The sequence below is a fragment of the Streptomyces sp. TLI_053 genome, from assembly GCF_900105395.1.
GTDB lineage: Bacteria > Actinomycetota > Actinomycetes > Streptomycetales > Streptomycetaceae > Kitasatospora.
This window is the reverse complement of the sequence record NZ_LT629775.1, coordinates 6,262,692-6,319,572: the sequence shown is the minus strand read 5'-3', so window position 1 is coordinate 6,319,572 and position 56,881 is coordinate 6,262,692. Positions and strand designations below refer to the sequence as shown.

Annotated in this window: 51 protein-coding genes and 1 tRNA gene (2 of these 52 only partly in view); 20 read left to right on the top strand and 32 right to left on the bottom strand. The window is 73.5% G+C overall.

What is annotated here, in order from left to right; genetic code table 11:
* The 4 genes in view from BLU95_RS26130 to BLU95_RS26115 are tightly spaced (at most 35 nt apart) and all read left to right on the top strand, a layout consistent with a single transcriptional unit that may run on beyond the window.
* On the top strand, positions 1 to 743 hold the 3' portion of the coding sequence (locus BLU95_RS26130; RefSeq protein WP_093862121.1) for a metal ABC transporter substrate-binding protein. It extends 316 nt beyond the left edge of the window; the window shows 743 of its 1,059 coding nt (coding positions 317-1,059); its start codon lies off the left edge, out of view; it ends in the stop codon at positions 741 to 743.
* A 13-nt stretch (positions 744 to 756) separates the two neighbouring features.
* Positions 757 to 1,563 (top strand): metal ABC transporter ATP-binding protein, encoded by an 807-nt coding sequence (locus BLU95_RS26125; RefSeq protein ID WP_093862120.1) that lies wholly within the window; start codon positions 757 to 759, stop codon positions 1,561 to 1,563.
* Entirely contained in the window at positions 1,560 to 2,480 is a 921-nt protein-coding gene (locus BLU95_RS26120; protein WP_093862119.1) for a metal ABC transporter permease, read from the top strand. The genes BLU95_RS26125 and BLU95_RS26120 overlap by 4 nt, the downstream gene beginning before the upstream one ends.
* 35 nt (positions 2,481 to 2,515) lie before the next feature.
* Positions 2,516 to 2,926, top strand: coding sequence for a Fur family transcriptional regulator (locus BLU95_RS26115; RefSeq protein WP_045938470.1), 411 nt, complete (start codon positions 2,516 to 2,518; stop codon positions 2,924 to 2,926).
* Between the two features lie 188 nt (positions 2,927 to 3,114).
* Here the strand turns inward: BLU95_RS26115 and BLU95_RS26110 are convergent, their stop codons facing one another.
* The 4 genes from BLU95_RS26110 to leuA all read right to left on the bottom strand — a co-directional run bounded on the left by BLU95_RS26110 (position 3,115) and on the right by leuA (position 7,798).
* Positions 3,115 to 3,960 carry an isoprenyl transferase gene (locus BLU95_RS26110; protein ID WP_093862118.1) on the bottom strand — a complete coding sequence of 282 codons (846 nt, stop codon included), beginning with the start codon at positions 3,958 to 3,960 and terminating at the stop codon, positions 3,115 to 3,117.
* Between the two features lie 4 nt (positions 3,961 to 3,964).
* Positions 3,965 to 4,711 (bottom strand): DNA repair protein RecO, encoded by a 747-nt coding sequence (gene recO, locus BLU95_RS26105; RefSeq protein WP_030395788.1) that lies wholly within the window; start codon positions 4,709 to 4,711, stop codon positions 3,965 to 3,967.
* Positions 4,712 to 5,067: 356 nt separating this feature from the next.
* On the bottom strand, positions 5,068 to 5,577 hold the full coding sequence (locus BLU95_RS26100; protein ID WP_231977784.1) for a TerB family tellurite resistance protein: 510 nt from the start codon (positions 5,575 to 5,577) through the stop codon (positions 5,068 to 5,070).
* Between the two features lie 424 nt (positions 5,578 to 6,001).
* Positions 6,002 to 7,798: a 2-isopropylmalate synthase gene (leuA, locus tag BLU95_RS26095; protein ID WP_093862116.1), complete on the bottom strand. Its 1,797-nt coding sequence runs from the start codon at positions 7,796 to 7,798 to the stop codon at positions 6,002 to 6,004.
* A gap of 371 nt (positions 7,799 to 8,169) precedes the next feature.
* Here leuA and BLU95_RS26085 point away from each other — a divergent pair, with 371 nt between their 5' ends.
* Together BLU95_RS26085 and BLU95_RS26080 are read left to right on the top strand one after the other, a co-directional pair.
* Positions 8,170 to 9,192, top strand: a complete 1,023-nt coding sequence (locus tag BLU95_RS26085) for a M4 family metallopeptidase (RefSeq protein WP_093862114.1) — start codon at positions 8,170 to 8,172, stop codon at positions 9,190 to 9,192.
* Between the two features lie 67 nt (positions 9,193 to 9,259).
* Positions 9,260 to 9,526: a protealysin inhibitor emfourin gene (locus BLU95_RS26080; RefSeq protein ID WP_093865133.1), complete on the top strand. Its 267-nt coding sequence runs from the start codon at positions 9,260 to 9,262 to the stop codon at positions 9,524 to 9,526.
* Positions 9,527 to 9,616: 90 nt separating this feature from the next.
* Here the strand turns inward: BLU95_RS26080 and BLU95_RS26075 are convergent, their stop codons facing one another.
* The 15 genes from BLU95_RS26075 to hrcA form a co-directional block, all read right to left on the bottom strand.
* Positions 9,617 to 10,330: an alpha/beta fold hydrolase gene (locus BLU95_RS26075; RefSeq protein WP_093862113.1), complete on the bottom strand. Its 714-nt coding sequence runs from the start codon at positions 10,328 to 10,330 to the stop codon at positions 9,617 to 9,619.
* A 96-nt stretch (positions 10,331 to 10,426) separates the two neighbouring features.
* Positions 10,427 to 11,356 carry a GTPase Era gene (era, locus tag BLU95_RS26070; protein ID WP_045938463.1) on the bottom strand — a complete coding sequence of 310 codons (930 nt, stop codon included), beginning with the start codon at positions 11,354 to 11,356 and terminating at the stop codon, positions 10,427 to 10,429.
* A gap of 55 nt (positions 11,357 to 11,411) precedes the next feature.
* Complete coding sequence (locus BLU95_RS42460) at positions 11,412 to 11,570, bottom strand: hypothetical protein (protein WP_159424997.1); 159 nt, start codon at positions 11,568 to 11,570, stop codon at positions 11,412 to 11,414.
* Between the two features lie 126 nt (positions 11,571 to 11,696).
* The gene (locus BLU95_RS26065) at positions 11,697 to 12,050 is read right to left on the bottom strand and encodes a cytidine deaminase-like protein (protein ID WP_093865132.1); all 354 of its coding nucleotides are present in this window, start codon (positions 12,048 to 12,050) and stop codon (positions 11,697 to 11,699) included.
* Positions 12,051 to 12,083: 33 nt separating this feature from the next.
* Positions 12,084 to 12,623 (bottom strand): DUF4383 domain-containing protein, encoded by a 540-nt coding sequence (locus BLU95_RS26060; protein ID WP_093862112.1) that lies wholly within the window; start codon positions 12,621 to 12,623, stop codon positions 12,084 to 12,086.
* A 57-nt stretch (positions 12,624 to 12,680) separates the two neighbouring features.
* Entirely contained in the window at positions 12,681 to 12,917 is a 237-nt protein-coding gene (locus tag BLU95_RS26055; protein ID WP_093862111.1) for a hypothetical protein, read from the bottom strand.
* Between the two features lie 32 nt (positions 12,918 to 12,949).
* Positions 12,950 to 14,275, bottom strand: a complete 1,326-nt coding sequence (locus tag BLU95_RS26050) for a hemolysin family protein (RefSeq protein ID WP_045938460.1) — start codon at positions 14,273 to 14,275, stop codon at positions 12,950 to 12,952.
* Positions 14,276 to 14,294: 19 nt separating this feature from the next.
* On the bottom strand, positions 14,295 to 14,789 hold the full coding sequence (gene ybeY, locus BLU95_RS26045; RefSeq protein ID WP_030395777.1) for an rRNA maturation RNase YbeY: 495 nt from the start codon (positions 14,787 to 14,789) through the stop codon (positions 14,295 to 14,297).
* A gap of 14 nt (positions 14,790 to 14,803) precedes the next feature.
* Positions 14,804 to 15,928 carry a PhoH family protein gene (locus BLU95_RS26040; RefSeq protein WP_093862110.1) on the bottom strand — a complete coding sequence of 375 codons (1,125 nt, stop codon included), beginning with the start codon at positions 15,926 to 15,928 and terminating at the stop codon, positions 14,804 to 14,806.
* Positions 15,929 to 16,121: 193 nt separating this feature from the next.
* Entirely contained in the window at positions 16,122 to 17,042 is a 921-nt protein-coding gene (locus BLU95_RS26035) for a ribonuclease Z (RefSeq protein ID WP_093862109.1), read from the bottom strand.
* Positions 17,043 to 17,045: 3 nt separating this feature from the next.
* Positions 17,046 to 17,399, bottom strand: a complete 354-nt coding sequence (locus tag BLU95_RS26030) for a histidine triad nucleotide-binding protein (RefSeq protein WP_093862108.1) — start codon at positions 17,397 to 17,399, stop codon at positions 17,046 to 17,048.
* Between the two features lie 217 nt (positions 17,400 to 17,616).
* Positions 17,617 to 20,859: a S41 family peptidase gene (locus tag BLU95_RS26025; RefSeq protein ID WP_093862107.1), complete on the bottom strand. Its 3,243-nt coding sequence runs from the start codon at positions 20,857 to 20,859 to the stop codon at positions 17,617 to 17,619.
* A gap of 132 nt (positions 20,860 to 20,991) precedes the next feature.
* Entirely contained in the window at positions 20,992 to 21,741 is a 750-nt protein-coding gene (locus BLU95_RS26020; protein WP_093862106.1) for a 16S rRNA (uracil(1498)-N(3))-methyltransferase, read from the bottom strand.
* Between the two features lie 81 nt (positions 21,742 to 21,822).
* A complete protein-coding gene (gene dnaJ, locus BLU95_RS26015; RefSeq protein WP_093862105.1) occupies positions 21,823 to 22,965 on the bottom strand; it encodes a molecular chaperone DnaJ in 1,143 nt (380 codons plus the stop codon).
* A gap of 75 nt (positions 22,966 to 23,040) precedes the next feature.
* Positions 23,041 to 24,075 carry a heat-inducible transcriptional repressor HrcA gene (gene hrcA / locus BLU95_RS26010; RefSeq protein ID WP_030395770.1) on the bottom strand — a complete coding sequence of 345 codons (1,035 nt, stop codon included), beginning with the start codon at positions 24,073 to 24,075 and terminating at the stop codon, positions 23,041 to 23,043.
* A gap of 273 nt (positions 24,076 to 24,348) precedes the next feature.
* On the opposite strand from hrcA, the gene htpX reads away from it, so the two are divergent.
* The 6 genes from htpX (at position 24,349) to BLU95_RS25980 (ending at position 28,352) form a co-directional block, all read left to right on the top strand.
* Positions 24,349 to 25,269, top strand: coding sequence for a zinc metalloprotease HtpX (htpX, locus tag BLU95_RS26005; RefSeq protein ID WP_093862104.1), 921 nt, complete (start codon positions 24,349 to 24,351; stop codon positions 25,267 to 25,269).
* Positions 25,270 to 25,347: 78 nt separating this feature from the next.
* Positions 25,348 to 25,935 (top strand): PspA-associated protein PspAB, encoded by a 588-nt coding sequence (gene pspAB / locus BLU95_RS26000; RefSeq protein ID WP_093862103.1) that lies wholly within the window; start codon positions 25,348 to 25,350, stop codon positions 25,933 to 25,935.
* An 84-nt stretch (positions 25,936 to 26,019) separates the two neighbouring features.
* Positions 26,020 to 26,799, top strand: coding sequence for a DUF2785 domain-containing protein (locus BLU95_RS25995; RefSeq protein WP_093862102.1), 780 nt, complete (start codon positions 26,020 to 26,022; stop codon positions 26,797 to 26,799).
* 34 nt (positions 26,800 to 26,833) lie between these two features.
* Entirely contained in the window at positions 26,834 to 27,661 is an 828-nt protein-coding gene (locus tag BLU95_RS25990; protein ID WP_093862101.1) for a DUF3097 domain-containing protein, read from the top strand.
* Positions 27,662 to 27,714: 53 nt separating this feature from the next.
* On the top strand, positions 27,715 to 27,951 hold the full coding sequence (locus tag BLU95_RS25985) for a type II toxin-antitoxin system VapB family antitoxin (protein WP_093862100.1): 237 nt from the start codon (positions 27,715 to 27,717) through the stop codon (positions 27,949 to 27,951).
* Positions 27,948 to 28,352, top strand: a complete 405-nt coding sequence (locus BLU95_RS25980; protein ID WP_093862099.1) for a PIN domain nuclease — start codon at positions 27,948 to 27,950, stop codon at positions 28,350 to 28,352. The genes BLU95_RS25985 and BLU95_RS25980 overlap by 4 nt, the downstream gene beginning before the upstream one ends.
* A gap of 18 nt (positions 28,353 to 28,370) precedes the next feature.
* On the opposite strand, the gene BLU95_RS25975 is transcribed toward BLU95_RS25980, so the two are convergent.
* From BLU95_RS25975 to BLU95_RS25965, 3 genes are all read right to left on the bottom strand, one after another.
* The gene (locus BLU95_RS25975; protein ID WP_093862098.1) at positions 28,371 to 28,928 is read right to left on the bottom strand and encodes a Uma2 family endonuclease; all 558 of its coding nucleotides are present in this window, start codon (positions 28,926 to 28,928) and stop codon (positions 28,371 to 28,373) included.
* A gap of 40 nt (positions 28,929 to 28,968) precedes the next feature.
* Positions 28,969 to 30,198, bottom strand: a complete 1,230-nt coding sequence (gene hemW, locus BLU95_RS25970; protein ID WP_093862097.1) for a radical SAM family heme chaperone HemW — start codon at positions 30,196 to 30,198, stop codon at positions 28,969 to 28,971.
* 81 nt (positions 30,199 to 30,279) lie between these two features.
* Positions 30,280 to 32,202, bottom strand: coding sequence for an AMP-dependent synthetase/ligase (locus tag BLU95_RS25965; protein ID WP_093862096.1), 1,923 nt, complete (start codon positions 32,200 to 32,202; stop codon positions 30,280 to 30,282).
* Positions 32,203 to 32,573: 371 nt separating this feature from the next.
* Here BLU95_RS25965 and BLU95_RS25960 point away from each other — a divergent pair, with 371 nt between their 5' ends.
* The 4 genes from BLU95_RS25960 to BLU95_RS25940 all read left to right on the top strand — a co-directional run bounded on the left by BLU95_RS25960 (position 32,574) and on the right by BLU95_RS25940 (position 38,859).
* The gene (locus BLU95_RS25960; RefSeq protein ID WP_093862095.1) at positions 32,574 to 34,307 is read left to right on the top strand and encodes an ABC transporter ATP-binding protein; all 1,734 of its coding nucleotides are present in this window, start codon (positions 32,574 to 32,576) and stop codon (positions 34,305 to 34,307) included.
* Positions 34,308 to 34,555: 248 nt separating this feature from the next.
* Positions 34,556 to 36,454 (top strand): ABC transporter ATP-binding protein, encoded by a 1,899-nt coding sequence (locus tag BLU95_RS25950; protein ID WP_093862093.1) that lies wholly within the window; start codon positions 34,556 to 34,558, stop codon positions 36,452 to 36,454.
* Positions 36,455 to 36,614: 160 nt separating this feature from the next.
* Positions 36,615 to 37,664, top strand: a complete 1,050-nt coding sequence (gene sigJ, locus BLU95_RS25945; protein WP_093862092.1) for an RNA polymerase sigma factor SigJ — start codon at positions 36,615 to 36,617, stop codon at positions 37,662 to 37,664.
* A gap of 127 nt (positions 37,665 to 37,791) precedes the next feature.
* A complete protein-coding gene (locus BLU95_RS25940; RefSeq protein ID WP_093862091.1) occupies positions 37,792 to 38,859 on the top strand; it encodes an NAD(P)/FAD-dependent oxidoreductase in 1,068 nt (355 codons plus the stop codon).
* A gap of 166 nt (positions 38,860 to 39,025) precedes the next feature.
* On the opposite strand, the gene lepA is transcribed toward BLU95_RS25940, so the two are convergent.
* A complete protein-coding gene (lepA, locus tag BLU95_RS25935; RefSeq protein WP_093862090.1) occupies positions 39,026 to 40,897 on the bottom strand; it encodes a translation elongation factor 4 in 1,872 nt (623 codons plus the stop codon).
* A gap of 292 nt (positions 40,898 to 41,189) precedes the next feature.
* On the opposite strand from lepA, the gene BLU95_RS25930 reads away from it, so the two are divergent.
* From BLU95_RS25930 to BLU95_RS25920, 3 genes are all read left to right on the top strand, one after another.
* Complete coding sequence (locus BLU95_RS25930; RefSeq protein WP_093862089.1) at positions 41,190 to 41,495, top strand: antibiotic biosynthesis monooxygenase family protein; 306 nt, start codon at positions 41,190 to 41,192, stop codon at positions 41,493 to 41,495.
* A gap of 215 nt (positions 41,496 to 41,710) precedes the next feature.
* Positions 41,711 to 41,980 (top strand): 30S ribosomal protein S20, encoded by a 270-nt coding sequence (gene rpsT / locus BLU95_RS25925; protein WP_030309778.1) that lies wholly within the window; start codon positions 41,711 to 41,713, stop codon positions 41,978 to 41,980.
* 536 nt (positions 41,981 to 42,516) lie between these two features.
* The gene (locus tag BLU95_RS25920; RefSeq protein ID WP_093862088.1) at positions 42,517 to 43,215 is read left to right on the top strand and encodes a hypothetical protein; all 699 of its coding nucleotides are present in this window, start codon (positions 42,517 to 42,519) and stop codon (positions 43,213 to 43,215) included.
* Between the two features lie 54 nt (positions 43,216 to 43,269).
* Here BLU95_RS25920 and holA read toward each other — a convergent pair whose 3' ends face one another.
* Positions 43,270 to 44,271, bottom strand: a complete 1,002-nt coding sequence (gene holA / locus BLU95_RS25915; protein ID WP_093862087.1) for a DNA polymerase III subunit delta — start codon at positions 44,269 to 44,271, stop codon at positions 43,270 to 43,272.
* A 186-nt stretch (positions 44,272 to 44,457) separates the two neighbouring features.
* On the opposite strand from holA, the gene BLU95_RS25910 reads away from it, so the two are divergent.
* Complete coding sequence (locus BLU95_RS25910) at positions 44,458 to 44,694, top strand: hypothetical protein (protein WP_093865131.1); 237 nt, start codon at positions 44,458 to 44,460, stop codon at positions 44,692 to 44,694.
* 371 nt (positions 44,695 to 45,065) lie between these two features.
* Here the strand turns inward: BLU95_RS25910 and BLU95_RS25905 are convergent, their stop codons facing one another.
* The 8 genes from BLU95_RS25905 to BLU95_RS25870 all read right to left on the bottom strand — a co-directional run.
* Positions 45,066 to 47,765, bottom strand: coding sequence for a ComEC/Rec2 family competence protein (locus tag BLU95_RS25905; protein ID WP_093862086.1), 2,700 nt, complete (start codon positions 47,763 to 47,765; stop codon positions 45,066 to 45,068).
* A 133-nt stretch (positions 47,766 to 47,898) separates the two neighbouring features.
* Positions 47,899 to 48,939 carry a ComEA family DNA-binding protein gene (locus tag BLU95_RS44360; RefSeq protein ID WP_231977783.1) on the bottom strand — a complete coding sequence of 347 codons (1,041 nt, stop codon included), beginning with the start codon at positions 48,937 to 48,939 and terminating at the stop codon, positions 47,899 to 47,901.
* 167 nt (positions 48,940 to 49,106) lie between these two features.
* Positions 49,107 to 49,952 (bottom strand): DegV family protein, encoded by an 846-nt coding sequence (locus BLU95_RS25895; protein ID WP_093862085.1) that lies wholly within the window; start codon positions 49,950 to 49,952, stop codon positions 49,107 to 49,109.
* A gap of 51 nt (positions 49,953 to 50,003) precedes the next feature.
* Entirely contained in the window at positions 50,004 to 50,834 is an 831-nt protein-coding gene (locus tag BLU95_RS25890) for a hypothetical protein (protein ID WP_093862084.1), read from the bottom strand.
* A 364-nt stretch (positions 50,835 to 51,198) separates the two neighbouring features.
* On the bottom strand, positions 51,199 to 54,093 hold the full coding sequence (leuS, locus tag BLU95_RS25885) for a leucine--tRNA ligase (RefSeq protein WP_093862083.1): 2,895 nt from the start codon (positions 54,091 to 54,093) through the stop codon (positions 51,199 to 51,201).
* A 279-nt stretch (positions 54,094 to 54,372) separates the two neighbouring features.
* Entirely contained in the window at positions 54,373 to 55,815 is a 1,443-nt protein-coding gene (locus tag BLU95_RS25880) for an NsdA family TPR-like regulatory protein (RefSeq protein ID WP_093862082.1), read from the bottom strand.
* 216 nt (positions 55,816 to 56,031) lie between these two features.
* A tRNA-Ala gene (locus BLU95_RS25875) sits at positions 56,032 to 56,104 on the bottom strand.
* Between the two features lie 151 nt (positions 56,105 to 56,255).
* Positions 56,256 to 56,881 carry the end of an MFS transporter gene (locus BLU95_RS25870; RefSeq protein ID WP_093862081.1) on the bottom strand. The gene runs 931 nt beyond the window's last position, so 626 of the gene's 1,557 nt are visible here — the last part of the coding sequence; its start codon lies beyond the right edge, outside the window — the gene reads right to left on this strand; its stop codon occupies positions 56,256 to 56,258.

Genomic DNA, 56,881 nt, shown 5'->3' with positions numbered 1-56,881 from the left:
TCGCCGGCTCCGGCGCCAAGCACAAGATCGACGCCACCGCGGCCGCCCCGCTGGAGGACCACCACCTCGCCGAGGGCCACACCGAGGGCGACGGGCACGACCACGGCGGCGACGGGCACAGCGGCGACCGGCACGACGGCCACGACCACGACGGGGCCGCCGGCGACCCGCACATCTGGCTCGACCCGACCCGCTACGCGGCCGTGGCCAGGAGCGTCGGCGCCGAGTTCGCCAAGGCCGACCCGGCCCACGCCGAGGACTACCGGAAGAACACCGACGAGCTGGTCGGCCGGCTCACCGCCCTGGACCAGGAGTTCAAGGACGGCCTGAAGGACGTCCGGAGCCGCACCTTCGTCACCAGCCACGCCGCCTTCGGCTACCTCGCCGGGGCTTACGGCCTCACCCAGGTCGCCATCAACGGCGTCGACCCCGAGTCCGAGCCCACCCCGGCCCGCCTCGCCGACGTCCAGAAGGCCGCCAAGGAGAACGGCGTCACCACGATCTTCTTCGAGACCCTGGTCAGCCCCAAGCTCGCCGACACCGTAGCCAAGGACCTCGGCCTCAGGACCGCCGTCCTCGACCCGCTGGAGGGCGTCAAGGACCCGGCCAAGGACGACTACCTCTCGGTCATGCGGCAGAACCTCGCCAACCTGCGGACCGCCCTCGGCGCCGACGCACCGGCCGCCCCCGCCCCCGCCGACGCGTCGACCGCACCGACCGCCCCCGCCGCACCCACCAGCTGACGGGACCACCGACATGACCTCCTCGGCACCCCCGGTACCCCCGGCCCACCCGGCGCCCCCGGCCGTCCGCCTCCACGACGCCGTCGCCTCGCGCGGCGGACGGCCGGTGCTGCGCGGCGTCGACCTCACCGTCCGCCCCGGCGAGGTGGTCGCCCTGCTCGGCGCCAACGGCTCCGGCAAGTCCACCACCGTCAAGGCCGTGACCGGGGCCGTCCCGCTGGAGCGCGGCACGCTCGAACTGTTCGGCACCCCGCTCGCCCGGTTCCGCGCCTGGCACCGGATCGGCTACGTGCCGCAGCGCACCACCGCCGCCTCCGGCGTCCCGGCCACCGTCCGGGAGGTCGTCTCCACCGGCCGGCTGCCGCTGCACCGGCTGCTGCCCTTCCGCCGCGCGGACCGCGCCGCCGTGGACCGCGCGCTGGCCGCCGTCGGCATGCTCGACCGGGCCCGGGACGGGGTCGCCGACCTCTCCGGCGGCCAGCAGCAGCGGGTGCTGATCGCCCGCGCGCTGGCCGGCGCCCCCGATCTGCTGATCATGGACGAGCCGATGGCCGGGGTGGACGCCGCCAGCCAGCAGGTGCTCGCCGACACCCTGCGCGCCGAGGTCGCGCGCGGCGCCGCCGTCCTGCTGGTGCTGCACGAGCTCGGGCCGCTGGAGCCGTTGATCGACCGGGCCGTGGTGCTGCGCGACGGCTGCGTCGCGCACGACGGCCCGCCCGTTCCCAACACCGGTCTGCACGCCCTGCCGGGCCACGACCACGTCCATCCGCACGCCGACCACGGCCACGAACACGACCGACCCCGGGGACTGCTGTCATGACCGAGATGCTCAGCTACGACTTCATGCAGCGGGCACTGATCGCCGCCGTGCTGGTCGGCATCACCGCCCCGGCCGTCGGCATCTACCTGGTGCAGCGGCGCCAGGCGCTGATGGGCGACGGCATGGGCCATGTCGCGATGACCGGTGTCGGCCTCGGCTTCATCTTCCAGACCAGCCCGGTCTGGATGGCCGTGGCGGTCTGCGTGCTCGGCGCCGTCACCATGGAGCTGGTCCGCGCGCGCGGCAACCAGCGCGGCGACATCGCCCTCGCGATGCTCTTCTACGGCGGCATGGCCTGCGGCAAGCTGCTCGTCTCCAAGTCCGCCCAGGCCGGCGCCGGTTCGCTGGAGAGCTACCTCTGGGGCTCCATCCTGACCGTCTCCCCCGCCGACCTTGCCACCATCGGCGCGCTCGGCGCCGTCGTCGTCGCCGTCACCCTGGGCCTGCGCCGCCAGCTGTTCGCGATCTGCCAGGACGAGGACTTCGCCCGGGTCACCGGCGTCCCGGTGCGGCTGCTCAACCTGCTGCTCGCGGTGATGGCCGCGGTCACCGTCACCGTCGCCATGCGGGTGGTCGGACTGCTGCTGGTCAGCGCCCTGATGGTGGTTCCGGTCGCGGCCGCCCAGCAGCTCACCCGCTCCTTCGCCGCCACCCAGGCCGGCTCGATCGCGGTCGGCGTGCTGGTCGCCCTGGCCGGCGTCACCGGCTCCTACCAGCTGGACGTGCCCTCCGGCCCGGCCATCGTGCTGCTGGCCATCGTCGTGTTCGCGGTGTTCGGCGCGATCGCCGCCCCCCTCGCCCGCCGCCGCCACCGCGACACCGCGGAGAACGGACCGCAGGTCTGCGACGTCCGGCTGCCCGGCCCGGAGCGGGTCGAGGCGAGCACTCCGGCGCCCAGTGCGGGGCTGGCACAATGAGGTGCCATTCGCCCACACCAGCAGGAGGACCCACGGTGACCACCGCAGGCCCGTCGCCGCGAGCCCGATCGACCCGGCAGCGCGCCGCCGTCTCGGCGGTCCTGGACGAGATCGAGGACTTCCGCAGTGCCCAGGAGCTCCACGACATGCTGAAGCACCGGGGGGACTCGGTCGGTCTGACCACCGTCTACCGGACGCTCCAGTCGCTCGCCGACGCCGGCGAGGTGGACGTCCTGCGCACCGCCGACGGTGAGGCCGTCTACCGCCGGTGCAGCAGCGGGCACCACCACCACCTGGTCTGCCGCCAGTGCGGCGCCACCGTCGAGGTCGAGGGTCCGGCCGTCGAGCGCTGGGCCAACTCGGTCGCCGCCGAACACGGGTTCAGCGACATCGCGCACACCCTGGAGATCTTCGGCACCTGCGCGGAGTGCGCCGCGAAGGTCTGAGCACCGGTACGCCGAAGGGCCCGTGGGGATCAACCCCCGCGGGCCCTTCTCCGCACGCGGACACCACGCCGGACCGACGCAACACCGCACCGCAGCGACGCCACACCGCACCAACGCCACACCGCACGGACACCGCGCCGACCCGTCGCCACGCCGAACGCCGCCGCTCCGGCGCCGAACGCGGCGGCTCAGCGCTGCGCCGGCACCTCGGTGACCAGCTCCGCCGGCGCCTCGTTCGGGATCGCCCCGCCGAACCGGCGGTCGCGCATCGCGTACTGCTCGCAGGCCCGCCACAGGTCACGGCGGTCGAAGTCCGGCCAGAGCACGTCCTGGAACACGAACTCGGCGTAGGCCGACTGCCAGAGCAGGAAGTTCGACGTCCGCTGCTCGCCACTGGGGCGCAGGAACAGGTCCACGTCCGGCATGTCCGGGTGGTACAGGTACTTGGTGAGGGTCTTCTCGTTGACCTTCTTCGGGTCCAGCCGGCCCGCCGCGACATCGGCCGCGATCGCCGCCGCGGCGTCCGCGATCTCGGCCCGGCCGCCGTAGTTGACGCACATGTACAGCGTGACGGCGTCGTTGTCCTTGGTCTGCTCCTCGGCGACCTGGAGCTCCTGGACGACGCTCTTCCACAGCTTGGGCATCCGGCCGGCCCAGCGCACCCGCACGCCCATCGCGTCCATCTCGTCGCGGCGGCGGTGGATGACGTCGCGGTTGAAGTTCATCAGGAACTTCACCTCGTCGGGTGAGCGCTTCCAGTTCTCGGTGGAGAACGCGTACAGCGAGATGTTCTTCACTCCGAGCTCGATCGCGCCCTTGAGCACGTCCAGCACGACGGACTCGCCGACCTTGTGGCCCTCGGTGCGGGGCAGCCCGCGCTCCTTGGCCCAGCGGCCGTTTCCGTCCATGACGATCGCGACGTGGCCCGGGACGAGCTCTCCGGGGATCTTCGGGGGCCGGGCGCCGCTGGGGTGCGGGGTCGGGGGGAGGTACTCCCTCTGCTTGCCGCCGCCGAAGAGCCGTCGCGCTGCCATGTGCTCACTTCTCCACGTATCTCATCGAGCGGATACCCCGCTCCAGGTGCCACTGCAGATAGGCCGCGACCAGTCCGCTGCCTTCCCGCCAGTACCTCGGCTCGCAGGCGTCCGCCGTCTGCCAGTCCCCTGACAACAACGCGCCGAGCAGTACCAGTGTCTCAGGGGAGGGTACGGCACATCCGGGCACGCGGCAGTCCGGGCAGAGCACGCCGCCGGCCTGGAGCGAGAAGAACCGGTTGGGTCCCTCCATCCCGCACTTGGCGCAGTCGTCGAAGGTCGCGCCGTACCCGTTGACCGCGAGCGACCGCAGCAGGAAGGCGTCCAGCACCAGGTGGGACTCGTGCAGCCCGGCGGCCAGTGTGCGCAGACCGCCGACCAGCAGCAGGTACTGCTGGACGGCCGGCTGGCCCTCGTTCTCGGCGAACCGTTCCGCCGTCTCCAGCATGGCCGTCCCCGCGGTGTACCGGCCGTAGTCGGTGACGATCGAGCCGCCGTACGGGGCGATCGTCTCCACCTGGGTGCAGAGCGGCAGGCCGCGGCCGATCAGTTCGCTGTTGCGGCTGAAGAACTGCACGTCCACGTGCGAGAACGGCTCCAGGCGCGCGCCGAACTTCGACTTGGTCTTGCGCACCCCGCGCGCCACCGCGCGCACCTTGCCGTGGTGGCGGGTGAGGAGGGTGATGATCCGGTCCGCCTCGCCGAGCTTCTGCGCCCGGAGCACCACGCCGTCGTCGCGGAAGAGACTCATGCGCCCGCCTCACCGCCGCGGCGGCCCTGGAACAGTGTGGACATCCCACCATTGTCCCCCAGCCTCGGACAGCCGTGTGCCCGCACCGGGGCCGTGGGGGCCTGCCGAGCGGTGCGGGTCACGGCGGGCCCCGGCCGTGGGGACGCCACCGGCCGGGAGCCGGGGGCGGAAGGGCCCGGTTGTGGGGGTCTGGGGGGAGAGGTTCCGACGGAGGAGCGGGGGTCGGGTGTCCGGCGGGAGGCTCCGTCGGAGGACCGGGAGACCGAAGAGCGATGGAGAAGGACCGGGAGAACAGGAAGAACACCGGGAGAACAGGAGGAACAGCAGAACCGGGGAGACCGGGCAGGAGCGGAGCGCTAGTACGGCGCCCGGGTCGCCGCCTCCAGCAGCGCCCCGACCCGCGCGTGCGGCAGGTCCAGACATCGCCCGATCGCGGCCAGCGCCTCCCGCTCCTGCGGCCGGTAACGGCCGTCGGCCAGGGCGATCGCCGCCCCCTGCAGCAGCAGCCGCTCCCGGCCGGGCCGGGCCAGGTGCGGGGCCAGCGGCTCCAGGGCCGCGTGCAGTTCCACGGCCAGCCCGCCCGACATGCCGTGCGCGTCGTACAGTTCGCCGCCGAGGCCGGACATCGCGGCCAGTGCCGCCAGCACCTGCGCCTCGCCGCAGTCCTCGAAGCCGGCGTCCCGGACCGCCCCGCAGGCCGCCTCGCGGGCCGCCCGGTGGGCGGTGCCACCGGCCGCCAGCATCGCCAGCGCGACGGTGTACTGCGCGTCGCGCAGCATCCCGCCCAGGCGCACGCAGGTGGGCTGCTCCAGGCTCTCCACCCCGAACCGGCCGTGGCAGCTGGTGCACTGCACGCTGCCGATCACCGGTCCGAGCGGAAGCACCGGGGTCCCCAGCAGCCGCAGCCACCGCCGGCCGTGTTGCCGGCGGTAGTTGCGGTCCCCGCCGCAGCCCGGGCAGAAGAAGTCACCGAGAACATCAGTCCGCCACCGCGGGCGAACACCCCACATCCCTGTCACGGCGCCACTCCCCAGACATGGCAGGCGGCCTGCACAACAATGGGCAGGTCACGCGACCGGCCACCGGGCCGTCCCACCGACCCGGCTTACCGGTGGGACGATGTTGCCACGGTTGCCGACACGTGTCAGTACCTCGAACGGCCCGATCCGGCAAAAAATGTGGCGCAGGACACAGCCGGGGCACCTCCGGCCGGACGGCCGCCCCGCGACGTCCGGGAACGCCGCCGGGCCGCCCCGCAGGGGACGGCCCGACCACTTTTACCCGTACGAACTAACCGCGCTGCGCCCGGTTGACAGCGCTGATCATCGCCTTCAGCGAGGCCAGCACGGTGTTGCTGTCGATCCCGACGCCCCACAGCACCCGGCCGTCCACCGCGCACTCCACGTACGCGGCGGCCTGGGCGTCGCCGCCCTCGCTCAGCGCGTGCTCCGCGTAGTCCAGCACCCGGACGTCCACGCCGATCTGCGCCAGCGCGTCCGCGAACGCCGAGACCGGGCCGTTGCCGGTACCGGCCAGGCTGACCGTCGCCCCGTCCACCACCGCGTGGGCGGTCAGCGCGTCCCGGCCGTCCTCGGTGGTCAGGGTGCGCGAACCGGTCAGCGAGATCCGGCCCCACGGGTTGCCCGTGGTGGGCAGGTACTCGTCCTCGAACACCCGCCAGATCTCCGCCGGGGTGACCTCGCCGCCCTCGGCGTCGGTCTTGGCCTGGATGATCCGGGAGAACTCGATCTGCATCCGGCGCGGCAGGTCCAGCTTGTGGTCGTTCTTCAGGACGTACGCCACACCGCCCTTGCCGGACTGGCTGTTGACCCGGATGACCGCCTCGTAGGTGCGGCCGACGTCCTTCGGGTCGATCGGCAGGTACGGCACGCCCCAGGTGTGCTGCTCCACCGGCACGCCCGCGGCGGCGGCGTCCGCCTCCAGGGCGTCGAAGCCCTTCTTGATGGCGTCCTGGTGGGAGCCGGAGAAGGAGGTGTACACCAGGTCACCGGCGTACGGGTGGCGCGGGTGCACCTCCATCTGGTTGCAGTACTCGGCGGTGCGGCGGACCTCGTCGATGTCGGAGAAGTCGATCTGCGGGTCGACGCCCTGCGAGAACAGGTTCATGCCCAGGGTCACCAGGTCGACGTTGCCGGTCCGCTCGCCCTGCCCGAACAGGCAGCCCTCGATCCGGTCGGCGCCGGCCATGTAGGCCAGCTCGGCGGAGGCCACGGCGGTGCCCCGGTCGTTGTGCGGGTGCACCGACAGACAGACGAACTCCCGACGGGACAGGTTGCGCGACATCCACTCGAACTGGTCGGCCTGGACGTTGGGGGTGGCCCGCTCGATGGTGGCCGGCAGGTTCAGGATGATCTCGCGGCCCTCGCCCGGCTGCCAGACGTCCATCACCGCCTCGCAGACCTCCAGCGCGAAGTCCAGCTCGGTGTCGACGAAGATCTCCGGCGAGTACTGGTAGCCGAAGGCGGTGTCGTCGCCCAGCAGCTTCTCCGCGTACTCCATCACCAGCCGGGTGCCGTCGACGGCGATCGCCTTCGTGGCCGCCCGGTCGTTGCGGAACACCACCCGGCGGAACAGCGGCGCGGTCGCGTTGTACAGGTGCACGGTCGCCCGCGGCGCCCCGACCAGCGACTCGACGGTCTTCTCGATCAGTTCCTCGCGCGCCTGGGTCAGCACCGAGATGGTGACGTCCTCCGGGATCGCCCCCTCCTCGATCAGCGAGCGCACGAAGGCGTGGTCGGTGGCCCCGGACGACGGGAAGCCGACCTCGATCTCCTTGTAGCCCATCGCCACCAGCAGGTCGAACATCTTGCGCTTGCGGGCCGGCGACATCGGGTCGATCAGCGCCTGGTTGCCGTCCCGCAGGTCGGTGGACAGCCAGCGCGGCGCCTTGGTGATCACCTGGTTCGGCCAGGTGCGGTCCGGCAGGTCGACGGTGCCGAACGGCAGGTAGCGGCCGTGCCGCATCCCGGACGCCTGCTGGCGTACCGAGGCGGCGGTGATCGGGGTCGCACGGTCGACGAAGGCGCGGGCGGCGTGGATGGGCGCGGCGGAACTCTGCTCGGTCATGGAGGTGAGTCTCGGCTTCCTGTGATGCGTGGTGCGGGCGGGTCGGGGTGAGGTGTCACCCGACTCGGCCGGCCTGCTGCCGCTCACGACCCGCTCACGGATCGCCCGAAATTCAGCGCGCAGCACAGTCCCCGCGGCGAGGGAAGCCGGCCCTTGACGGACTACAGGCCCTCGACGCGGCAGCTAAGAAGAAGCAGCCCGATGCGCATGATGCGGTCCAGCCTAACCCAGCGCCGCGCGACCCCGAAGCGGCCCGGGCGGTCTTCCCACCCCTTGAGACGGCCCTCCGGCGGCGCGCGGCCCGGCCCGGGCGGCGCGCAATCCTGTCCGCGCCGGTGACAACACGTCATCAATGCCTCACCCTGGGCCACATGACAGCCGAACCGACGCTCTGCGCGATCGTTCCGCCGTACGTCCTGGACCGCCTCGCCGAGGACGGTCACGAGCCCGCCGCCCGCTCCCTCGCCCTCGACGCCGCGCACCGGGCCGCGCGGCTCACCGCCGCCCTGCCGGACCGGGCCTCCGCCGACCGGCTGGAGCGGGTGGTCTCCGACGCCGCGCACCGCGAGCGCCTGCCCGGCCGCACCGTCCGCCGGGAGGGCGAGGGCGCCGTCCCGGACCAGTCCGTCAACCACGCCTACGACGGCCTCGGCGCGACCTGGACCCTGTTCTCCGCCGTCTACGGCCGGCACTCCATCGACGACCAGGGGCTGCGCCTGGACGCCACCGTCCACTACGGCCAGGACTACGACAACGCCTTCTGGGACGGCCGGCGGATGGTCTTCGGCGACGGCGACGGCGAGGTGTTCGGCGACTTCACCGCCTGCATCGACGTCATCGGCCACGAGCTCGCGCACGGCGTCACCCAGTTCACCGCGGGCCTGGAGTACCGGGACCAGCCGGGCGCGCTCAACGAGTCCGTCTCCGACGTCTTCGGCTCCCTGGTCAAGCAGTACGCGCTGCTCCAGGACGCCGCCGAGGCGGACTGGCTGATCGGCGCCGGACTGCTCGCCCCCGGTGTGCAGGGCGTGGCGCTGCGCTCGATGAAGGAGCCCGGCACCGCGTACGACGACCCGAGGCTCGGCAAGGACCCGCAGCCCGCACACATGCGCGACTACGTGCGGACCGGCCAGGACAACGGCGGCGTGCACATCAACTCGGGCATCCCCAACCACGCGTTCTACCTGCTCGCCACCGCGCTCGGCGGCCCGTCCTGGGAGCGCGCGGGCCGGATCTGGTACGACGCGCTGACCGGCCGGCGGCTGCCCGCCGACGCCGACTTCACGGCCTTCGCCCGGGCCACCGTGGCGGCCGCGAAGGCCCGCTACCCGGAACCGGAGGTCGCGGACACGGTGACCGCGTCCTGGGCGAAGGTGGGCATCAGCCCGACCTGAGTGCGGATTGGGTCAAGGTCCGGAAAAACACCGGCAAACGCCATCCCTGGGTAGCACCATGGACACCATGCGTATCCAGGTGACCCGGACCGGCGGCCTCGCGGGACACGTCCGCCGCGCTGAGCTCGACACCACCGAGCGGGTGGACGCCCCGCACGTGCACGCGCTCGCCCGCGAGGCCGTCGCGGGCGGGTTGCGCGCGCCCTCCTACGGGGTGCCGGACGGCTACCACTACACGATCACCGTCGACGGGCGCACGGTGCACTGCGCGGACCCCAAGCTCACCGAGTCCCAGCGGGAGCTGGTCTCGCTGGTCCTGCGCGAGGGCGCCTGACCGGCCGCGGCACCCGCCGTCGCCGACCGCCACTGCCCACCACCCGCCGCCGACCACCGCTGCCCACCACCGCCGGGGCGGGGCGGGGCGTCAGAGCCAGCCGTCGAGCGAGGCCAGGAAGCCCGGGAGGTCGTCCCGGTGGATGGTGTGCCCGGCGCCGGGCACCGTCCGGACCTCGTAACCCAGGCCGCGCAGCGTCGCGGCGTCCTCGGGCCCGATCAGCCAGCTGTTGTCGGCCAGTTGCACCAGGGACGGCACCACCGGGGCGCCGGGCAGCGCGGCCAGGTCCGCGAGGGCGGAGAGCGCGAGCGCGGTGTCCGGGTCCCAGGCGGCGAGGGTGGCCAGCTCGACCTCGACGTCGGCCGCGTCCCAGCGCGGGCTGAGCGCGCCGATCTGCTCCCGGGTGGCCGCCTTGAACTGGGTGAACACGGCGGGGTCGAAGAGACCGGGCCGGACGAACCGCCAGGCCGGGTCGGAGTAGACGGCCCGGGCCGGCCGGAGCCGGTCCACCGCGTGCAGCAGGGTCAGCGCGCCCAGGGAGTGGCCGATCGCGAGGTCCGCGCCCGCCGGCAGGGTGTCCACCAGGTCCTGGGCGTAGTGCTCGGGCCCGTAGCGGTCCTCCGGGGCGGCGCCCTCCCCGCGCGGGCTGGCGCCGTGGCCGCGCAGGTCGACCGCGATCACCCGGTAGCCGCGTCCGGCCAGCGCCGGGCCGACCGACCGCCAGCTGCGGTGGTCGGACATGATCCCGTGGACCAGCAGCGCCACCCGGTCGCCGGTGCCCCACTCGCGCGTGTTCAGCTTCATCGCCGCCCCCTCGCCGCCCCGCTGTCGATCAGAACCCGCGGCCGGTCAGAACCCGCCGCCGACGAGAACCCTCCGCCGGCCGGAACCCGCCGCCGGTCAGAACCCGAGCTTGCGCAGCTGCTTCGGGTCCCGCTGCCAGTCCTTGGCCACCTTGACGTGCAGGTCCAGGTAGACCGGGGTGCCGAGCAGCGCCTCGATGTGCTTGCGGGCGGTGGTGCCGACGTGCTTGAGCCGGGCGCCCTTGGCGCCGATGACGATCGCCTTCTGGCTCTGCCGCTCGATGTACACATTGGCGTGGATGTCGAGCAGCGGCCGGTCGGCCGGGCGGCCCTCGCGCGGCAGCATCTCCTCGACCACGACGGCCAGCGAGTGCGGCAGCTCGTCGCGGACGCCCTCCAGGGCGGCCTCGCGGATCAGCTCGGCCACCATGATCTGCTCGGGCTCGTCGGTCAGGTCGCCGTCCGGGTAGAGCGGCATGCCCTCCGGGAGCAGCTTGGTGATCAGCTCGGCGACCAGGTCGACCTGCTTCTCGCCGACCGCCGAGACCGGGATGATCTCGGCCCACTCGATGCCCAGCTCGGCGCCGAGCTGGTGGACGGCGATCAGCTGCTCGGCGAGCCGCTTGGAGTCGACCAGGTCGGTCTTGGTGACGATGGCGACCTTGGGGGTCTTCTTGATCTCGGCCAGTTCCTTGACGATGAACTTGTCGCCGGGGCCGAGCTTCTGGTCGGCGGGCAGGCAGAACCCGATCACGTCGACCTCTGCCCAGGTGCTGCGGACCAGGTCGTTGAGGCGCTCGCCGAGCAGGGTGCGCGGCTTGTGCAGGCCGGGGGTGTCGACCAGCACCAGCTGGGCGTCCGGGCGGTGCACGATGCCGCGGACGGTGTGCCGGGTGGTCTGCGGACGGTCGGAGGTGATCGCGACCTTCGTCCCCACCAGAGCGTTGGTCAGGGTCGACTTGCCCGCGTTGGGCCGGCCGACGAAACACGCGAAGCCGGAGCGGTACGAGGAGGAAGGGGCACTCATGGACCCCATTCTCCCTGATCACCCGGGAGGGGGCCGCCACCGGCGTCCGGGCCGGTCATTTCTTCCCGCCGAACAGCGCGCCCAGCCCCCAGCCGAGGACGATCAGCAGGAAGGTGACCGAGCCCCAGAGCCAGAACGGCGAGCCGGTCTCCTGCCACTTGCCCATGCCCATCACGCCCAGCAGCAGTCCCGCGAAGAACGCGTACGGCCCCATCGCCCAGCCCCCTCACCGTGCGGATTCCCCGCCCGTCCCCGGTGAGATTATCCGCCGAATCTGGGGTCCCGGACGCACGGGTGCCCGGGGCGCGAACCCCGGGCACCCGGCCACGCCCCCGAGCGGTCAGCGGGCCTCGACCGAGACCCGCAGCACCCCGTCCGGCCCGGCCAGCAGCAGCGGGGTGCCCGCGCCGCCGAGGTCCCGCACGGCCGCCAGATCGGCCTCGGCGGGCTGCTCGGCCTCCGACACCACGGCCGCCGCCTCCAGCGACTTCGCGCCGCTGGCCACCGCCATCGCCACCGCCGTCTGCACCGCGCTCAGCCGCAGCGAGTCCAGCGCGACCGTCCCGGCCACGTACGTCCGGCCGGTCTCGTCACGCACCGCGGCCCCCTCCGCGACGCCGTTGCGGGCGCGGGCGGAGCGGGCCAGGGTGATGATCTTCTTGTCTTCGGGGTCCAGCTCCACGATGTCACTCATGCCCTGGAGCATAGGCCCCGCCGGCCGGGGCCCTCAGTGGCCGACCGGGTTGGGCGGACCGGGCCGGATCACCTTCACGAAGGTCTTGGGACCGTTGGGCATCGCCACCTCGTCCGCCGCCCGCTTGCGCCAGTAGGGGTTGTCGTGCGGCAGGTGGCTGCTGACCCGTCCGTACATCCCGAAGGTGGTGATCACCACGCCGAAGGCGAAGGCGAAGATCACGTTGTGGATGCCGAAGTTCAGGATGTTGGCGTCCGTGCGGCCGAGCACGGTCAGCCCGTAGAACCCGGACAGCACGAACAGCACGCCGACCGCCATGTTCACGTTGGCGGCGACATTGCCGCCGATGACCGCGGCGACCACCAGTACCCCGCCCATCACGATGGACAGCACGCTCAGCGCGCCGTTGGTGGACATGCCGGCGATGTCGTTGCCCTCGGTGGACAGGAATCCCGGGTGGTCGGCCAGCCCCAGGCAGCCGAACACGATCAGGAACACCCCACCGAGACCCGCCCCGATCCGCCACACCAGCACCAGTTTGTGGTCGACGGGCAATTCGTCCTGCAGCTTCATGGCGACCTCCGACTCGGTCGTAGCGCCTGGCTGTTCTGTCGTCGGGCCCGGGCCCGCCTAGCTGTAGGGGTGGCTCCCCTGCATGTGCGGCACCTCGTGCATGTACAGCGAACCGCACTGCTGGCAGCACCGGAGCCCGGTCCCCCACTCCTGGTCCGACCGGGTCTCCACGTCGGCGGGCATGCTCCGGCCGCACAACGCCGTGGCCGGATCCCCCTCCCGCACGACGTGCCAGACCTTCACCCCGCCCGCCGCCCCCTGCGGGCCGTACTCCGCGCGAAGTTGGTGACTCATGCCCCCATCGTCGCTCCGGACGTACCCGAACGCTACTCGTCGGCCCCGGGGGCCGGATCCTCGGCCGCACGGACCGGGGCGGCGACGACGGAGCCGATGCGGTTGCGGCGGCCGGCCGAGCTCTCGGCGGTCAGGCGGATCGCGGTCAGGCCGCCCGGGACCTCCTCGGGGAGCGGGATCGCGCAGGAGGAGCCGGGGATCGGCACCCGGCCCAGGTGCTTGGCCAGCAGACCGCCCACCGTCTCGACGTCCTCGTCCTCCAGCTCGATCCCGAACAGCTCGCCCAGGTCCTCGACCAGCAGCCGGGCGGTGATCCGGTAGGAGCCGTCCCCGAGGTCCTCCACCGGGGCGATCTCCCGGTCGTACTCGTCGGTGATCTCGCCGACGATCTCCTCCAGGATGTCCTCGATGGTGACCAGGCCGGCCGTGCCGCCGTACTCGTCGATCACGATCGCCACGTGCGAGCGCATCTGCTGCATCTCGCGCAGCAGGTCCGTGGCGGGCTTGGAGTCCGGGACGAACACCGCCGGGCGCATCACGGCGCCGACCTCGTCCGACTCGGAGTCCCGGTTGATGTGGGTGCGGCGCACCAGGTCCTTGAGGTAGACGATGCCGACCACGTCGTCCTCGTTGTCGCCGACCACCGGGATCCGGGAGAAGCCCGAGCGCAGCGCCAGGGTCAGCGCCTGCCGGACGGTCTTGTGCCGCTCGATCATCACCAGGTCGGTGCGCGGCACCATCACCTCGCGGACGATGGTGTCGCCCAGCTCGAAGACGGAGTGCACCATCCGGCGCTCCTCGTCCTCGATGACGTCGTTCTTCTCGGCCAGGTCGACCAGGGCCCGCAGCTCCGCCTCGGAGGCGAACGGTCCCTCCCGGTAGCCCTTGCCGGGCGTGAGGGCGTTGCCGAGCAGGATCAGCAGCCTCGGGATCGGGCCGAGGATCCGGGCCAGCGGCAGCAGCACGAAGGAGGCCGCGGTGGCGGTGGTGAGGGGGTGCTGGCGGCCGATCGTGCGCGGGGAGACCCCGACCGCCACGAAGGACACCAGCACCATCACGCCGAACGCCAGCAGTACGGCCTGCCAGGTCGTGTCGATGTTGCGCACGCACACCACGGTGACCAGCACCGCCGCCGCCATCTCGCTGGCCACCCGGATCAGGGTGGCCAGGTTGAGGTAGCGGATCGGGTCGGAGGCCAGGGCCAGCAGCCGGGCCGAGCCCCTGCGCCCGGACCGGACCGCTTCCTCGGCCCGGAACCGGGACACCCGGGAGATGCCCGCCTCGGCGCACGCCGCCAGCCAGCCGAGCACGACCAGCGCGACCGCGCCCAGGATGAAGCTCGTACTTTCACCACTCACAGGGGTTCGGGCTCCGCGCTCAGTGGGTGGTGGGGGCCGGGGAGATGCCGCCGAGGCCCCGCTCGGCCCGCCAGCCGTCGAGGATCGCCTTCTGGAGACCGAACATCTCCTCCTCCTCGTCCGGCTCCTCGTGGTCGTAGCCGAGCACGTGCAGCACGCCGTGCACGGTGAGCAGCTGCAGCTCCTCGTCCATCGAGTGCTTGGACGGGGCCGCCTTGCCCTGCTGCTCGGCGACCTCGGGGCAGAGCACGATGTCGCCGAGCAGCCCCTGCGGCAGCTCCTCGCCCTCCTTGCCGGGGCGCAGCTCGTCCATGGGGAAGGACATCACGTCCGTGGGGCCCGGGAGGTCCATCCACTGGATGTGCAGCTCCTCCATCGCCGCCCCGTCCACGAGGATCACGGACAGTTCGGACTGCGGGTGGATCCGCATCTTGTCCAGGGCGTAGCGGGCGACGGCGAGGACGGACTCCTCGTCGACGTCCCAGCCGGACTCATTGGCGATGTCGATCGACATGACGGGCTGGTTACTCAGCTTTCGGTGCGATGGGACTGTCGGGGTGCGCGCGAGCCGCGCCGCTGGGCGGGCTTGACCGGGAGACGGCGCTCGTCGGTCTCCTGGGCCTCCTGGAGGGCGTCCCAGCGCTCGTACGCGTCCACGATCCGGCCGACCAGCTTGTGGCGGACCACGTCGGTGCTGGTGAGGACGGAGAAGTGGATGTCGGGCACGTCGACCAGGATCTCCTGGACGACCTTCAGGCCGCTGCGGGTGCCGCCGGGGAGGTCGATCTGGCTGGTGTCGCCGGTGACGACCACCCGGGAGTTGAACCCGAGGCGGGTGAGGAACATCTTCATCTGCTCGGGCGAGGTGTTCTGGGCCTCGTCGAGGATGATGAAGGCGTCGTTGAGGGTGCGGCCGCGCATGTAGGCGAGCGGCGCGACCTCGATCGTCCCGGCGGCCATCAGCCGCGGGATGGAGTCGGGGTCCATCATGTCGTGCAGCGCGTCGTACAGCGGCCGCAGGTACGGGTCGATCTTCTCGTAGAGGGTCCCGGGCAGGAAGCCGAGCCGCTCGCCCGCCTCGACGGCCGGGCGGGTCAGGATGATCCGGTTGACCTCCTTGGCCTGGAGGGCCTGGACGGCCTTGGCCATCGCGAGGTAGGTCTTGCCGGTGCCGGCCGGGCCGAGGCCGAAGACGATCGTGTGCTTGTCGATGGCGTCGACGTAGCGCTGCTGGTTGAGGGTCTTCGGACGGATGGTCCGGCCCCGGTTGGACAGGATGTTCGCGGTGAAGACCTTCGACGGCGCCGGGCTGTCCGGGTCGTCGACGCCGCTGCGGATCATGGCGATGGAACGCTCCACGGAGTCCTCCGTGAGGGGTTGGCCGGTGCGCAGCACCAGCATCATCTCGCTGAACAGCTGCTTGACGAGGGCGACCTCGGCGCGCTCGCCGGTCGCGGTCACCTCGTTGCCCCGGACGTGGATGTCGGCGGCGGGGAAGCCCTGCTCGATCACTCGCAGCAACGAGTCGGCGGCGCCGAGCAGGGTGACCATCGGATGCTTCTCGGGGATGACGATCCGGGCGCTGACGCGGCCGTCCTCGGCCGGTTCGGGGCGCGGCTGTCCGTTGGAACGGGTCTGCGATGTGTCACTCATAGGTCGGCGCTGGGGCCTGCCTCATCCCATCCGTGTCTCGTGTGCCGCTCGGTCCTTCCGGGGCACCAGGGTACGCCGCACACGTGATCGCTGCGGCGGGCGGCGGGGCCGCACCCGACGATGCTGCGGCAGATCGCCGGGCGGCGCGAGCGGTTTTCCACGCTGTTCACCACGGCTCCGACGGGTGGGCGCCTCACTTGTGCCGGGGCGGTACTGGTACCCGGGCGAGGTCCTCGGCAAGCACGATCGGCCCGTCGAAGTGCTTGCGGGCGTCGGCGAGGTGCTGGCCGAGGTCGGGGTAGCGCTGCGAGAAGTGGGTGAGCACCAGGGTGCGGACGCCCGCCTCGGCGGCGACCTTGGCGGCCTGCCCGGCGGTGAGGTGGCCGTGGTCCTCGGCCAGCCCGGCGTCCGCGTCGGAGAAGGTGGCCTCGACGACCAGCAGGTCGGCGCGCTCGGCGAGCTCGTACACGCCCTCGCAGAGCCGGGTGTCCATGACGAAGGCGAACCGCTGCCCGGGCCGGGGCTCGCTGACCTCCTCCAGGGTGACCCGCCGGCCGTCCGCCTCGATCTCGCCCCGGTGCTGGAGCCGGCCGGTGTCGGGGCCGGCGATGCCCAGGGCGGCCAGCCGTTCGGGCACCAGCCGGCGGCCGTCCGGCTCGCTCAGCCGGTAGCCGAAGGACTCGACCGGGTGCGAGAGCCGGACCGCCTCCAGCGCGAAGCGGGCGCCCGGCACGGGCAGCGGGCCCGGTTCCTCGATCGGGCGGGGCCGCAGCACCGCCGTCTCGTGGAAGGCGGTGGCGTGCCGCAGCCGCTCGAAGTACACCTCGCCGGAGGCCGGGAAGTAGATGTCCACCGGGTGCGGGACCCGGTCCAGGTTGATCCGCTGGATCACCCCGGCCAGGCCCAGGCTGTGGTCGCCGTGGAAGTGCGTGACGGCGATCCGGGTGAGCTGGGTGGCCGAGACCCCGGCGCGCAGCATCTGCCGCTGGGTCCCCTCGCCGGGGTCGAACAGCAGGCCCTCGCCGTCCCAGCGCAGCAGGTAGCCGTTGTGGTTGCGGTGCCGGGTCGGGACCTGGCTGGCGGTCCCGAGGACGACGAGTTCGCGCTGGGACACCGACTAGACCATGCGCTCGGTCATCGACGTGCCGCCGAGCACGTGGACGTGGGCGTGGAAGACGGTCTGGCCCGCGCCCGCGCCGGTGTTGAAGATCAGCCGGTAGTCCTCGAGGCCCTCGTCCGCGGCGACCCGGCCCGCCTCGGCGAGCAGCTCGCCGGCGACATCGGGCTCCGCGTCGGCCAACGCGGCCGCGTTCGGGTAGTGGGCGTGCGGGATCACCAGGACGTGCACCGGGGCCTTAGGGGCGATGTCGCGGAAGGCCAGGGTCCGGTCGGTCCTGCGGACCACGGTGGCCGGGATCTCGCCCGCCACGATCTTGCAGAACAGGCAGTCGGGCTGCGCCTCGCCGGCCATCGGGATCTCCTCGCGGGATGCTGGTGCTGGTCTGGTGGGAGCGTACGGCGGCATGCTAGCCGAGCCCCGCCGCCGCCCGCCGGTACTCGCGCGGGCGCTGCCCCCGCGGTACGCGCGGCGACGGCCGCCCCGGCCCCGCGGGACGCGCACGGCGACGGCCGCCCCGGCGGTGGGAGGACGGACCGCGGTCCGTCCTCCCACCGGCGCCGGACCGCCGCTACCGCTCCCAGGGCAGCGCCGGCGGGGTCCTGGCCGGCTGCTCGGCGAGCGCCGCCAGCGCGATCCGCACCCCCTCGGCGAGCTGCGGGTCCTCGCCCGCCGCCCAGGCGTGCGGCGGGAACGGCACCTCCACGTCCGGGTCCACCCCGTGGTTCTCCAGGCCCCAGCCGAGCCGCTCCGACCAGAACGCGTACTTGGGCTGGGTCACCAGGGTCCCGTCCACCAGCGAGTAGCGACTGTCGATGCCGATCACCCCGCCCCAGGTGCGGGTGCCGACGACCGGGCCGATGCCCAGCGCCTGGATCGCCGCGTTGACGATGTCGCCGTCCGAGCCCGAGTACTCGTCCGCCAGGGCGACGACCGGACCGCGCGGCGCGTACTCCGGGTACGGCGCGGGATTGGCGACGTCCCTGCCCACGCCCCAGCCGACGATCCGCCGCGCCAGCTTCTCCACCACCAGCTGCGAGGTGTGCCCGCCCCGGTTGCCCCGGATGTCGACGACCACGCCCTCCCTGGCCATCTCCGAGCGCAGGTCGCGGTGGATCTGCGCCCAGCCGGTGGTCTGCATGTCGGGGATGTGCAGATAGCCGAGCCGGCCGTCGGACAGCTCCCGGACGACGGCCCGCCGCCCGGCCACCCAGTCGTGGTAGCGCAGCGCCTCGTCGTCGGCGAGCGGGACGACCACCGGGTACCGCTGGTCGGTGCCGTCCTTGCCGGCCACCGTCAGCTCGACCGGCTGCCCGGCGGTGCCGGCCAGCAGGGGCGCCGGGCCGGTCACCGGGTCCACCGGACGGCCGTTGACCGCAAGCAGCGCGTCCCCGGGCCGGACCGCCGCGCCCGGGGCGGCCAGCGGCGAGTGCGCCCGGGGGTCGGAGGACTCCCCCGGCAGGATCCGCGCGACCCGCCACACCTCGCCGTCCCTGACCAGGTCCGCGCCGAGCAGGCCCTGCCGGCGGGCCGGCTCGGTGTGCACCCCGTGCGCCACCACGTACGCGTGGGAGGTGCCCAGCTCGCCGTGCACCTCCCAGAGCAGGTCCACCAGGTCGTCGTGCGAGCCGAGCCGCTCCACCAGCGGCCGGTAGCGGGCCAGCACCCCGGCCCAGTCCACCCCGCCGAGGTCGGGACGCCAGAAGTTGTCCCGCATCAGCCGGCCGTTCTCGTCGTACATCTGCCGCCACTCGGCCGCCGGGTCGACCGTCACTCGCAGCCGGTCCAGGTCGACGTCGATCTCGTCGTCCTCGCCGGACGCCTTGTGGTCGGCGGGCACGATCCGCAGCTCGCCCTCGTCCAGCACGGCGAGCCGGGTGCCGTCGCCGCTCACCGCGAACGCGTCCAGGCCGTCCACCAGCTGCTCCGCCCGGCGCTTGCGGAAGTCGAACCGCTCCAGGGTCGGCCGCGGGCGCTCGTCCTCCAGCGAGGCGGCCTCGTCGCCCAGCTCGCCGACCAGCGGCAGCCTGGTCCACAGCACGCCGTCCTTGGCCGCCCGCAGGACGCCGAAGCGGCCGCCCTCCACCGGGAACGGCACGATCCGGTCGGCGATGCCGTCCAGGTCGACCCGGGTCGCCGGCGGCACGTCGGCCGCGCCCTCGTCGCCGTCCGCCCGGCGGCCCTTCGGCTCGTCCTCCTCCCCGCCGGCCGTCCGGCCCGCCCGGCGCGGCCCGAACGGCGACGGCGTGTCGGCGGCCAGCGTGATCAGGTACGGGCGGCAGCCGTTGGGGAACGACAGGTCGAAGACGTGCGAGTCGTACACCGGGTCGAAGCTGCGCACCGACAGGAACGCCAGGTGCCGGCCGTCCGCGGTGAACGCCGGGGAGGTGTCGACGAACCGCTCCGGGGTCGCCTCGGAGACCGTCCGGGTGGCCAGGTTGGCCAGCACGATCCGGCGCAGCGACCACGCCCCGAGGGTCGGCTGCGACCAGGCCAGCCAGGCCGAGTCCGGGCTGAACGCCAGCCCGGAGACCTCGCCGTCGGTGCTGTGCGCCAGCTCGTGCACGGCGCCGTCGGCCAGGCCGACCAGCAGGACCCGGCCGTCGTGCGCGCCGACCGCGAGCTGCTTGCCGTCCGGGGAGACCAGCAGCGAGCGGACCCGGCCCAGCTGCCCGGCGGCGAGCCGGCGGCGCTCGGCGCCGAGCACCGCGGGGGCGTACTCGATCGCGTCCTCGCCCTCGGCGTCGGTCACCCAGACCACGCCCTGGGCGGCGTCCTCACCGGCCGGTCCCGGCACCACCCGGGCCAGCCGGCCGCGGACGCCCGGCGTCTCGTCCAGCACCCGGGCCGGTCCCTCCCGGTGGGTCAGCCAGTGCACGGAGCCGCGCACCACCACGGCCCCGGCCCGCCCGGTGCGGTCCGGGGCGGCACCCTCCAGCCAGTGCGCGGCGGACACCGGGCGGGGGCGGCGGCCGGTGCGCGGGCCGGCCGGGCGGACGTCCAGGCGGCGCGGCTCGGCGCCGTCGAGGTCCTCCAGCAGCCACAGGTCGCCGGCGCTGTGCCAGACCACCCGGCTCCCGTCGGTGGTGGCGGTGCGGGCGTAGAAGCCCTCCGGGGAGATGCCGTGCCGGCGCAGGTCGGAGCCGTCCGGGAGGCTGGAGTACAGCGCGCCGACACCCTCGTGGTCGGAGAGGAAGGCGATCCGCCCGCCCACCCACAGCGGCGACTCGATGTGCCCGGCCAGGTCCTCGTGGACGCGCTCGAAGCGGTCGGTGCCGATCCACAGCCGGCCGGTCCGGCCGCCCCGGTAGCGCTTCCACCAGGCCGGCTCGGTGGCGTAGGCGGAGACCAGCAGCACCCGGTCGCCGCCGGGCTCGAAGGCCAGCCCGCCGACCGGGCCGTACGGCAGCCGGGCCGCCTCGCCGCCGTCCAGCGGCACCGCCCGCGCCCAGGTGCGGCGCAGCGAGGCCTGCCCGGTGGCGGTGGTGGCGATCGGCCGGCCGTCGGCGGTCCAGCCGCGCAGCTGGGTCTGCGCGTCGCCCCAGTGGGTCAGTCGCCGGGACGGCCCGCCGTCCACCGGGGCCACGTGCACCTCCGGGGCGCCGTCCCGGGCGGAGGTGAAGGCGACGTGGCGGCCGTCCGGGGAGAACATCGGTCTGCGGACCGGACGGTGGTCGGCGGTCAGCCGCCAGGCCCGGCCGCCGTCCAGCGGGGCGAGCCACACGTCGTTCTCGGCCACGAAGGTGATCAGGTCGCCGTGCAGGTGCGGGTGGCGCAGGTAGGCGCCCTCGGGGGTGCTCTCGGGTTCGCTCACGCTCGCCACCCTAGGCAGGCGGGAGCGCGGCGCGCCCGCAGTTCGCGGTCCGCGAACCCCCACGGGGGACGCCGGTCCCGGGCCCGGCCGCCGGTGCCGGGCCCGGCGGCCCGTACGGCCCGGCGGCGGCCGTCAGGCCCAGCGGCCGGTGCGGCCCAGCAGCAGCGCGCCGGCCGCGACCCCGGCCGTGGAGGTGCGCAGCACCGAGGGGCCCAGCCGGAACGGCTTCGCGCCGTCCTCGGCGAAGGCGGCCAGCTCCTCCGGGGAGACGCCGCCCTCCGGGCCGACCACCAGCACCAGGTCCCCGGTGTCCGGCAGGACCGCCCCGGCCAGCGGCTCGGAGCCCTCCTCGTGCAGCACCGCGGCGAACGCGGCGCCGAGCAGCACCGGGGCCAGCTGCCGGGTCGTCATCACGTCGCGGACGACGGGGAAGCGCAGCCGCCGGGACTGCTTGCCGGCCTCGCGCGCGGTGGCCCGCCACTTGGCGAGCGCCTTGGCGCCGCGCTCGCCCTTCCACTGGGTGATGCAGCGCGAGGCCGCCCAGGGGATCACCACGTCCACGCCGACCTCGGTCATGGTCTCCACCGCCAGCTCGCCCCGGTCGCCCTTGGGCAGCGCCTGGACGACGACGATCCGCGGCGACGGCTCCGGCTCCCGGCGCACGGCCGTCACCGCCACGTCGATCGCGTCCTTGCCGTGCACCGCCGCGACGGTGCCGTCCGCGCCGAGGCCGAGGCCGTCCGTCAGGGTGACCGCCTCGCCCGGCTCCAGCCGCTTCACCGCGGCCGCGTGCCGGCCCTCCGGCCCGTCCAGGCGCACCGTCGCGCCCGGCGCGGCGGCGGCGATCCGCTCGGGGTCGGCGAAGAACACGGGCGCGGTCATGCGGGGAACCTCCGGGGTGGGAACGGGAACGGGAACGCGAAAGGGGTGCCGAGGAAGCCTCGGCACCCCCGCGCGGGACGGCTACCGGCCGTTGAAGGCGTCCTTCAGCCGGGAGAACAGCCCCTGCTGCCCGGGCGCGAACTGGCCGGACGGCCGCTCCTCGCCGCGCAGCACCGCCAGGCGGCGCAGCAGCTCCTCCTGCTCGGCGTCGAGCTTGGTGGGCGTCTGCACCTCGACATGCACTATCAGGTCACCGCGGCCGCCGCCGCGCAGGTGGGTGATGCCGCGGCCGTGCAGCGGGATCGACTGGCCGGACTGGGTGCCGGGCCGGATGTCGACCTCCTCGATCCCGTCCAGGGTCTGCAGCGGCACCTGGGTGCCGAGCGAGGCCGCCGTCATCGGGATGGTGACCGTGCAGTGCAGGTCGTCGCCGCGCCGCTGGAAGGTCGGGTGGCTGGTCTCGGCGATCTCGACGTAGAGGTCGCCGGCCGGGCCGCCGCCGGGGCCGACCTCGCCCTCGCCGGCCAGCTGGATCCGGGTGCCGTTGTCGACCCCGGCCGGGATCTTGACGGTCAGGGTGCGCCGGGCGCGGACCCGGCCGTCGCCGGCGCACTCCGGGCACGGGGTCGGCACGACGGTGCCGAAGCCCTGGCACTGCGGGCAGGGGCGCGAGGTCATGACCTGGCCCAGGAAGGACCGGGTGACCTGGGAGACCTCGCCCTTGCCGCGGCACATGTCGCAGGTCTGCGCGGAGGTGCCGGGCGCGGCGCCCTCGCCGCTGCAGGTGGTGCAGGTGACGGCGGTGTCGACCTGGAGTTCCTTGGTGGTGCCGAACGCGGCCTCCTCCAGGGTGATCTCCAGCCGGATCATGGCGTCCTGGCCGCGCCTGGTCCGGGAGCGCGGTCCGCGCTGGCCGGAGGCGGCGCCGAAGAAGGCGTCCATGATGTCGGAGAAGCCGAAGCCCGCCGCGCCCGCGCCGAAGCCGCCCGCGCCGCCCCCGCCGTTCGGCGAGAGCGGGTCGCCGCCGAGGTCGTAGACCTGGCGCTTCTGCGGGTCGGAGAGCACCTCGTAGGCGGCGTTGATCTCCTTGAACCGCTCCTGCGTCTTCGGGTCCGGGTTGACGTCCGGGTGCAGTTCGCGTGCCAGGCGCCGGAACGCCTTCTTGATCTCGTCCTGCCCCGCATCCCGTCGGACGCCGAGTACCGCGTAGTAGTCCGTGGCCACCAAATGCTCCGCTTGTTCCGCCTGTGTGAGTGCTTGCGACTTCGGGCGCCGTCAGCTGTCCGACGACGACCGTTCCTACGACTCGGCCAGAATCTGGCCCACGTACCGTGCCACCGCTCGCACCGCCCCCATTGTGCCCGGGTAGTCCATCCGGGTCGGACCGATCACCCCCAGTTTGGCCACGCTCTCGTCGCCCGAACCGTAACCGACCGAGACGACCGAGGTGGAATTCAGCCCTTCGTAGGCGTTCTCCCGCCCGATCCGGACCGTCATCCCGGCGTCCGCGGTCTCACCCAGGAGGCGGAGCAGGACGACCTGCTCCTCCAGTGCCTCCAGCACCGGCTGGATGGTCAGCGGGAAGTCGTGGCCGAAGCGGGTCAGGTTGGCCGTGCCGGCCAGCATGATCCGCTCCTCGCGCTGCTCGGCGAGGGTCTCGAAGAGCGTCGCCAGCACCGTGGACACGGTCGGCCGGTCGGCCGCCTCGAACTGCGCGGGCAGCTCCTCCAGCAGCCCCGGGACGTCCGGGAGCCGCTGTCCGGCGGCCCGGGCGTTGATCCGGCCCCGGAGGTCCGCCAGCACGGTCTCGCCGACCGTACCCGGGCAGTCCACCAACCGCTGCTCGACGCGGCCGGTGTTCATGATCAGCACCAGCATCACCTTGGCCGGGGCCAGCGCCACCAGCTCGATGTGCCGCACCGTGGAGCGGCTCAGCGAGGGGTACTGCACCACCGCGACCTGGCGGGTCAGCTGGGCGAGCAGCCGCACCGTGCGGGCGACCACGTCGTCGAGGTCCACCGCGCCGTCGAGGAAGTGCCGGATCGCCCGCCGCTCGGGCGCGCTCATCGGCTTGACCTCGGCCAGCTTGTCGACGAACAGCCGGTAGCCCTTGTCGGTGGGGATCCGCCCGGCGCTGGTGTGCGGCTGGTGGATGTACCCCTCCTCCTCCAGCGCCGCCATGTCGTTGCGGACGGTCGCCGGGGAGACCCCGAGGTTGTGCCGCTCGACCAGGGCCTTGGAGCCGACCGGCTCCTCGGTGCCCACGTAGTCCTGGACGATCGCGCGAAGCACCGCGAGTTTGCGGTCGTCGAGCTGGCGGACCTCACCGGCCATGGGCACGCACCTCCGTCTTCACGCGTTGTCCGTTGTGACACACCGTCGTGGCATGTGTCCGTGTTCGAGCTGTCCGGTCCGACCCCGAGGGGCCCGGCCTTGGCACTCTGAACACACGAGTGCCAGAACCGTACCTGCCAGTGTAAGGCCCGGGTCCGACGGCAGGAACGGCCCGGCCGGGGTGATCCTGCCCGCAGTCCGCGGCGCGCGGGTGATGCCGCGGGGCCCGCCCGGTGGCAGCATCGGAAGCGGACGGCGAACGGAGGAGCAGAGATGTCGAGCTCGGGCCAGCACACCCGCTTCGCCCCCGACCGCGGCCTGACCGGCCGCATGGTGGGGACGATGTTCCTGATCGGGCTGCTGTACGTGGGATTCACCGGTCTGCTGATCGTGCTGCTGCGCGGCGCCTGGCCGATCGTCGTGCTGATCTCGGGCGGCCTGTTCGTCGCCCAGTTCTGGTTCAGCGACCGCATCACCGAACGGGCGATGGGCGCCCACCGGGTCACCCCGGAGCAGTACCCGCAGCTGCACGGCGCCGTCGACCGGCTCTGCGCGCTCGCCGACATGCCCAAACCCCGGGTGGCGGTCGCCGACAACGACATGCCGAACGCCTTCGCCACCGGCCGCAACCCGCAGAACGCGGTGGTCTGCGTGACCACCGGCCTGCTGCGCCGGCTGGAACCCGAGGAGCTGGAGGGCGTGCTCGCCCACGAGCTGTCCCACGTCGCCCACCGCGACGTCGCCGTGATGACGGTGGCCGGCTTCCTGGGCGTACTGGCCGGCGCGATGACCCGGATCGCCGTGTACGGCGGCTTCATGGGCGGCGGGCGCAACAACAACGACTCCAACGCCGCGATCGCCGCCCTGGTGATCCCGCTGGTGTCGATCGCCGTCTACGCGATCAGCTTCCTGCTGACCCGGCTGCTCTCCCGCTACCGGGAGCTGGCCGCCGACCGGGCCGCCGCCCAGCTCACCGGGCGGCCCAGCGCGCTCGCCTCGGCGCTCACCAAGGTGACCGGCCAGATCGCCGCCATCCCGACCCGGGACCTGCGCCAGTCGCAGGCCTACAACGCGTTCTACTTCGCGCCGGCCCTCAGCGCCCGGGAGGCCGCCACCCAGCTGTTCTCCACCCACCCGTCGCTGGAGCAGCGACTGGCCCAGCTGGCGAAGATCTCCTCCGACCTCGGCCGCTGAGCCGCCCGTCGCCCACGCCGCTCCCATCCCTCCCCGCACCGCACCGCACCGCACCGTTCTCCGACCGGAAGGACCGCCGTGGGCATCCTGGACACGCTGTTCGGCCGCACCAAGCCCGTCAAGCCCGACCTCGACCAGCTGTTCGGCGTACCGTCCGCCGCCCTCACCCTGGAGGCCGCGGCCGGCTTCCGGCCCACCGGACTCGGCTCGGTCTGCTTCGCCTCCGTCGAGGGCGGCGCCTTCGACGAGGTCGAACGGCAGGTCCGGGCCCTGCTCGACGCCGACACCGAACGCGGCGGCGTCCCCGTCGAGGCCTCCCGGGACTCCTACGGCTACTCCTGGCTGCTCGCCCGGCACGAACCCGGCGAACTGCCCGCACTGGTCAACGACCTGCACGCGGTCAACAGCGAACTCGAGGCGCACGGCTTCGGCCCCCAGCTGCTCTGCTCCCTGGTCGGCTTCCGCGACGCCGACGGGCGGCGGCCGCTCGCCCTCGTCTACCTGTACAAACGCGGCACCTTCTACCCGTTCGCACCGATGCCCGGCGGCGGCGAGAAGCGCGACAACCCGCTGGAGCTGGAGGTCAACGCGATGCTCGGCAACGACCTGCGGCTGGAGAAGGACCTCACCCGCTGGTTCCCGGTCTGGGGCGCGCCGGGCCTGTGAACCGGGGGCCACCGGGCCGGCGGTGCCGCCCCCGGGCCCGGAAATCCGGTGGCCCACCGGCGCCCCCGCCCCTAGGGTCCGCCCGTGATCAACTGGACCGCTCTCGAATCCGCCGCCCCCACCCCCGACACCCTCGCCGCCGTCAGCGCCGCACTGCGCTCGCCCGACCCGCACGTCCGCGACAGCCTCGCCTACGAGCAGTTGTGCCGCTGGGTACCGCAGCTCACCCCCGCCGAGCGCCTCGCGCTCGGCGACGAGATGGCCGAACGCCTCACCGACCCCGAGATCCAGGCCCGCACCTTCGCCCCGCTGATCCTCGCCGACCTCGCCGACCTCGGCACCCACCGCCCGGCCTGGCTGGACGCCTTCGCCCGCTGGTACACCGGCGAGAGCGACCTGCGCGGCTTCGACCCGGAACTCGGCTGGCTGCACGCGGTGGCGCACGGCGCCGACTACCTGGCCGCCCTCGGCCGCGGCCCGCTGCTCGCCGACCCGACCCCGCTGCTGGACCTGGTCGCCGCCCGGCTGCTCGCCCCCACCGACCACGTACTGGACGCCATGGAGGACGACCGGCTCGGCCGCGCCGTCGCCCAGATCCTCACCCGCCCGGAGCTGACCGAGCGCCAGGCCCTCGGCTGGCTCGACCCGATCGCCGCCCAGCCGCCGCGCCGGCCCTCCGCGACCACCGGCGCCGTGCCCGCCGTCGTCTCCAACACCCTGCGCACCCTGCGGGCCGTCTACGTGCTCGCCGACCGGGGCGTGCGCACGGAGCGCGGCGGCGCGCCGGTGCCGCTGCCGCACTCCGCCGCCCTGCGCGCGCGGATCGCCGAGCTGCTGGTGGTGAACTCGCCGTTCACCGGCTGACGGCCCGTGGGCTCCGGGAAATAGACTCCGGGGAATGCGCAGCCGCCAGTACGGACCCGACCTGACCCCGCCGTGGAAGAAGCAGGCGCCCGCCCCCGAAGTGCCCGCCGAGCGGGACCTCGTGGTCGAGGAGGCCGCGTCCGGCTTCTGCGGGGCGGTGGTGCGCTGCGAGAAGACCGCCGAGGGCCACACCGTCACCCTGGAGGACCGGTTCGGCAAGCACCGGGTGTTCCCGCTGGTCCCGCGCGGCTTCCTGCTGGAGGGCCGGACGGTCACCCTGGTCCGCCCCTCGGGCCCCGCCCCGGCCCGCACCCCCGCGCGCACCGCCTCCGGCTCGGTCGCCGTCCCCGGCGCCCGCGCCCGGGTCGCCCGCGAGTCGCGGATCTACGTCGAGGGCCGGCACGACGCCGAGCTGGTGGAGCGGGTCTGGGGCGACGACCTGCGGATCGAGGGCGTGGTCGTCGAGTACCTGGAGGGCGTCGACGACCTGCCCGCGATCGTCGCCGAGTTCGCCCCCGGCCCGGAGCGCCGCCTCGGCGTGCTGGTCGACCACCTGCTCCCGGGCACCAAGGAGCACCGCATCGCGGCCCGGGTCACCGGCCCGCACGTCCTGGTCGTCGGCCACCCCTACATCGACGTCTGGCAGGCCGTGAAGCCCTCCTCCGTCGGCATCCCGGCCTGGCCCGCGGTCCCCCGGGGCGAGGACTGGAAGACCGGCACCTGCCGCCGCCTGGGCTGGCCCGAGGACACCCCGGCGGCGTGGAAACGCATCCTGTCGAAGGTGAACTCCTTCAAGGACCTGGAGCCCGAGCTGCTGGGCCGGGTCGAGGAGCTGATCGACTTCGTGGCCCTGCCAGAGTGACACCCCGGCGTATATCCTTTTCTCCAACCGGATATACGCCGCTGGAGGTCACCATGTCCCGCACCGTGATCGACCTGGACGACGAGGCACTGGCCGATGCCGCCCGCTACCTCGGCACCACCACCAAGAAGGACACCGTCAACGCCGCCCTGCGGGAGATAGCGGACCGCCGACGCCGGACCGCGGCGCTGGCCCGGATGCGGGAAATGGTCGCCGAGGGCGAGATCGACTTCTCGGTCATCGGCTACCCCGACGACATTTCGGGCGCGTCCGGAAGGCCGGCCGCGTGACCGAGGAGTTCCTGATCGACACCAGCGCGCTGGTCCGGCTGATGCGCGGCCAGGCCGGAGCGGCTTGGGACGAGGCGGTGACGGCGGGACTGGTACTGCTCTGCGAACCGGTACGCCAGGAGTACCTGCGTGCGGTGGGCGGCCGAGCCGCGTACTTCGAGGCGACCGGCCTGCTGCGGGAGCTCTTCCCGTACCAGCACCTGCACGACAGCGCCTGGCAGGACGCCGCCGAACTGCAGGAGCGGCTCGCCCAGTCGGGTGCCCACCAGTGCGCGAGTCCGGTGGACCTGCTGGTCGCCGTCACCGCCGCCCGCCACAAGCTCACGGTGCTGCACCAGGACGCCGACTTCGAGACGACGGCCCGGTTGACCGGGCAGCCCGTCCGCCGGATCGACCAGTAGCGCCGGGCCCCGGCCGGGTCAGGAGTAGGGCTGGAACTCCGTGGTGTCGAGCACGACACCCAGCAGGTCGAGCGGCACGGGCTCGCCGAACTTGGTGGTCCGCTCGGCCACGTAGTCGGGCAACCCCGAGGCACTCGCCCGGGCCGGCTCGGTCAGCAGCACGCACACGCCCTTGATCGGATCGATGATGAGGTACACGGGAATCGCACCCTCGGCGTACAGCTCCCGCTTGGTCCGGTAGTCGCGGAACACACTGGTCTTGGAGACCACCTCGACCACCAGCGTCACCACTGACGCGGGCAACAGCCGCCCGGATTCCTCGACCGCCCCGCGTTCGAACACGACCAGGTCCGGCTGCGGCTCGCTGGCCGCACCGACGAAGGCCACGTCCTGCGTGGTCAGCGCGTTCCAGCGGTCATAGGGCGTCTGATGCTGGATAGCGCGAATGATGAGGTTGTGGACCATGTCAGGCCCCGCCATCATCACGATTTCCCCCCTGATGAGCTCCGCCTTGAAGCCTTCCGGGACCTCCAGGTTCTCGAAGATCCCAGTCATCCGGTCATCGATGGCGGTCATTGCGCGCTCCCTCCGACGGCTGACACCACGTTAACGAGTCTCAGTCCACCAGGTCACGTACCACCCCGTCGGCCAGCAGGCGGCCCCGGAGGGTGAGGGCGGCGCGGCCGTCGGCCCAGGGCTCCGGGGCGAGGAGGCCGTCGGCCAGGTGCTGCCGGGCGGCCTTCAGACCGGTCTCCGTGAGCAGGTCCAGCGGGATGCCCTCGGCCAGACGCAGCTCCAGCAGGATCCGCTCGACCCGGCGGTCCTCAGCGGCGAGGCGTTCGCGGCCCTGGGCGGGGGTGCGGCCCTCGGCGAGGGCGCGGGCGTAGGCGGCGGGGTGCTTGGCGTTCCACCAGCGGACGCCGCCGACGTGGCTGTGCGCGCCGGGGCCGGCGCCCCACCAGTCGCCGCCGGTCCAGTACAGCTCGTTGTGGCGGCAGCGGCCCTCGGGGGTGGTGGACCAGTTGGAGACCTCGTACCAGGAGTAGCCGGCCGCGGTCAGCGCCTCCTCGGCGATCAGGTAGCGGTCGGCGTGCACGTCGTCGTCGATCATCGGCAGTTCGCCGCGCCCGACCCGGGCGGCCAGCCGGGTGCCCTCCTCGACGATCAGCGAGTAGGCGGAGACGTGGTCCGGGCCCGCGCCGATCGCGGCGGCCAGGGAGGCCCGCCAGTCGTCGTCGGACTCGCCGGGGGTGCCGTAGATGAGGTCGAGGTTGACGTGCTCGAAGCCCGCCGCGCGCGCCTCGGCGACGCAGGCCTCGGGGCGGCCGGGGGTGTGGTGGCGGTCGAGCAGCTGCAGCACGTGCGGGCGGGCCGACTGCATGCCGAAGGAGATCCGGTTGTAGCCGCCCTCGCGCAGCTCCGCCAGGTACGCCGGGTCCACGGACTCCGGGTTCGCCTCGGTGGTGACCTCGGCCCCCTCGGCGAGCCCGAACTCCTCGCGGATCGCGGCGAGCATCCGCACCAGGTCGCGGGCGGGCAGCAGGGTCGGGGTGCCGCCGCCCAGGAAGACGGTGCGCACCGGCGGGGCGGCGTCGCCGAGCACCCGTCGGGCCAGCCGGACCTCGGCGACCACGTTGTCCGCGTAGGTCTCCTGGGAGGCGACCGTGCCGGAGGAGCGCAGCTCGGTGGCGGTGTAGGTGTTGAAGTCGCAGTAGCCGCAGCGGCTGGCGCAGTACGGCACGTGCAGGTAGAAGCCGAACGGACGCGAGCCCAGCCCGTCGAGGGCGTGCGCGGGCAGGGAGCCGTCGGACGGTACCGGTTCACCGTCGGGGAGTGCGGAGGGCATGACCCCATTGTCCCGTACGGCCGGAGTGATCCCCCCGGGCCGTACGGGACGGCGTGAGCACGCGGCACAGCCGGGCCGGGCTCAGGCCTCGTTGGCGCCCGCGTACATCGCGGTGACCGCGTCCGCGTAGGTCCGCTCGACCACCGGGCGCTTGATCTTCAGGCTCGGGGTGAGCTCGCCGTGCTCGACGTCCAGGTCGCGCGGCAGCAGGTGGAACCGCTTGATCGTCTGCCAGCGCTGCAGCGAGCCGTTCAGCCGCCGGACGAAGCCCTCGATCAGCTCGTGGGTCCGCGGGTCGGCCGTCACCTCGGCGTACGAGCTTCCGGCCATCCCGTGCTCGGCGGCCCACGGCATGATCACGGCCTCGTCCAGGCCGATCAGCGCGGTGCAGAAGTTGCGGCCGTTGCCGATCACCAGGATGTTGCTGACGAACGGGCAGACCGCCTTGAACTTGCCCTCCACCTCGCTCGGCGCGACGTACTTGCCGCCGGAGGTCTTGAACAGGTCCTTCTTGCGGTCGGTGATCCGCAGGAAGCCGTCCGGGGACAGCTCGCCGATGTCCTCGGTGTGGAACCAGCCGTCCGACTCCAGCACCTCGGCGGTCTTCTCCGGCAGGTTGTGGTAGCCGCGCATCACCCCGGGACCGCGCAGCAGGATCTCGCCGTCCTCGGCGATCCGCACCTCGGTGCCCGGCAGCGGACGGCCCACCGTGCCGACCCGGATGTCCTCGGCCCGGTTGACGCAGGACCCGGCGCTGGTCTCGGACAGGCCGTAGCCCTCCAGGATCGGCACGCCCGCGCCGACGAAGAAGTAGCCGATCTCGGGCGCCAGCGCGGCACTGCCGGACACCGCCCCGCGCAGCCGGCCGCCGAACGCGGCCCGGATCTTCGAGTACACCAGCCGGTCGGCGAGCGCGTGCTTCAGCCGCAGCCCCAGCGGGGCGGTGCCGACCCCGGTCGCCACCCGGCTCTCCTGCACCGCGCGGGCGTGGGCGCGGGCCGTGCCGGCCGCCCACAGGAAGATCTTGTACTTGGCGCCGCCCTCGGCCCTGGCCTTGCCGGCGATGCCGTTGTAGACCTTCTCGAAGATCCGCGGCGCCGAGGCCATCACGGTCGGCCGGATCACCGGCAGGTTGTGGATGATCCGGTCCACCCGGCCGTCCAGCGCCATCACGTGGCCGGTGGCGATCTGCCCCGAGATCAGGGTCTTGCCGAACACGTGCGACAGCGGCAGCCACATGAACTGCACGTCGTCGGCGGCCAGCAGCCCGCTGGCCTCCTGGGCCCGCCCCTCGTACGCCCAGCAGTCGTGCACCAGCCGCACGCCCTTGGGGCGGCCGGTGGTGCCGGAGGTGTAGATCAGGGTCGCCAGCTGCTCCTTGTCGAGCGCGGCGACCGCCTTCTCGACCGCGTCCGGGTGCGCGGCCAGGTGCTCGGCGCCGAGCACCTCCAGCGCGGCGAAGGAGAGCACCCTCAGCCGGCCGGCCTCCGGCGGCCCGTCGGGCGCGTCGAAGAGCACCACCGTCTCCAGCGCGGGCAGCCGGTCCAGCTCCGCGACCACCTTGTCCAGCTGGGCGGTGTTCTCGGCGAACATCGCCCGGGAGCCGGAGTCGGAGAGGATGAACGCGGTCTCGTCGGCATTGGTGCTCGGGTAGACGGCCGTGGTGGCCGCGCCCGCGCACATGTTGCCGAGGTCGGCCAGGACCCACTCCAGCCGGGTGGAGGAGGCCAGCGCGACCCGGTCCTCGGCCTCGATGCCCAGCGACAGCAGACCCGCCGCCACCGCGTACACCCGGGTCGCGGCCTGTGCCCAGGTCAGCGACCGCCACTGCTCGGCGCCGGGGGTGCTGTCCGCCGCGTGCTCGTCCACCGGCACCGGGTAGCGGTAGGCCTCACCGCCGGGGGTCAGCGCGACCCGCTCCTGGAACAGATGGGCGACGGAGGTCGGGCGCCCGGCGACGAGGTCGGGACGGCCGGAGTCGATCAGGGACTGCGCGGAACTCAACGAGGACCTCCGGGGGCGGGTGGCCGTCCGATGGACGTGGAGGGACGGGTCTGCGGCTGGGACCGGCACCACGGACGGGACGCGCGGCGGCCGTGGGGGCGGTCGCCGGCCCGCCTGACGCAAACCGGGCCGGTACCAGTGAGTAACAAGAGGGCTGTCAGCAGCCTAGGGGGAAACCGGTCATTCCGTAAGAGGGCGGGCCGAGCTGGCACCCTCCCGAACCATCGGTGCACGGCACCACCCCGCCGCCCGGAACGTTCGGCAAAGAGCCGGACAAAGATCCGGCTCGCTTGCCCGGAATCGGCTGTACGAGCCCTCCGAACAACGAGAATTGGGATGCCAAAGCCGCCGCCGACGACAAGAGTGAGCCAGTGCTGATCAGACTGCTAAGGGCGTATCTCCGCCCCTATTCCCGACCGATCACCCTGCTGGTGCTGCTCCAGCTGGTGTCCACCCTCGGGCTGCTCTACCTGCCCACGCTCAACGCCGACATCATCGACAGCGGCGTGATCAAGGGAGACACCGGCTACATCCTGCAGGTGGGCGCCGTGATGATCGGCGTCACCGTCCTCCAGACCCTCTGCTCGATCTGCGCCGTCTACTACGGGGCCCGCACCGCCATGGCCGTCGGCCGCGACATCCGCGCCGCCGTCTTCGACCGCGTGCAGGGCTTCTCCGCCCGCGAGGTCGGCCAGTTCGGCGCCCCGTCCCTGATCACCCGCACCACCAACGACGTCCAGCAGGTCCAGATGCTGGTCCTGATGTCGTTCACCATGATGGTCGCGGCACCGATCATGTGCGTCGGCGGCATCATCATGGCCCTCAACCAGGACGTGCCGCTCTCCGGCCTGCTGCTGGCCGTCGTCCCCGCCCTCGCGGTCGTGGTCGCCGTGCTCGTGCGCCAGCTCCGCCCGCGCTTCCGCAGCATGCAGGAGAAGATCGACACCGTGAACCGGGTGCTGCGCGAGCAGATCACCGGCATCCGGGTGATCCGCGCCTTCGTCAAGGACGACCACGAGCAGAACCGCTTCGCCGACGCCAACGAGGACCTCACCGGCGTCTCGCTGCAGGTCGGCAAGCTGATGGCCTACCTCTTCCCGAGCGTGATGCTGGTCGTCAACGTCTCCAGCGTCGCCGTCCTGTGGTTCGGCGCCCACCGGATCAACAGCGGCGACATGGAGATCGGCGCGCTCACCGCGTTCCTCTCCTACCTGCTGCAGATCCTGATGAGCGTCATGATGGCCACCTTCATGTTCATGATGGTGCCGCGCGCCGAGGTCTGCGCCGAACGCATCCAGGAAGTGCTCGGCACCGACTCCAGCGTCGTACCGCCCACCGACCCCGTCACCGAGGTGCTGCGCCGCGGCCACCTCGAACTGCGCGAGGTCGACTTCCGCTACCCCGGGGCCGAGGCCTCCGTCCTGCGCGGCATCGACATCACCGCCCGCCCCGGCGAGACCACCGCCGTCATCGGCTCCACCGGCAGCGGCAAGTCCACCCTGCTCGGCCTCGTCCCCCGGCTCTTCGACGTCAGCTCCGGCCAGGTCCTGCTCGGCGGCGTCGACGTCCGGGAACTCGACCCCGGCGCCGTCTCGGACAGCGTCGGACTCGTCCCGCAGAAGCCCTACCTGTTCACCGGCACCGTCGCCAGCAACCTCCGCTACGGCCGGCCCGACGCCACCGACGAGGAGCTCTGGCACGCGCTGGAGATCGCGCAGGCCAAGGAGTTCGTCGAGAAGTTCCCCGAGGGACTCGACGCGCCCATCGCCCAGGGCGGCGGCAACGTCTCCGGCGGCCAGCGCCAGCGCCTGGCCATCGCCCGCACCCTGGTGCGCCGGCCCGACATCTACCTCTTCGACGACTCCTTCTCCGCGCTCGACTACGCCACCGACGCCAAGCTGCGCAAGGCGCTCGCCCGCGAGACCACCGAGGCGACCGTCGTGATCGTGGCCCAGCGCGTCTCCACCATCCGCGACGCCGACCGGATCATCGTCCTCGACGAGGGCTCCGTGGTCGGCACCGGCACCCACGGCGAGCTCATGGCCGGCAACCCGACGTACCGGGAGATCGTGCTCTCCCAGCTCACCGAGCAGGAGGCGGCGTGACCAGCCCCGACAGGCCCGCACCCGGGTCCGGCAACACCCCCGGCGGACGGCCGGGCGGACCGGGCGGCCCCGGTGGACCGGGAGCACCGGGCGGCCCGGGCGGCCCCGGCGGACGTCCGGACTTCGCCAAGGCGCCGGGCGGACGACCCGGCGGGCGGCCCGGCGGACCGGGCGGCCCGGGCGGCGCACCGGCCGGTGACTCCCAGTCCGCCGCCGCGCGCCGCGGCCCCGCCGGACCCGGCCGCTTCATGGGCGGTCAGGGCGCCGAGAAGTCCATGGACTTCAAGACCTCCGGCAAGCGGCTGCTCAAGCTGCTCCGCCCCGAACGCGCCCTGATCGCCGGCGTCCTCGGCCTCGGCGTCCTCAGCATCGGCGCCGCCATCGTCGGCCCCAAGATCCTCGGCCACGCCACGGACCTCATCTTCGCCGGCGTCGTCAGCACCCGCTTCCCGGCCGGCTCCTCCAAGGAGCAGATCGTCGACGCCATGCGCGCCCGCGGCGACGGCGACCTCGCCAACCTGATCTCCTCGGTCGACTTCACCCCCGGCCAGGGCATGGACTTCGACGCCATCGGCGGCGTCCTGCTCTGGGTCCTCGCCATCTACGTCGCCTCCGCCGTCTTCGGCATCGTCCAGGGCCGCCTCGCCGCCCGCGCCATCCAGCGCGTCGGCTACCGGCTGCGCCAGGACACCGAGGCCAAACTCGCCCGGCTGCCGCTCAGCTACTTCGACAAGCAGCCCCGCGGCGAGGTCCTCAGCCGCGTCACCAACGACATCGACAACATCAGCCAGACCATGCAGCAGACCACCGGCCAGGTGATCAACTCGCTGCTCACCGTCGTCGGCGTGCTCGCCATGATGTTCTGGATCTCCTGGCTGCTCGCGCTGATCGCGCTGATCGCCGTCCCGCTGTCCGTCGTGGTCGCCACCCGGGTGGGCAAGCGCGCCCAGCCCCAGTTCGTCCAGCAGTGGCGCTCCACCGGACAGCTCAACGCGCACATCGAGGAGATGTACACCGGCCACACCCTGGTCAAGGTCTTCGGCCGGCAGAAGGAGTCCGCCGAGACCTTCCGCGAGCACAACGAGGCGCTCTACGCCTCCAGCTTCAAGGCCCAGTTCATCTCCGGCATCATCCAGCCCGCGATGATGCTCATCGGCAACCTCCAGTACGTGCTCATCGCCGTCGTCGGCGGTCTGCGGGTGGCCAGCGGCGCCCTGTCCATCGGCGACGTCCAGGCCTTCATCCAGTACTCCCGGCAGTTCAGCCAGCCGCTCACCCAGGTCGCCAGCATGGCCAACCTGGTGCAGTCCGGTGTCGCCTCCGCCGAACGCGTCTTCGAACTCCTCGACTCGGCCGAGCAGACCCCCGAACCGGCCATGCCGGAACGCCCCGACACCCTGCGCGGCCGGGTGGTCTTCCAGGACGTCGCGTTCCGCTACGACCCCGACAAGCCGCTCATCGAGGACCTCTCGCTCAAGGTCGAACCCGGCCAGACCGTCGCCATCGTCGGCCCCACCGGCGCCGGCAAGACCACCATGGTCAACCTGCTGATGCGGTTCTACGAGGTCAGCTCCGGACGGATCACCCTCGACGGCGTCGACATCGCCGCCATGTCCCGCGAGGACCTGCGCTCCGGGATCGGCATGGTCCTCCAGGACACCTGGCTGTTCGGCGGCACCATCGCCGACAACATCGCCTACGGCGCCGAGGGGGCCACCCGCGAGCAGGTCGTCGAGGCCGCCCGGGCCGCCCACGTCGACCGCTTCGTCCGCACCCTGCCGGACGGCTACGACACGGTCATCGACGACGAGGGCACCGGCGTCAGCGCCGGCGAGAAGCAGCTCATCACCATCGCCCGCGCCTTCCTCGCCCAGCCGTCGATCCTGGTCCTCGACGAGGCCACCAGCTCCGTCGACACCCGCACCGAGGTGCTCATCCAGCGGGCCATGGCCCGGCTGCGCACCGGCCGCACCAGCTTCGTCATCGCCCACCGGCTCTCCACCATCCGGGACGCCGACGTGATCCTGGTGATGGAGAACGGCTCCATCGTCGAGCAGGGCGACCACGACGAGCTGATCGCCGCCGACGGGGCCTACGCCCGGCTCTACCAGGCGCAGTTCGCCGAGGCGGTCGCCGAGGTCGAGTAGCACCCCGCCGCGGCCGCGCGTCCTCCGCGCGCGCCGCCCGCTTCCCGTCCCGTCCCGGCGAACCCGGGGCGTCCGGCCCGACGGCCGGACGCCCCGGGTTCCCGCACGTCCGGGCCGTCCCACCCGGCCGCTCCGAAGGGCGGGGCGCTACCGTGGGGCCGTGAGTGACGACCCGTCGGCGAGGAACGCCGCGCCCAGCACCGGCAGCACCGGCCGCAGCAGCACCGGCAGCAGTGCCACCGGCAGCACCCGCCGCAGCAGCACCGGCCGCGGCGGCACCGGCCGCGGCGGCACCGAAGCGGCGCCCGCCGGCCGCACCGCCCCGGACGCCTTCGAGGCCAACCGGCGCTACCTCGGCTCCGTCGCCTACCGGATGCTCGGCTCCTTCACCGACGCCGAGGACGTCCTCCAGGAAGCCTGGCTGCGCTGGCGCGCCGCCGACCGCGCCGACGTCGCCGACCCCCGCGCCTTCCTCACCACCGTCGTCACCCGCCTCTGCTACGACCAGCTCGGCTCGGCCCGCGCCCGCCGCGAGTCCTACTACGGCGAATGGCTGCCCGAACCGTCCGTCTCCTACCAGAGCGGCCCCGCCTCCCCCGCCGAACTCGCCGAACTCGGCGAATCCGTCTCGCTGGCCCTGCTCGCCGTCCTCGAACAGCTCACCCCCGCCGAACGCGCCGCCTTCGTGCTGCACGACGTCTTCGCCGTCGGCTTCGACGAGATCGCCGCCTCCCTCGACCGCAGCCCCGACGCCGCCCGGCAGCTCGCCTCCCGCGCCCGCCGCCGGGTCAAGGACGGCAGCCGCCGGGCCACCGCCGACCCCTCCGAGCACCGGCAGGCCGTCGAGGCCTTCGCCGCCGCCACCGCCCGCGGCGACATCGAGGGCCTGCTCGCCGTCCTCGACCCCGAGGTGGTCTGGCACTCCGACGGCGGCGGCCTCGTCACCGCCGGCGCCCGCCCGGTGTTCGGCGCCGACAAGGTCTCCCGGCTCGTCGCCGGCCTGGTCGCCAAGTGGGGCACCCCCGACACCGTCATCGAGTTCGCGCTGGTCAACGGCGAACCCGGCCTCGTCTGGTACCTGCAGCCGGGCGTGGTCGGCGGCGTGGTCGGCTTCACCGTCGCGGACGGCCGGATCACCTCGGCGTACACCGTGGTCAACCCGGAGAAGCTCACCCACCTCAACCCCGCCACCACCACGCCGGAGGTGTGACGCAGGTCACCGTCACAGTCCGACGGGCTCCGTCGTCCCCCTTCCGAACACGCGGAGAGCGCTCCCCGGGCCACCCCGGGGGCGCCGGGAGGACGCCGCCGACGGCGCCACGAAGGAGCGGGACGACATGACCGAGAAGCAGATCGTCGTACTGGGTGCCGGCTACGCGGGCCTCGCCGCCGCCACCCGCGCCGGAAAGCGCGGGCAGGTCACCCTGATCGCCCCCGAGCAGCGGCTCCTGCACCGCATCCGGCAGCACGAGACCGCCGCCGGGCACCCCGAGCACCGGCCCGCCCTCACCGAGGTGCTGCGCGGACGCGCCGTCCGCCACATCGCGGCCCGCGCCACCGCGATCGACCTCGACGGCCGCAAGATCGTCCTCGACACCGGCGAGGTCGTCGCCTACGACACCCTCGTCCACGCCCTCGGCAGCCGCACCGCCTGGCACGGCGTCCCCGGCGCCGCCGAACACGCCTACCCGGCCGAACGCGCCGCCGGGATCGCCGAACGGCTGCGCACCGCCGACCGCCCCGGCACCGTCGCCGTGGTCGGCGGCGGCGCCACCGGCATCGAGATCGCCGCCGAACTCGGCGAGGCCCACCCCGACTGGACCGTGCGGATCGTCGCCGCCGACCAGGTCGGCGGCTGGTTCTCGGCCAAGGGCCGCGGCCACGTCCACCGGGTGCTGCGCGGGCTCGGGGTCGCGATCCACGAGCACACCGCCGTCACCGCCGTCGACACCGGGGGCCTCACCACCACCGACGGCCGGATCCCCGCCGACCTCGTCGTCTGGGCCGCCTCGATGGAACCGCACCCGCTCGCCGCCGAGGCCGGTCTCGCCGTCACCCCCGCCGGCCGGGCGATCGTCGACGACCACCTGCGGTCGGTCTCGCACCCCGAGGTGTACGTGATCGGCGACGCCGCCGAGGTCACCGTCCCCGGCACCGGCACCCTCCGGATGGGCTGCGCCACCGCCCTGCCGCAGGGCCAGTACCTGGGCAAGGTGCTCGCCGGACGCAGCGACAAGCCGTTCGCCTTCCGCTACGCCGTGCAGTGCCTGAGCCTCGGCCGGCGCGACGGACTGGTCCAGCTGATCCACGGCGACGACTCGATGCGGCCCGGCGCGCTGACCGGGCGGACCGGGCGGCTGGTCAAGGCGGCGATCCTGAAGACCGTGGTGATGTCGCTGCGCTGACGGGCCCGGGCGGCGACGCGGGGACGCGGGCGCCCGGCGACGCGGGCGCCCGGCGACGCGGGCGCCCGGCGACGCGGGCGTCCGGCGACGCGGGCGTCCGGCGACGCACGCGCGAGGGGCCCGGGACGCGGTCTGCGTCCCGGGCCCCTCGTGGTGGCGCCGCGGGCTACTTCTTCTCGCCCTTGGGGGTCTCGGCGTCGGTGGACAGCGCGGCGATGAAGGCCTCCTGCGGGACCTCCACCCGGCCGACCATCTTCATCCGCTTCTTGCCCTCCTTCTGCTTCTCCAGCAGCTTCCGCTTGCGGGAGATGTCACCGCCGTAGCACTTGGCGAGGACGTCCTTGCGGATGGCGCGGACGGTCTCACGGGCGATCACCCGGGAGCCGATCGCGGCCTGGATCGGCACCTCGAACTGCTGGCGCGGGATCAGCTTCTGCAGCTTGCCGGCCATCATCACGCCGTAGCCGTAGGCCTTGTCCTTGTGCACGATCGCGGAGAACGCGTCCACCGCGTCGCCGTGCAGCAGGATGTCGACCTTGACCAGGTCGGCGGTCTGCTCGCCGATGGGCTCGTAGTCGAGGGAGGCGTACCCGCGGGTCTTGGACTTCAGCTGGTCGAAGAAGTCGAAGACGATCTCCGCGAGCGGGAGGGTGTAGCGCAGCTCGACCCGGTCCTCGGACAGGTAGTCCATGCCCTGGAGGTTGCCGCGGCGGGACTGGCACAGCTCCATGATCGCGCCGACGAACTCGTTCGGCGCCAGGATGGTGCCGCGCACGACCGGCTCGTACACCTCGGCGATCTTGCCGGCCGGGAACTCGCTCGGGTTGGTGACGGTGTGCTCGGTGCCGTCCTCCATGATCACCCGGTAGACCACGTTCGGGGCGGTGGAGATGAGGTCGAGGTTGAACTCGCGCTCCAGGCGCTCCCGGATGATCTCCAGGTGCAGCAGGCCGAGGAAGCCGCAGCGGTAGCCGAAGCCGAGCGCGACCGAGGTCTCCGGCTCGTACACCAGCGCCGCGTCGTTCAGCCGCAGCTTGTCCAGGGCGTCGCGCAGCAGCGGGTAGTCCGAGCCGTCCAGCGGGTAGAGGCCGGAGAAGACCATCGGGCGCGGGTCCTTGTAGCCGCCCAGCGCCTCGGTCGCACCCTTGTGCATCGAGGTGATGGTGTCACCGACCTTGGACTGCCGGACGTCCTTCACACCGGTGATGATGTAGCCCACCTCGCCGACGCCCAGGCCGTCGGCGACCTTCGGCTCCGGCGAGATGACGCCGATCTCCAGCAGCTCGTGGGTGGCGCCGGTGGACATCATCGCGATGCGCTCGCGCTTGGTCAGCTGGCCGTCCACGACACGGACGTAGGTGACCACGCCGCGGTAGGAGTCGTACACCGAGTCGAAGATCATCGCGCGGGCCGGGGCGTCCTTGACGCCGACCGGGGCCGGGACGGTGTTGACGATGTGGTCCAGCAGGTCCTCGACACCGAGACCGGTCTTGGCGCTGACCTGGAGCACGTCGGACGGGTCGCAGCCGATGATGTGGGCGATCTCCGCGGCGTACTTCTCCGGCTGCGCGGCCGGCAGGTCGATCTTGTTCAGCACCGGGACGATCGTGAGGTCGTTCTCCAGCGCCAGGTACAGGTTGGCGAGGGTCTGTGCCTCGATGCCCTGGGCCGCGTCGACGACCAGGATGGTGCCCTCGCAGGCCGCGAGGGAGCGCGACACCTCGTACGTGAAGTCCACGTGGCCCGGGGTGTCGATCATGTTGAGGATGTGCGTGTTCCCGGCGTGGGGACCGGTCCTCGGCGCCCACGGGAGACGGACGGCCTGCGACTTGATCGTGATGCCGCGCTCGCGCTCGATGTCCATGCGGTCGAGGTACTGGGCGCGCATCTGCCGCGGGTCGACCACACCGGTGATCTGCAGCATCCGGTCGGCGAGGGTCGACTTGCCGTGGTCGATGTGGGCGATGATGCAGAAGTTGCGGATCAGCGCCGGGTCGGTACGGCTGGGCTCTGGCACATTGCTGGGGGTCGCGGGCACCTTGGTCCGATTCTCCGTTGGTCCGGGGGCCGGGGGTGTCCGGATCATCGCTGACCGGCTTCCCGGGCGACCGGACGGTCGTCCGATCGAGATAGTTCCTCCCATCTTCCCACCTCCCGCGGGCGGACCGCGCGCCACCCGTCGGCTTCGGGCCGCCCGGGGGCCCGCGGGGGCTGCGCCGCGGGGTGACCGCGGGGTGGCTGCGGGGCGCGCCGGCAGGGGGTCGGGGTAGCGGGGCGGCGGGGTGGGGCTGCGGGACGAGGGGCCGGGCGGGGAGGCAGGATGGCGGGCCATGATCCTCGAAAGCGCTCTGCTCGACGTCCTGCCCGGCCAGGAGGAGGAATTCCTCGCCGCCTTCACCGAGGCCCGCCCCCTGATCGCCGGCCGGCCCGGATTCCGCTCGCTGGCCCTGCGCCGCTGCCTGGACGAGGGGCGCGGCTCCCGCTTCCTGCTCCAGGTGGAGTGGGAGAACCTCACCGACCACACCGAGGGGTTCCGCCGCTCCCCCGAGTACCAGCGGTGGCGCGAGCTGCTGCACCACTTCTACCGGCCGTTCCCCGAGGTCGAGCACTACGGCGAGCCGCTCCTGCGGGCCTGACCGGCACCCGGCGCGCGGCCCGCGTCCGCGGTACGTCCACCGCGCGCCCGCGCCGTGCCCGCCCGGTTTGGGCCGGGCCCGCCCGCCCTGGTAGCGTTGGCGGCTGCACCTGGCCCCGGCATGCCCTCTCAGCTGGTCCGAGCGCCGCTGGTGCAGCCCTCCCAGCCTCCGGCCGGGAGACCCCCAGAACCGATTTCACAGACTGAGGCACTTTCGTGGCGAACATCAAGTCCCAGATCAAGCGCAACAAGACCAACGAGAAGGCGCGCCTGCGCAACAAGGCCGTCAAGTCCTCGCTGAAGACCGCTCTGCGCAAGGCCCGTGAGGCCGCTGCCGCCGGCGAGACCGAGAAGGCCACCGAGCTGGCCCGCGCCGCCTCCAAGGCGCTGGACAAGGCCGTGAGCAAGGGCGTCATCCACGCCAACCAGGCCGCCAACAAGAAGTCGGCCATCACCAAGCGCGTCAACACCGCCGTCCAGGCCTGACGCCTCGGGGCCGCACGACGGCCCCACCCCTCGGGACGCCCGGCCCTCTACCCGGAACCCCCGAGGCGCACAACAGACTTCGCACCGCACGCGGCCTGCGTTCGCCACGCGGGTGCGGTGCACAGGGATTGACCGGAAGTACCTGCCCGCAGGACTTCCCGCCACTGCCCGCCCGGTACACACCGGGCGGGCAGTCGGCGTTTCCGGGGCCCGTCCGGGCGGGGGCGGGAACCGGGGCGGGCGGGGGCGGGAACCAGGGCGGCCCGCTCGCCGTCGCTTTCCGGGAACGGTCGCCCGGCCCGGCGGATAGGGTCGGGTCTCCGGCACCCACGTCGCAGGCCCGAGGGGGGCACACATTGGGGACACCGCCGCCGCCGTCATCACCTTCACCGGCACCGTCGCCGTCGCCGCAGAACGGATCCGGTTTCGCCGGCTTCCCGCAGCAGCCGCCGGCTCCCAGCAGCCCGCCCGGCTTCGGCCCGCCACCCGGCCTCCCCAGTGCGCCCGGCGCACCTGGAGCACCTGGAGCACCCACGGTGCCCGGTGCGGCGGCGGTGGCCGGCGCTCCCGCCCCGGGCGGCCGCCGGAGCGGCGGGCTGCGGCGCAACGCGACCTGGGCGTTCGTCGGCGCGATCCTCGCCTCGGCGGTCTGGACCGGCACCGTGCTCGTGGTGCCCGGCCTCGTCGACGACGGGTCCTCGGCGAAGAGCCTCCGCGGCTACCACGCGGTCGACCGGATCTGCGACTCGGGCAAGCTCACGGCGTTCCGCGGCAAGTACAAGATGGTGGACAACTACCCGCTGGAACACGTCGGCCGCACCGACTCCATGGACGTCATGCGCTGCTACGCGCTGATGAAGCGCACCCCGTCCGACAGCGAGACCACCGACTACGCCACCCTCGACATCCGGGCCGAACTGCACCGGACCGTCGACTCCGCTCCGGAGTTCGCCGCCCTGCGGCAGTACTTCGAGCAGCAGAAGTACGAGATCACGCCCGTGCCGGGCCTCGGTGAGGAGGCCTACCTCGCCTACGGCGACGAACCGACCAGCTCGGACAAGACCTTCCACGACATCAACTACTACCTGCAGGTCCGGGACGGCGGCATGACGTACTCGCTGTACTGGACGGACAACTACCAGGTCGGCAAGAACCACACCCTGGACCGGGAGACCGTGCGCAAGGCCATGCTCGACGACACGCGGGACATGCTCAAGGCGATCGGCGGCCCGTAGCCGGGGGCGGGGCCGTAGCCCGGGGGCCGGGGCCGTCGCCGGGCCCCGGCGGGCTCAGTACGAGGGCTGCCGGGAACCGGCCCTGGCGGCCCTCGCCACCGCGACCACCGCGCGCTCGAGGGCGAAGGCCGGGTCGTCGGAGCCGCCCTTGACGGCGGCGTCCGCCTGCGCGATCGCCGTCAGCGCCACGGCCACGCCGTCGCCCGTCCAACCGCGCATCTGCTGGCGGACCCGCTCCACCTTCCACGGCGGCATGCCCAGCTCACGGGCCAGGTCGCCCGGGCGCATGTTGCGCCCGGCCGTCGCCAGCCGCCCGATGCTCCGCACGCCGGACGCCAGCGCGTAGGTGATACCGGTCGGCGGCTGGCCGACCGCCAGGGCCCAGCGCAGGCGCTCCAGCGCCTCGGCGGCCCGGCCGGTGACCGCCAGGTCCGCCACCTCGAAGCCGGTGGCCTCGGCCCGGCCGCTGTAGTAGCGGGCCACCACGGTCTCGTCGATGGTGCCCTCGACATCGGAGGTCAGCTGGCTGCACGCGGCCGCCAGCTCGCGCAGGTCGCTGCCGAGCGCGTCCAGCAGGGCCTGGCAGGCCTCCTGCGTCGCCGATCGGCCGAGGGTGCGGAACTCACCCTTCACGAAGGTCAGCCGCTCGCCCGCCTTGGCGAGCTTGGCGCAGGCCACCTCGCGGCCGCCGGCCTTTCGGCCCGCGTCCAGCAGGCCCTTGCCCTTGGCACCGCCCGCGTGCACCAACACCATGATCACTTCTTCGGCGGGGGCCTCGATGTACGCCTTGACCTCCTTCACGGAGTCGGCGGAGAGGTCCTGCGCGGCCCGGACCACGATGACCTTGCGCTCGGCGAAGAGCGAGGGGGTGGTGAGCTCGGCCAGGCTGCCGGGCTGAAGGCCCCCGGGCGGGAGGTCCCGCACGTCGGTGTCCGGGTCGGCGGCCTTCGCCGCGGCCACCACCTGCGCCACCGCGCGGTCCAGCAGCAGCTCCTCCTGGCCGACCGCGAGGGTCAGCGGGGCGAGCAGGTCGTCGGGTGCACTCTTCCTGGCCATCGCCTACCAGCATCCCACGGGGCACGGACAGCTCCGGCCGCCCTGGAGAATGGACGGGTGACCGAACACTCCACCACCGAGCCCGTGGCCGAGCCCACTGCCGATCCCAGCGCCGAGTCCGTTGCCGGCGACGCGGCCGCGGGCGCAACCGACGTGCCGGACGACTTCGACCCGCACGCCCGGCAGCTGCTCGTCCTGCCCGACCGCGATGCCGCCGAGGAGGCCGCCGAGGAGCTCGGCGCCGACCATCCCGACCTCGACGAGCCGGAGATCGTCCGGGACGCCCTCGCCGGGGAGGACGACGCCGAGGACGCCCAGTGGCTGGTGGTCGTGGAACCCCCCGAGCACGGCTGGACCCCGGCCCTCCTCCAGGCCCTCGACACCGTCGCCGCCTCCCACGACGGCTGGCGCGAGCAGCACTGACCCGTCCCCTCGGGTGGGGCACCTCGCGTGGGAAGTCGGCCGGGCCGACTTCCCACGCGAGGTGCTCGGTGCTCCTGGTGCGTCGGCCCGCTCCGGTTCGTCCCTCCCCGTTGCGCTCCGGGCGGGCCCGGAGCGCAACGGGATGCCTTCTCCTGGCCTCGGCCGGAGGGGCCCGCGGTCCGGCCGGGCCTGGCCCGGCCGCATCTGCTCTCCTCTCGCCGGCTGCCTGTCCTCGCCGGGCCCGAGCGCGCCGCTCGGGCCCGGCGGGAAGAATCGTTTCTGCTGGGCCCGCCCCCGCCCCTCCTCCCCAACCCCGACCCCCGATTTCCCACCCCCACTCTCGGGGTCGGGGAGGAAGGCGGTGGTGGACGTCACCCGGGCGGCGCGCGGGGGCCGTGGCCCCCGCGCGCCGCCTGCGCGGTGCCGGGCGCTGCCGCCCGGGTGGAGCGGGGCCCGGACCGGCCGTGGCCGGGGCGGTCCCCGCGCGGGTGGACGGAGGCACCGAGGTCGCCCGGGCCGGCACCGGTCACGGCGATGTCGCCCGCCCGGTCCGTACGCAGCACCGTGGCGCCCAGAGCCCTCAGCCGGTCCACCGTCCGCGGCGACGGATGACCGTACGGATTGCCCTCCCCGCAGGAGATCAGAGCCAGCCGAGGGCTCAATGCCCCGATCAGGGACCAGTCCTGATAGGCCGAGCCGTGGTGCGCCACCTTCATCACGTCCACCTCGTCCTCCTTCCCGGCCACCCTCAGCCGGCTCAGCAGCGCTTCCTGGGCCGGCGGCTCCAGGTCGCCCAACAGGACGAAACGCAGACCTCCCGCCACCGCCACCCTCAGCACGACACTCGCGTTGTTGGGACCCGACACCACCGCGGACTCCTCTCCGTCCGGCCACAGCACCTCCCACGACACCCCCGGCCCCGCCGACCGGCGCTCCCCCGGAGCGGCCCGTACCAACGGGACCCCGGCCCGCGCCACCCAGTCCGCGACCCGGGCGGCCTCGCCCGGCGGATCGTCCACCGCCGTGCCCTCCACCACCCCGACCCTCCGGCCGCGCAGTACTCCCGGCAGCCCCTCGACGTGGTCCGCGTGGAAGTGTGTCGCCAGGAAGAGCGGCACCCGGTCGATCCCGAGATCACGCAGACAGCGGTCGGCCTCCTGCGGATCCGGCCCCGCGTCCACCACCACCGCGCTGTCCGGCGGTCCCCCGCCCTCGGGCGGCACCGGCAGCACCACCATGTCGCCCTGCCCCACGTCGCACATGACCAGCCGCCAGCCGGGCGGCGGCCAGCCGGTCGCGATCCGGGCCAGCGGCGGTGGCCGCAGCAGCACTGCCAGCAGGACCAGCAGCAGCGCTCCGGTCACCACCGGACGGGTCCATCCGCCCGGGGAGCGCCATCGGCGGGGCCCGGGCGGGCGCCGGGGCAGCAGCAACGGAACCGTCCAGCACAGTGCGGCCGTGCCGACGGCGAGGCTCACCGTGCCGAACCACCCGACCGGCCAGGACAGTCGGCCACCGGGCAGTTCGGCGCCGTGTCGCGCCACCGAGGCCAGCCAGCCGGTCGGCACGGCGGCGGGCTCGGCGAGGAGCCGGGCCAGTGCCGGAGACACCGGGTCGGCGGTCAGGACCGCGAAGCCGAGCAGCGTGGCCGGGGCCACCGCCAGTTCGGCCAGCAGATTGCACGGGATCCCGACCAGGCTGACGTGTCCGGAGAGGAGCACCGTCACCGGCGCGCAGAGCGCCTGGGCCGCGGCCGTCGCACCGACCGCGCCCGCGAGGTGCCGCGGCCAGCCCCGTGCCCGGAGGGCGTCCGCCCAACGCGGGCCGAGCACCAGCAGCCCGGCTGTGGCGAGCACCGACAGCAGGAAGCCGAGGGAGCGGGCCAGGTACGGGTCGAGGAGGACCAGCAGCAGCACGGTGCCGGCCAGCGCCGGCACCGCCCGGCGCGGACGGCCGGTGGCCAGCGCCAGCAGGCCGATCAGGCCGGTACCGGCCGCCCTGAGCACGCTGGGCTCGGGGCGGCAGATCGTGACGAAGGCCAGGATCACGGCCGCCCCCACCAGGGCCGTGGTTCGCAGCGGGATCCCGAGCAGGGCGGCGAGTCCGCGTCGCTCGGCAGTCCCGGCACGACCCGGGGCGCCGAGCAGCACCCCCAGCACGATCGCGAGATTGGCCCCGCTGACGGCCACCAGGTGGGTCAGGTCGGTGTCCCGGAACGCCTCCCGGAGGTCGTCCGGCAGCCGGGAGGTGTCGCCCACGACGAGGCCCGGGAGCAGTCCGCGCTCGTCCGGCGGCAGGCCGTCGGTGGCCGAGCGCAGGCCCGACCGGAGCCGCCCGGCGACCCGCTGCGGGAGGCTCGGCGGCGCCGACACGCGCGGCTCGCCGTGCGCGATCAGCAGCGCCGCCGACTCGTGGTCGCCCTCCCCCGGTGGCCGGACGGTCACCTCGGCCACCAGCCGGGCCGACGGCAGCAGCGGCTCCCAGGCGGCCACGTCCTCGCCGCGCACCAGGACGGTGACGGGTGTGCGGGTCCGGACGATGTGCGGACCCGGTTCGCCCTCCGGCAGGCCGTCCGGGACGGTGACGCGGTCCACGACCGCCTCCACGGTGAGCAGGCTCTGCCCGGCACCGGACCCTGCGCTTCGGGAGACCCGGACCCGTGGGTCCCCGGTGATGGTGAGGTCGACGCCCACGTCCGGGACCGGGCCGCCGGAGCGGGCCAGTTCGGGCAGCGGCCCACGGCGCAGATCGGCAGTGTGCAGGAGGGTGGCGGCCGCAGCAGCGGCGGCCGTGAGCAGGACGACCGCCGCGGTCACGGCGACCGGACGGCTCCCGGCCGGTCCGGTGAGCGCCCGGATCCCGAGAACGAGGAGGAACAGCCCGAGAAGTGCCGCCGCGCCCGCCGCCACCGCGAGGGCCGCGCCGTAACCGGCCCCGGGCCCGAGGACCCCGACGGTCACCGCCCAGGCGGCCCCGGCGGGCAGCAGCAGTCGAAGGTCCCCCGGTCGAGGTCCGGTGGAGGGACCGTTGACGGGCTCCGTGTCGGGGGTGGGGGCGTGGACGGTGGCCATGACGGCACCTCCTTTCGTCGGGCCGGAGAGGCGATGGGACGGAGAGGCGATGGGACGGAGAGGCGAGAGGGGACGGGGCACGCGGGCACGCGGGACGCGGGGAAGCCGTCGCACAACAGTGGCGAACGACCCGTCAGAGGGTGAGCAGCGGCCGGAGTTCCGCGTAGGTGTGCTCGCCCACTCCGCTCACCTGGCGGAGTTGGTCGAGCGAGCGGAAGGCGCCGCCGTGGGAGGAGCGGAAGGCGATGATGCGCTGGGCGAGGGTCGGGCCGACACCGGGAAGCGTGTCGAGCTGCTCGAGCGTCGCGCGGTTCAGGCTGACCGGCTGCTTCGACGGCCCGGCCGGGGGCGGTCCCGGACCCGCTCCTGCGGCCGGCTGGGGGCCCGGCTCACCGACGAGGATCTGTTCGCCGTCCGCCAGGACCCGGGCCAGGTTGAGGTTCCTGGTGTCCGCCCCCGGCAGCGGTCCGCCCGCCACCCTCAGCGCGTCCGCCACCCTGGATCCGTTCGGCAGGGTGTGGACGCCCGGGGTGGCGACCCGGCCGCCGATGTCGACCACCACGGCGGCGGGAGCCCCATCGCCGGTGCCGTCTCCCAGGGGTACCGGCCCTCCGCCGGACGGACTCGTGCCCGAGGTCCCGGTCGGCGCCACCGGGCCGACGGCGACCGTCGGCACCTCGACCGGTTGCGGCCGGGCGAGCCAGAAGTGCTGGACGCCGTAGCCGACGGCGAGCAGCAGGAGAACGAGCAGGCCGACCGCCGCCCGGCGTTCGAGCATCAGTGGATGCTCCGCTGGCAACGGCGGCACCGGCGGACCTGGCGGCACCGCACCCGCCACCGGGTCCGAGGGGCTCGGTTCACCGCCTTCGGCCCCGGCGCCCGGCGGCACGCCCTCGGAGACTCCGCCGGCGAACGGCCCGCCCGACCCGCCCCCGGGCCCGCCCTCGGTCGGCCCCTCGGAGGCGCCGCCTCGCGGTCCGCCTCGCGGTCCACCGCGCGGTCCGTCGTGCGGACCGCCGTCGCCCCGGCCCGGCGGCGAGGCCGCGTACACCGAGGGCTCGCTGTCCGGCAGGTCGGCCGCCGCCGGCAGCAGGGCCACCATCCGCAGCCGGGCGGTCTCGTTGGCCCGACGGATCTCGTGGCGCTTGCGTGCGCCGATGCGCAGGTTCGTCATGCGGAGCACGGTAGGAAGCGGCCGAGAAGCGCGCGGATTTTACGGAAAGCCTGTGGATAACCCGGGGGTTGTGGACAGTCGAGCACACCCTCAGGAGTGAGAAGGGCCGACCGGCGTTGACATTCGGGCCGCCGCAGCCACCGCAGCCACCCCGGCCCCGGCCGGACTCACCGGGGTGAGACCACCACCGCCAGCAGCCCCGGCCCGACATGCGCGCCGATCACCGCGCCCACCTCGGCCACGTACAGTTCGCGCAGCCCCGGAATCCGCCCGCGCAGCCGCTCCGCCAGCGGCTCGGCCCGGTCCTCCGCCGCCAGGTGGTGGACCGCGATGTCGACCTCCCGTTCCCCCGCCCGCTCGACCGCGATCTCCTCCAGCCGGGCGATCGCCCGGGCCGACGTGCGCACCTTCTCCAGCGGCTCGATCCGCCCCCCGGCCAGGTGCAGCAGCGGCTTCACCGCCAGCGCCGAACCCAGCAGTGCCCGCGCGGCGCCGATCCGACCGCCCCGGCGCAGGTACTCCAGCGTGTCGACGTAGAAGAAACCGCCGGTCCCGGCGGTCCGGCGCACGACGGCCGCCGCCGCCTCGTCGAGCTCCTGCCCGGCCTCGATCGCCTCGGCCGCCGCCAGCACCCCGTACCCGAGCGCCATGCCGACCAGCCGGCTGTCCACCACCCGCACCGGAACGGGCGACTCGGCGGCCGCCAGCCGGGCGGCCTCCACCGTCCCGGACAGCTCGCCGGAGATGTGGACCGAGACGATGCCTCGCGCGCCGCTCTCGGCGGCCGCCCGGTAGGCGGCCGAGAAGGCTTCCGGGTTGGGTCGCGAGGTGGTCACCCGGTGCTTGCCGCGCAGTGCCTCGGCCACGTCCTTCGGGGAGATCTCGACGCCCTCCGCGCGCACCTCGTCGCCGACCGCGACGCTCAGCGGGACGATGGTGATCCGGTGCCGGTCGACGGCCTGCTGCGGCAGGTAGGCGGTGGAGTCGGTGACAAGTGCGAGGTCGGCGGGCATGAGGCGGAGGTTACTCCCAGCTCGGGCCGGTCGGCAGCATCCGGAGGCCGCTCAGCCGGCCGAGGGGCCGGTGGTCGGCTTCCGCAGCCGCTGCGCCAGCTTGGTCACCGGATCGGTGAGGCCGAGGAGCTCCTCGGCGCTGGGCCGGCCCCGTCCGTCCGTGAGCCCACGGCGGGCGCCGCCCGTCTCCCGTGCCGCCCCCGGAGCCCCCGCGGCGGCCGCGCCGACACCAAGGTCGCCCGGGACCGAAGCCGAAGCCGAAACCCCCGGAGCAGAAGCCCCCGGAGCAGAAGCCGACGCGGCGGACCCCGCCCCCGCACCCCCCGGCACGGTGTCCCAGTGCCGCAGCGCCCCCGCCTCGTCCTCGCACTCCCGGCTCAGCCGCCCCAGCTCGTCGGCCGCGAACCGGTGCATCCGGTCCTGCGCCGCCCACCGCATGGTCTCCGCCGAGTGCGTGATCCGCTCCGCCCGCTCGCGCAGCTCGGGCAGCTTCGCCGCGACCCGTCCGGTGTCCGGTTCGCGCTCCAGCATCCGCAGTTCGCCGTCCAGCTCCGCCGCGTGGGCGTCCAGCCGACCCAGCAGCGCGAGCGCCTCGCCGAGCTGGCCGTCCTGGCCGACGGCGCCCTCGAGGACCCGCCGGGTGCCGTCCAGCGAGGTCCGCAGGCCCAGCCGGACGGCGGAGATCTGCCCCTGCGGACCGGTCTGGGTGTAGGACTTCGCCTTGAGCGTGACGTTCTCCACGGCCCGTCGGGCCTTGGCCTCCTGGCGTTCCACCTTCTCGCCGACCGCCCGGGCCGCCTTGATCAGGCCGATGACGACGAGCACCACCACCCCGAGCCCGAGGAGCAGGGCGACTCCGAGCAACACGCCGAGAATCTCCATCACACGCCGCCTTCCACCAGCCGAACCGGCCCCCACCGGGCCCAACGCGGGCCGGCCCACCGAGGGTTCCACCGTAGCCCCGGGACCGGCCGGGCGGGCCACCGTTCGGGGGTGCCGGGCCCGAGTTCAGGGAAAGGTTCAGGGACGCATCGGGGGGAACCCCGACGTCCACCGGCCCCCGGAAGCCCCGCGGCACCCCCGAGCCCCCGCCGCACCCCGGAAACCCCGCCACACCCCCGGAGCCCCCGCCGCACCCCGGAAACCCCGCCACACCCCCGGAGCCCCCGCCGAACCCCCACCACCCCCGGAACGCCGCGGGGCGGGCGCCCCCGAAGGAACGCCCGCCCCGCCGGACGGATCAGCCTCAGCCGGTGACGATGTTGACCAGCTTCGGCGCCCGCGCGATCACCTTGCGCACCTCGGCCCCGCCGATCGCCGCGACGACCGCCGGATCGGCCAGCGCCAGCGCCTCCAGCTCGGCGTCCGAGATCGACGGAGCGACCTCCAGCCGCGCCTTGACCTTGCCCTTGATCTGGACGACGCAGGTCACCGACTCGTCGACGACGTACGCCGGGTCGGCCACCGGGTAGTCGGTCTGCGCCAGCGAGTCGCCGTGACCCAGTCGGCGCCACAGCTCCTCGGCGATGTGCGGGGCCAGCGGCGCGACCATCAGGACCACCTGCTCGGCCACCGAACGCGGCGTGGAGCCACGCTTGACCAGGTAGTTGTTCAGCTCGATCGCCTTGGCCACCGCGGTGTTGAAGCGCAGCCCGGCCATGTCGGCGCGGACGCCGTCGACGGCCTTGTGCAGGGCGCGCAGCGTCGCCTCGTCCGGCTCCTCGTCCGTCACGACCAGCTCGCCGCTCGTCTCGGAGACGATGTTGCGCCACAGCCGCTGCAGGAAGCGGTAGGAGCCGACGACGGCGCGGGTGTCCCACGGACGGGAGACGTCCAGCGGGCCCATCGACATCTCGTACAGGCGCAGCGTGTCGGCACCGTACTCGTCGGCGATCTCGTCGGGGGCGACGGCGTTCTTCAGGGACTTGCCCATCTTGCCGGCCTCGCGCTTGACCGGCTCGCCCTGCCAGAAGTACTGGCCGTCGCGCTCCTCGATCTCGGCGGCGGGCACCGGGAAGCCGCGCTCGTCGCGGTAGACGTCGGCGGTGATCATGCCCTGGTTGAACAGCTTGTGGAACGGCTCGACGGAGGAGACGTGCCCCAGGTCGTGCAGCACCTTGTGCCAGAAGCGGGCGTACAGCAGGTGCAGGACGGCGTGCTCGGCACCGCCGACGTACAGGTCGGCGCCGCCGCCGGGCTTCTGCTCGGTGGGGCCCAGCCAGTACTGCTCGTTGGCGGGGTCGACGACCCGCTCGCGGTTGGACGGGTCGATGTAGCGCAGCTCGTACCAGCAGGAGCCGGCCCAGTTGGGCATGGTGTTGGTCTCGCGGCGGTACGTCTTCACGCCGTCGCCCAGGTCCAGTTCGACGTTGACCCAGTCCTCGTTGCGGGACAGCGGGGTCTTCGGCGTGGAGGTGGAGTCGAACGGGTCGTAGGTGTGCGGCGAGTAGTCGTCGACCTGCGGGACCTCGACGGGCAGCATCGACTCGGGCAGCGCGTGCATGACGCCGTCCTCGTCGTAGACGATCGGGAAGGGCTCGCCCCAGTACCGCTGGCGGCTGAACAGCCAGTCGCGCAGGCGGTAGTTGACGGTGCCCTCGCCGATGCCGCGGGCGGTCAGCCAGGCGGTGACGGCGGCCTTGGCGTCGACGACGCTCAGGCCGTTCAGCGAGATGCCGTCCTCGGTGCCCTCGGTGTGGGCCGAGTTGACGATGACGGAGTCGTAGGTGTCGAAGGCGTCGTCCCAGCCGGCCGGGTTCTCGTCGCGCCCGTCGGTGGGTTCGACGACGCAGCGCATCGGCAGTCCGAAGGCGCGCGCGAAGGCGAAGTCGCGGTGGTCGTGGGCGGGGACGGCCATGATGGCGCCGGTGCCGTAGCCCATCAGGACGTAGTCGGCGATGAAGACCGGGACGGGCTCGCCGCTGACGGGGTTGACGGCGTGGGCGCCGGTGAAGACACCGGTCTTGACCTTCGCCTCGACCTGGCGCTCGACGTCGGACTTGGCGGCCGCGGCGGCACGGTAGGCGGTGACGGCCTCGGCGGGGGTGGCGGCGCCACCGGTCCAGGCCTCGGGGGTGCCCTCGGGCCAGGCGGCGGGCACGATCGTGTCGACCAGGTCGTGCTCGGGTGCCAGCACCATGTAGGTGGCGCCGAACAGGGTGTCGGGGCGGGTGGTGAAGACGGTGATCTTCCCCTCGCCGACGGCGAAGTCGACCCGGGCGCCCTCGGAGCGGCCGATCCAGTTGCGCTGCTGCAGCTTGATCGCCTCGGGCCAGTCCAGCAGGTCCAGGTCGGAGATCAGCCGGTCCGAGTAGGCGGTGATCCGCATCATCCACTGGCGCAGGTTGGACTTGAAGACGGGGAAGTTGCCGCGCTCGGAGCGACCGTCGGCGGTGACCTCCTCGTTGGACAGCACGGTGCCCAGGCCGGGGCACCAGTTGACCGGTACCTCCTTGGCGTAGGCCAGCCGGTACTCGCCCAGCACCTCCTCGCGCTCGGCACCGCTCAGCGCGGCCCAGTCGCGGCCGCCGGGGACCTCACGGGTGCCGTCGGCGAACGCGGCGACCAGCTCGGCGATCGGGCGGGCCCGGTGGGCCTGCTCGTCGTACCAGGAGTTGAAGATCTGCAGGAAGATCCACTGCGTCCAGCGGTAGTACTCAGGGTCGATCGTGGCGATCGAACGGCGCGGGTCGTGGCCCAGGCCCAGCCGCCGCAGCTGGTGGCGCATGTTGGCGATGTTCGCCTCGGTGGACACCCGCGGGTGGGTGCCGGTCTGCACGGCGTACTGCTCGGCGGGCAGGCCGAACGAGTCGTAGCCCAGGGTGTGCAGCACGTTGAAGCCGTTCATCCGCTGGTAGCGGGCGAACACGTCGGTGGCGATGTAGCCCAGCGGGTGGCCGACGTGCAGGCCCGCACCCGACGGGTACGGGAACATGTCCATGATGAAGCTGTGCGGCTTCGCGGCGACGTCGGCGGCGGCGGGATCGGCCAGGTCGCCGGCCGGGTTGGGGGCGTGGAACGTGCCCTCCTTCTCCCAGATGTCCTGCCAGCGGGACTCGATCTCCGCCGCCAGGGCGGCGCTGTACCGGAACGGCGCGGTCGCGGTGTCGGCCGCGCCGGACGCAGGGGTCGTCTCGCTCATGGTCCTTAAAGCTCCATCGATGTCAGTTGGCGAACCGGCGTTCTGGGCCGGCGACGGGGCGGGGTGTCCGGACCGGGGCCCGGACGGTGCCGGGCGGTGAGCCGGGCGGAAAACAAAAAAGCCCCTCGCAGGAGGGGGTGCCACGCCGACTCCGGCTCCGCCCTGGGGCGCGGCCGGTCCTGGTCAGCGCGGCCGACTAAGGAGCAGGCGCGCGGTTCGCATGGGCTCAGGGTACCGCAAGGGGTCGGGCGCCTCCGGGGGAGACCACGGGCGCGCCCGTCAGGCTCCGGTCCCCGCGGGCACCTCCACCGCGGCACCCTCCGCCCCGGCAGCCCCCGGTCCGGCCACCGCCGCCACGACCACGGCCGGGCCCGCCGGCTCCCCCACCGACTCACCCGCCGCCGACACCGCCGACTCCGACTCCGACTCCGCCGAGCGGAACGCCGCGTCGATCCCGCGCAGCGCCCGCGCCACCCGCTCCGACTGCATCCCGGCGGCGAGCGCCCGCGCCCGGTCCGCCGTCCGCACCGCCTCGGCCGCGGCGCCGGCCAGCCGCTGCGACTCGGCCAGCCGCACCATCAGCAGCGCCCGCGCCCTGGCCCGCCCCGGGCCGAGCCCCGCCACCGCCTCCGCCAGCAGCTCCTGGGCCCGCCGGTGCCCGCCGAGGAAGAGATGCCCCTCCCCCACCATCCCGGCGAGATCCGCCCGTGCCTCCCCGGCGGCGCCGCCGGGGACCTCCCCGTCCAGCTCCGCGAACGCCCGTCCGGCCGCCTCCGCCAGCCCGGCGGCGTCCCCGAGCCGCCCGTGCGCGCGGGCGATCCGACCGAGCTGCAGCGCCCGGTCGGCCGGGCCGAGCGCGTCGCCGGCCGCCGCCACCGCCTCGGCCAGCACCGTCACGGCGTCCAGCCCCCGCCCGCCCGCGCTCCCGGTGGCCAGCACGACGAGGCCGCCGAGCACGGCCACCCCGGCCCGCCGCTCGCCACTGAGGTGGGCGGCGCGCAGCGCCGCCGCGAACGCCCGCTGGGCGGTGGCGTCGTGGCCGAGGTCGTACGCGGCCCAGGCGGCGAGGCAGGCGAGACGGCCGGCCGCACCGTACAGCGCCCGGCCGAGCGGTTCGTCGTAGGCGCCGAGCTCCAACAACTTGGTGGCCATGGCCAGTTCGGCACGGGCGGGGCCGAGGACGAGTCCGCCGCCGCAGGACCGTTCCAGCCGCTGCTTGCTGCGGTGGGCGGCGGCGAGCTCACCGACCAGCGCGGGGTCGACGCGCAGTGCGCCGTCGCCGCCGAGGGCCGGCGGCGGGGTGGTGAGCCGACGGGCGGCCTCGGCGAGGTCGGCGCCGCGGAAGAGGTCGGTGAGGCGGACCGGTCCGGCGTCCGCGGCGGTCTCGCGCAGCGCGGTCTGGGCGGTGTCGGCCGTCCACGGGTCGGTCAGCAGACGCGGGGAGAGGATCTTGGCACCGCGGTGGCCGCCCATCCGGCCCCAGAGCTGCTCGTAGGTGACGGCGATGCCGAGGGTGCGGCTGAACACCTCGCAGACGGCCTGGTCGTGGGGGCTGCGCGGGACCATGCCCCGGTCACGCCACTTGTAGGGGGCGGTGGAGCTGATCCCGAGCCGGGCCGGGAGGGTGAGGTTGACCTCGCGGGCGAGCCGCTCCGGGCTCCAGCCGAGCTGGTGGAGTATCCGGGCGAGTTCCTCGTTGCGTCTGCGCTCCAGATCGGCCATGGCTCCGACGGTAGCGGTCCGCCCGGGGGCGTCGTCAGGAGGTCGCCGAAACCGGTCGCCGCACCGGCCCTCGCACCGGTCGCCGCACCGGTCGCCGCAACGCTCCACAGGTGGCGAACGGGCGCCGGGCCCCGACGGCACAGCCGAGGCCCCGGCAGGTGCTCCGGGAACGCCGAAGGCCGCCCCCCGTTTCCGGGAGACGGCCTTCGATTCCTGTGGAGCTACGGGGAATTGAACCCCGGACCTCTTGCATGCCATGCAAGCGCTCTACCAACTGAGCTACAGCCCCTCGACCTGCGATGTCACCGGGGGTTTCGTTCCGTTTCCCTCGGCGACATCACTTACTTTACACGGTCCGGGGGGTGCTCCACGAATCCGTTCCCGCGGGCCCGCGCGGACGCCCCCGCGAGCGCGGACCGAGCCCCGCGCGGACGCCCGCCCTACTCCGCCTCCCCCACCGCCCTCGTCCCCTCCGGCTCCCGCTCGGCCTCGCGCCTCTCCTGCCGCTCGGCCTCGCGCCTCTCCTGCCGCCCGGCCCGGGCGGCGAAGCCGGCCGCGAGCGCGACGACCCCGCCGATGGCGAGCGTGGTCACCAGCAGCGCGTGCCCGGACCCCCGGGCGGACGTCGGCAGGTCGACCGCGCCGAGGAACACCGAGCCGAGCAGCGCGATCCCGATCACCTGCCCGAGCTGGACGGCGGTGACCACCAACCCGCTCGCGTCCGCCGCGTCGGCGGGGGCCACCCGGGCGAGCGCCCGGCCGAACAGCGGCGCGTAGGCGCAGCCCGCGAGCAGCCCGAGGACGGCGGTCAGCAGCAGCGGCGCCGCGCCGACCCCGGCCCCGTCGCCCAGCATCCGGCCGAGCACCAGGTAGCCGACGGCGAGCAGTCCGGTGCCGAGGGTGGGCAGGACGCCGTGCAGGCGCCGGGGCAGCCGCTGCCAGTACAGGCTGGCGGCGCCGAAGCCGACCGCGATCGGCGCGGAGCAGAGCCCGGCCCGCAGGGCGCTCGCGCCGAGCCCGGCCTGCTGGTGCAGGGCGAAGGAGAACATGAAACCCGCGAAGGCCA

Excerpts from the sequence above, each read along its gene's own strand:
- BLU95_RS26065 (WP_093865132.1), bottom strand. The coding sequence starts at position 12,050 with ATGAGTGACATCGTGGAGCTGGACCCCGAAGACAAGAAGATCATCACC.
- BLU95_RS25880 (WP_093862082.1), bottom strand. The coding sequence starts at position 55,815 with ATGGCCGATCTGGAGCGCAGACGCAACGAGGAACTCGCCCGGATACTC.
- BLU95_RS26110 (WP_093862118.1), bottom strand. The coding sequence starts at position 3,960 with ATGGCAGCGCGACGGCTCTTCGGCGGCGGCAAGCAGAGGGAGTACCTC.
- BLU95_RS25985 (WP_093862100.1), top strand. The coding sequence starts at position 27,715 with ATGTCCCGCACCGTGATCGACCTGGACGACGAGGCACTGGCCGATGCC.
- BLU95_RS26060 (WP_093862112.1), bottom strand. The coding sequence starts at position 12,623 with ATGAAGCTGCAGGACGAATTGCCCGTCGACCACAAACTGGTGCTGGTG.
- BLU95_RS42460 (WP_159424997.1), bottom strand. The coding sequence starts at position 11,570 with ATGGGGCCGTACGCGTTCTTCGCGGGACTGCTGCTGGGCGTGATGGGC.
- leuS (WP_093862083.1), bottom strand. The coding sequence starts at position 54,093 with ATGAGCGAGACGACCCCTGCGTCCGGCGCGGCCGACACCGCGACCGCG.
- recO (WP_030395788.1), bottom strand. The coding sequence starts at position 4,711 with ATGAGTCTCTTCCGCGACGACGGCGTGGTGCTCCGGGCGCAGAAGCTC.
- BLU95_RS25905 (WP_093862086.1), bottom strand. The coding sequence starts at position 47,765 with ATGGCCACCGTCCACGCCCCCACCCCCGACACGGAGCCCGTCAACGGT.
- htpX (WP_093862104.1), top strand. The coding sequence starts at position 24,349 with ATGTCGAGCTCGGGCCAGCACACCCGCTTCGCCCCCGACCGCGGCCTG.
- BLU95_RS26030 (WP_093862108.1), bottom strand. The coding sequence starts at position 17,399 with ATGGCCGGCGAGGCGCAGCCCGACTGCCTGTTCTGCAAGATCGTGGCG.
- hemW (WP_093862097.1), bottom strand. The coding sequence starts at position 30,198 with ATGCCCTCCGCACTCCCCGACGGTGAACCGGTACCGTCCGACGGCTCC.
- BLU95_RS26080 (WP_093865133.1), top strand. The coding sequence starts at position 9,260 with ATGCGTATCCAGGTGACCCGGACCGGCGGCCTCGCGGGACACGTCCGC.
- BLU95_RS25950 (WP_093862093.1), top strand. The coding sequence starts at position 34,556 with ATGGGCGGTCAGGGCGCCGAGAAGTCCATGGACTTCAAGACCTCCGGC.
- hrcA (WP_030395770.1), bottom strand. The coding sequence starts at position 24,075 with ATGGCCGGTGAGGTCCGCCAGCTCGACGACCGCAAACTCGCGGTGCTT.
- BLU95_RS26085 (WP_093862114.1), top strand. The coding sequence starts at position 8,170 with ATGACAGCCGAACCGACGCTCTGCGCGATCGTTCCGCCGTACGTCCTG.
- BLU95_RS26120 (WP_093862119.1), top strand. The coding sequence starts at position 1,560 with ATGACCGAGATGCTCAGCTACGACTTCATGCAGCGGGCACTGATCGCC.
- BLU95_RS25940 (WP_093862091.1), top strand. The coding sequence starts at position 37,792 with ATGACCGAGAAGCAGATCGTCGTACTGGGTGCCGGCTACGCGGGCCTC.
- era (WP_045938463.1), bottom strand. The coding sequence starts at position 11,356 with ATGAGTGCCCCTTCCTCCTCGTACCGCTCCGGCTTCGCGTGTTTCGTC.
- BLU95_RS26125 (WP_093862120.1), top strand. The coding sequence starts at position 757 with ATGACCTCCTCGGCACCCCCGGTACCCCCGGCCCACCCGGCGCCCCCG.
- BLU95_RS25975 (WP_093862098.1), bottom strand. The coding sequence starts at position 28,928 with ATGACCGCCATCGATGACCGGATGACTGGGATCTTCGAGAACCTGGAG.
- BLU95_RS25990 (WP_093862101.1), top strand. The coding sequence starts at position 26,834 with ATGCGCAGCCGCCAGTACGGACCCGACCTGACCCCGCCGTGGAAGAAG.
- ybeY (WP_030395777.1), bottom strand. The coding sequence starts at position 14,789 with ATGTCGATCGACATCGCCAATGAGTCCGGCTGGGACGTCGACGAGGAG.
- holA (WP_093862087.1), bottom strand. The coding sequence starts at position 44,271 with ATGGCCAGGAAGAGTGCACCCGACGACCTGCTCGCCCCGCTGACCCTC.
- BLU95_RS25930 (WP_093862089.1), top strand. The coding sequence starts at position 41,190 with ATGATCCTCGAAAGCGCTCTGCTCGACGTCCTGCCCGGCCAGGAGGAG.
- BLU95_RS26020 (WP_093862106.1), bottom strand. The coding sequence starts at position 21,741 with ATGACCGCGCCCGTGTTCTTCGCCGACCCCGAGCGGATCGCCGCCGCC.
- BLU95_RS25890 (WP_093862084.1), bottom strand. The coding sequence starts at position 50,834 with ATGGAGATTCTCGGCGTGTTGCTCGGAGTCGCCCTGCTCCTCGGGCTC.
- BLU95_RS25895 (WP_093862085.1), bottom strand. The coding sequence starts at position 49,952 with ATGCCCGCCGACCTCGCACTTGTCACCGACTCCACCGCCTACCTGCCG.
- BLU95_RS44360 (WP_231977783.1), bottom strand. The coding sequence starts at position 48,939 with ATGACGAACCTGCGCATCGGCGCACGCAAGCGCCACGAGATCCGTCGG.
- leuA (WP_093862116.1), bottom strand. The coding sequence starts at position 7,798 with ATGACCGAGCAGAGTTCCGCCGCGCCCATCCACGCCGCCCGCGCCTTC.
- BLU95_RS26040 (WP_093862110.1), bottom strand. The coding sequence starts at position 15,928 with ATGAGTGACACATCGCAGACCCGTTCCAACGGACAGCCGCGCCCCGAA.
- BLU95_RS26055 (WP_093862111.1), bottom strand. The coding sequence starts at position 12,917 with ATGAGTCACCAACTTCGCGCGGAGTACGGCCCGCAGGGGGCGGCGGGC.
- BLU95_RS26075 (WP_093862113.1), bottom strand. The coding sequence starts at position 10,330 with ATGAAGCTGAACACGCGCGAGTGGGGCACCGGCGACCGGGTGGCGCTG.